This window comes from Pseudoalteromonas sp. 0802 (genome assembly GCF_013350085.1).
GTDB lineage: Bacteria > Pseudomonadota > Gammaproteobacteria > Enterobacterales > Alteromonadaceae > Pseudoalteromonas.
The window spans coordinates 1-53,027 of the sequence record NZ_JABVXE010000020.1; the positions used below are offsets into that span (position 1 = coordinate 1).

The 53,027-nt window shown below is 41.9% G+C and carries 55 protein-coding genes and 1 tRNA gene; 33 read left to right on the forward strand and 23 right to left on the reverse strand.

Going from position 1 to position 53,027, the window contains the following annotated elements; genetic code table 11:
- Nucleotides 1–138 precede the first annotated feature (138 nt).
- Nucleotides 139–1,404: a bifunctional diguanylate cyclase/phosphodiesterase gene (locus HUS61_RS18330; protein ID WP_175083309.1), complete on the forward strand. Its 1,266-nt coding sequence runs from the start codon at nucleotides 139–141 to the stop codon at nucleotides 1,402–1,404.
- A 72-nt stretch (nucleotides 1,405–1,476) separates the two neighbouring features.
- Here HUS61_RS18330 and HUS61_RS18335 read toward each other — a convergent pair whose 3' ends face one another.
- From HUS61_RS18335 to HUS61_RS18345, 3 genes are all read right to left on the reverse strand, one after another.
- Nucleotides 1,477–3,123 carry a diguanylate cyclase gene (locus HUS61_RS18335; protein ID WP_258536041.1) on the reverse strand — a complete coding sequence of 549 codons (1,647 nt, stop codon included), beginning with the start codon at nucleotides 3,121–3,123 and terminating at the stop codon, nucleotides 1,477–1,479.
- Between the two features lie 187 nt (nucleotides 3,124–3,310).
- Nucleotides 3,311–5,524, reverse strand: a complete 2,214-nt coding sequence (katG, locus tag HUS61_RS18340; protein WP_054563389.1) for a catalase/peroxidase HPI — start codon at nucleotides 5,522–5,524, stop codon at nucleotides 3,311–3,313.
- A gap of 188 nt (nucleotides 5,525–5,712) precedes the next feature.
- Nucleotides 5,713–8,475, reverse strand: a complete 2,763-nt coding sequence (locus tag HUS61_RS18345) for a prolyl oligopeptidase family serine peptidase (RefSeq protein ID WP_175083311.1) — start codon at nucleotides 8,473–8,475, stop codon at nucleotides 5,713–5,715.
- Nucleotides 8,476–8,725: 250 nt separating this feature from the next.
- On the opposite strand from HUS61_RS18345, the gene HUS61_RS18350 reads away from it, so the two are divergent.
- Nucleotides 8,726–9,079, forward strand: coding sequence for a four helix bundle protein (locus HUS61_RS18350; protein ID WP_175083312.1), 354 nt, complete (start codon nucleotides 8,726–8,728; stop codon nucleotides 9,077–9,079).
- Nucleotides 9,080–9,213: 134 nt separating this feature from the next.
- Here HUS61_RS18350 and slmA read toward each other — a convergent pair whose 3' ends face one another.
- Together slmA and coaBC are read right to left on the reverse strand one after the other, a co-directional pair.
- Complete coding sequence (gene slmA / locus HUS61_RS18355; protein ID WP_054554189.1) at nucleotides 9,214–9,801, reverse strand: nucleoid occlusion factor SlmA; 588 nt, start codon at nucleotides 9,799–9,801, stop codon at nucleotides 9,214–9,216.
- A gap of 112 nt (nucleotides 9,802–9,913) precedes the next feature.
- Complete coding sequence (coaBC, locus tag HUS61_RS18360; RefSeq protein ID WP_175083313.1) at nucleotides 9,914–11,107, reverse strand: bifunctional phosphopantothenoylcysteine decarboxylase/phosphopantothenate--cysteine ligase CoaBC; 1,194 nt, start codon at nucleotides 11,105–11,107, stop codon at nucleotides 9,914–9,916.
- Between the two features lie 144 nt (nucleotides 11,108–11,251).
- Here coaBC and radC point away from each other — a divergent pair, with 144 nt between their 5' ends.
- The 17 genes from radC (at nucleotide 11,252) to alr (ending at nucleotide 22,977) form a co-directional block, all read left to right on the forward strand.
- The gene (gene radC, locus HUS61_RS18365; protein ID WP_175080365.1) at nucleotides 11,252–11,926 is read left to right on the forward strand and encodes a DNA repair protein RadC; all 675 of its coding nucleotides are present in this window, start codon (nucleotides 11,252–11,254) and stop codon (nucleotides 11,924–11,926) included.
- Nucleotides 11,927–12,199: 273 nt separating this feature from the next.
- On the forward strand, nucleotides 12,200–12,436 hold the full coding sequence (gene rpmB / locus HUS61_RS18370) for a 50S ribosomal protein L28 (RefSeq protein WP_036973115.1): 237 nt from the start codon (nucleotides 12,200–12,202) through the stop codon (nucleotides 12,434–12,436).
- Between the two features lie 11 nt (nucleotides 12,437–12,447).
- Nucleotides 12,448–12,603, forward strand: coding sequence for a 50S ribosomal protein L33 (rpmG, locus tag HUS61_RS18375; protein ID WP_022946036.1), 156 nt, complete (start codon nucleotides 12,448–12,450; stop codon nucleotides 12,601–12,603).
- 228 nt (nucleotides 12,604–12,831) lie between these two features.
- Nucleotides 12,832–13,173 (forward strand): 30S ribosomal protein S6, encoded by a 342-nt coding sequence (gene rpsF, locus HUS61_RS18380; RefSeq protein ID WP_036973113.1) that lies wholly within the window; start codon nucleotides 12,832–12,834, stop codon nucleotides 13,171–13,173.
- A 67-nt stretch (nucleotides 13,174–13,240) separates the two neighbouring features.
- The gene (gene priB / locus HUS61_RS18385; protein WP_036973732.1) at nucleotides 13,241–13,543 is read left to right on the forward strand and encodes a primosomal replication protein N; all 303 of its coding nucleotides are present in this window, start codon (nucleotides 13,241–13,243) and stop codon (nucleotides 13,541–13,543) included.
- A gap of 12 nt (nucleotides 13,544–13,555) precedes the next feature.
- The gene (gene rpsR, locus HUS61_RS18390) at nucleotides 13,556–13,783 is read left to right on the forward strand and encodes a 30S ribosomal protein S18 (RefSeq protein ID WP_002962753.1); all 228 of its coding nucleotides are present in this window, start codon (nucleotides 13,556–13,558) and stop codon (nucleotides 13,781–13,783) included.
- Nucleotides 13,784–13,818: 35 nt separating this feature from the next.
- Entirely contained in the window at nucleotides 13,819–14,271 is a 453-nt protein-coding gene (rplI, locus tag HUS61_RS18395) for a 50S ribosomal protein L9 (RefSeq protein ID WP_054554192.1), read from the forward strand.
- Nucleotides 14,272–14,574: 303 nt separating this feature from the next.
- Nucleotides 14,575–15,006 carry a type IV pilin protein gene (locus tag HUS61_RS18400; RefSeq protein ID WP_306464842.1) on the forward strand — a complete coding sequence of 144 codons (432 nt, stop codon included), beginning with the start codon at nucleotides 14,575–14,577 and terminating at the stop codon, nucleotides 15,004–15,006.
- A gap of 5 nt (nucleotides 15,007–15,011) precedes the next feature.
- The gene (locus HUS61_RS18405; protein ID WP_058583802.1) at nucleotides 15,012–15,464 is read left to right on the forward strand and encodes a GspH/FimT family pseudopilin; all 453 of its coding nucleotides are present in this window, start codon (nucleotides 15,012–15,014) and stop codon (nucleotides 15,462–15,464) included.
- A complete protein-coding gene (locus HUS61_RS18410) occupies nucleotides 15,461–15,862 on the forward strand; it encodes a prepilin-type N-terminal cleavage/methylation domain-containing protein (protein ID WP_054563395.1) in 402 nt (133 codons plus the stop codon). The genes HUS61_RS18405 and HUS61_RS18410 overlap by 4 nt, the downstream gene beginning before the upstream one ends.
- Entirely contained in the window at nucleotides 15,859–16,383 is a 525-nt protein-coding gene (locus HUS61_RS18415; RefSeq protein ID WP_062565963.1) for a prepilin-type N-terminal cleavage/methylation domain-containing protein, read from the forward strand. Before HUS61_RS18410 ends, HUS61_RS18415 begins: the two co-directional genes overlap by 4 nt.
- Nucleotides 16,376–18,124 carry a polymer-forming cytoskeletal protein gene (locus HUS61_RS18420; RefSeq protein WP_282658945.1) on the forward strand — a complete coding sequence of 583 codons (1,749 nt, stop codon included), beginning with the start codon at nucleotides 16,376–16,378 and terminating at the stop codon, nucleotides 18,122–18,124. Before HUS61_RS18415 ends, HUS61_RS18420 begins: the two co-directional genes overlap by 8 nt.
- Before the next feature lie 142 nt (nucleotides 18,125–18,266).
- A complete protein-coding gene (locus tag HUS61_RS18425) occupies nucleotides 18,267–18,818 on the forward strand; it encodes an RNA polymerase sigma factor (RefSeq protein WP_054554197.1) in 552 nt (183 codons plus the stop codon).
- Complete coding sequence (locus tag HUS61_RS18430; RefSeq protein ID WP_175083315.1) at nucleotides 18,805–19,290, forward strand: hypothetical protein; 486 nt, start codon at nucleotides 18,805–18,807, stop codon at nucleotides 19,288–19,290. The genes HUS61_RS18425 and HUS61_RS18430 overlap by 14 nt, the downstream gene beginning before the upstream one ends.
- Before the next feature lie 11 nt (nucleotides 19,291–19,301).
- Nucleotides 19,302–20,243: a DUF4097 family beta strand repeat-containing protein gene (locus tag HUS61_RS18435; protein WP_175083316.1), complete on the forward strand. Its 942-nt coding sequence runs from the start codon at nucleotides 19,302–19,304 to the stop codon at nucleotides 20,241–20,243.
- 275 nt (nucleotides 20,244–20,518) lie between these two features.
- The gene (gene dnaB, locus HUS61_RS18440; protein WP_058583799.1) at nucleotides 20,519–21,898 is read left to right on the forward strand and encodes a replicative DNA helicase; all 1,380 of its coding nucleotides are present in this window, start codon (nucleotides 20,519–20,521) and stop codon (nucleotides 21,896–21,898) included.
- Nucleotides 21,898–22,977 carry an alanine racemase gene (gene alr, locus HUS61_RS18445; RefSeq protein WP_175083317.1) on the forward strand — a complete coding sequence of 360 codons (1,080 nt, stop codon included), beginning with the start codon at nucleotides 21,898–21,900 and terminating at the stop codon, nucleotides 22,975–22,977. The genes dnaB and alr overlap by 1 nt, the downstream gene beginning before the upstream one ends.
- Before the next feature lie 5 nt (nucleotides 22,978–22,982).
- Here the strand turns inward: alr and HUS61_RS18450 are convergent, their stop codons facing one another.
- Complete coding sequence (locus HUS61_RS18450; protein ID WP_054554201.1) at nucleotides 22,983–23,222, reverse strand: DUF2960 domain-containing protein; 240 nt, start codon at nucleotides 23,220–23,222, stop codon at nucleotides 22,983–22,985.
- 115 nt (nucleotides 23,223–23,337) lie between these two features.
- Here HUS61_RS18450 and HUS61_RS18455 point away from each other — a divergent pair, with 115 nt between their 5' ends.
- The 3 genes from HUS61_RS18455 to HUS61_RS18465 are packed head-to-tail and all read left to right on the forward strand — an operon-like array spanning nucleotide 23,338 to nucleotide 25,046.
- Complete coding sequence (locus tag HUS61_RS18455; RefSeq protein ID WP_054563401.1) at nucleotides 23,338–23,595, forward strand: YkoF family thiamine/hydroxymethylpyrimidine-binding protein; 258 nt, start codon at nucleotides 23,338–23,340, stop codon at nucleotides 23,593–23,595.
- A gap of 20 nt (nucleotides 23,596–23,615) precedes the next feature.
- On the forward strand, nucleotides 23,616–24,239 hold the full coding sequence (gene pnuC / locus HUS61_RS18460) for a nicotinamide riboside transporter PnuC (protein ID WP_058583797.1): 624 nt from the start codon (nucleotides 23,616–23,618) through the stop codon (nucleotides 24,237–24,239).
- The gene (locus HUS61_RS18465) at nucleotides 24,240–25,046 is read left to right on the forward strand and encodes a phosphotransferase family protein (RefSeq protein ID WP_175083318.1); all 807 of its coding nucleotides are present in this window, start codon (nucleotides 24,240–24,242) and stop codon (nucleotides 25,044–25,046) included.
- On the opposite strand, the gene HUS61_RS18470 is transcribed toward HUS61_RS18465, so the two are convergent.
- Complete coding sequence (locus HUS61_RS18470) at nucleotides 25,043–25,225, reverse strand: helix-turn-helix domain-containing protein (RefSeq protein ID WP_054563404.1); 183 nt, start codon at nucleotides 25,223–25,225, stop codon at nucleotides 25,043–25,045. The genes HUS61_RS18465 and HUS61_RS18470 overlap by 4 nt on opposite strands.
- 219 nt (nucleotides 25,226–25,444) lie before the next feature.
- On the opposite strand from HUS61_RS18470, the gene HUS61_RS18475 reads away from it, so the two are divergent.
- Nucleotides 25,445–25,519: transfer RNA gene (locus HUS61_RS18475), tRNA-Arg, on the forward strand.
- 140 nt (nucleotides 25,520–25,659) lie between these two features.
- Nucleotides 25,660–26,517, forward strand: a complete 858-nt coding sequence (locus HUS61_RS18480) for a DUF3800 domain-containing protein (protein ID WP_175080410.1) — start codon at nucleotides 25,660–25,662, stop codon at nucleotides 26,515–26,517.
- 160 nt (nucleotides 26,518–26,677) lie between these two features.
- On the opposite strand, the gene zntB is transcribed toward HUS61_RS18480, so the two are convergent.
- On the reverse strand, nucleotides 26,678–27,649 hold the full coding sequence (gene zntB, locus HUS61_RS18485; protein ID WP_175083319.1) for a zinc transporter ZntB: 972 nt from the start codon (nucleotides 27,647–27,649) through the stop codon (nucleotides 26,678–26,680).
- A gap of 148 nt (nucleotides 27,650–27,797) precedes the next feature.
- Here zntB and HUS61_RS18490 point away from each other — a divergent pair, with 148 nt between their 5' ends.
- From HUS61_RS18490 to HUS61_RS18500, 3 genes are read left to right on the forward strand one after another with little or no spacing between them, the layout of a single operon-like run.
- Entirely contained in the window at nucleotides 27,798–28,220 is a 423-nt protein-coding gene (locus HUS61_RS18490; RefSeq protein WP_054554208.1) for an ATP-dependent zinc protease, read from the forward strand.
- Between the two features lie 59 nt (nucleotides 28,221–28,279).
- Nucleotides 28,280–29,185 (forward strand): 30S ribosomal protein S6--L-glutamate ligase, encoded by a 906-nt coding sequence (gene rimK, locus HUS61_RS18495; RefSeq protein WP_054563407.1) that lies wholly within the window; start codon nucleotides 28,280–28,282, stop codon nucleotides 29,183–29,185.
- A gap of 37 nt (nucleotides 29,186–29,222) precedes the next feature.
- Nucleotides 29,223–30,281, forward strand: a complete 1,059-nt coding sequence (locus HUS61_RS18500; protein ID WP_062565957.1) for a succinylglutamate desuccinylase/aspartoacylase family protein — start codon at nucleotides 29,223–29,225, stop codon at nucleotides 30,279–30,281.
- 342 nt (nucleotides 30,282–30,623) lie between these two features.
- Here HUS61_RS18500 and HUS61_RS18505 read toward each other — a convergent pair whose 3' ends face one another.
- From HUS61_RS18505 to recQ, 4 genes are all read right to left on the reverse strand, one after another.
- On the reverse strand, nucleotides 30,624–31,184 hold the full coding sequence (locus tag HUS61_RS18505) for a mechanosensitive ion channel domain-containing protein (RefSeq protein ID WP_095209703.1): 561 nt from the start codon (nucleotides 31,182–31,184) through the stop codon (nucleotides 30,624–30,626).
- 64 nt (nucleotides 31,185–31,248) lie between these two features.
- Nucleotides 31,249–32,964, reverse strand: coding sequence for a BamA/TamA family outer membrane protein (locus HUS61_RS18510; protein WP_175083320.1), 1,716 nt, complete (start codon nucleotides 32,962–32,964; stop codon nucleotides 31,249–31,251).
- 67 nt (nucleotides 32,965–33,031) lie between these two features.
- Nucleotides 33,032–33,328 carry a DUF3630 family protein gene (locus HUS61_RS18515; RefSeq protein WP_062565955.1) on the reverse strand — a complete coding sequence of 99 codons (297 nt, stop codon included), beginning with the start codon at nucleotides 33,326–33,328 and terminating at the stop codon, nucleotides 33,032–33,034.
- Between the two features lie 7 nt (nucleotides 33,329–33,335).
- Complete coding sequence (gene recQ / locus HUS61_RS18520; RefSeq protein WP_175083321.1) at nucleotides 33,336–35,159, reverse strand: DNA helicase RecQ; 1,824 nt, start codon at nucleotides 35,157–35,159, stop codon at nucleotides 33,336–33,338.
- A 225-nt stretch (nucleotides 35,160–35,384) separates the two neighbouring features.
- On the opposite strand from recQ, the gene rarD reads away from it, so the two are divergent.
- Nucleotides 35,385–36,308 carry an EamA family transporter RarD gene (gene rarD / locus HUS61_RS18525; protein WP_175080416.1) on the forward strand — a complete coding sequence of 308 codons (924 nt, stop codon included), beginning with the start codon at nucleotides 35,385–35,387 and terminating at the stop codon, nucleotides 36,306–36,308.
- Nucleotides 36,309–36,310: 2 nt separating this feature from the next.
- Here the strand turns inward: rarD and HUS61_RS18530 are convergent, their stop codons facing one another.
- Nucleotides 36,311–37,546: a diguanylate cyclase gene (locus HUS61_RS18530; RefSeq protein WP_175083322.1), complete on the reverse strand. Its 1,236-nt coding sequence runs from the start codon at nucleotides 37,544–37,546 to the stop codon at nucleotides 36,311–36,313.
- Nucleotides 37,547–37,624: 78 nt separating this feature from the next.
- Complete coding sequence (locus tag HUS61_RS18535) at nucleotides 37,625–37,999, reverse strand: DUF413 domain-containing protein (protein WP_054563414.1); 375 nt, start codon at nucleotides 37,997–37,999, stop codon at nucleotides 37,625–37,627.
- 90 nt (nucleotides 38,000–38,089) lie between these two features.
- On the opposite strand from HUS61_RS18535, the gene HUS61_RS18540 reads away from it, so the two are divergent.
- Both HUS61_RS18540 and HUS61_RS18545 read left to right on the forward strand, forming a co-directional pair.
- The gene (locus HUS61_RS18540; protein ID WP_054554216.1) at nucleotides 38,090–38,944 is read left to right on the forward strand and encodes a LysR family transcriptional regulator; all 855 of its coding nucleotides are present in this window, start codon (nucleotides 38,090–38,092) and stop codon (nucleotides 38,942–38,944) included.
- Nucleotides 38,945–39,140: 196 nt separating this feature from the next.
- Nucleotides 39,141–40,073 carry a porin gene (locus HUS61_RS18545; RefSeq protein ID WP_054563416.1) on the forward strand — a complete coding sequence of 311 codons (933 nt, stop codon included), beginning with the start codon at nucleotides 39,141–39,143 and terminating at the stop codon, nucleotides 40,071–40,073.
- A 102-nt stretch (nucleotides 40,074–40,175) separates the two neighbouring features.
- Here the strand turns inward: HUS61_RS18545 and recG are convergent, their stop codons facing one another.
- From recG to asnC, 3 genes are read right to left on the reverse strand one after another with little or no spacing between them, the layout of a single operon-like run.
- Entirely contained in the window at nucleotides 40,176–42,257 is a 2,082-nt protein-coding gene (gene recG / locus HUS61_RS18550) for an ATP-dependent DNA helicase RecG (RefSeq protein WP_175083323.1), read from the reverse strand.
- Between the two features lie 39 nt (nucleotides 42,258–42,296).
- Complete coding sequence (trmH, locus tag HUS61_RS18555) at nucleotides 42,297–43,013, reverse strand: tRNA (guanosine(18)-2'-O)-methyltransferase TrmH (RefSeq protein WP_175083324.1); 717 nt, start codon at nucleotides 43,011–43,013, stop codon at nucleotides 42,297–42,299.
- A 44-nt stretch (nucleotides 43,014–43,057) separates the two neighbouring features.
- Nucleotides 43,058–43,516, reverse strand: coding sequence for a transcriptional regulator AsnC (asnC, locus tag HUS61_RS18560; RefSeq protein ID WP_054554220.1), 459 nt, complete (start codon nucleotides 43,514–43,516; stop codon nucleotides 43,058–43,060).
- A gap of 197 nt (nucleotides 43,517–43,713) precedes the next feature.
- Here asnC and asnA point away from each other — a divergent pair, with 197 nt between their 5' ends.
- Nucleotides 43,714–44,709, forward strand: a complete 996-nt coding sequence (gene asnA, locus HUS61_RS18565) for an aspartate--ammonia ligase (protein ID WP_175083325.1) — start codon at nucleotides 43,714–43,716, stop codon at nucleotides 44,707–44,709.
- A gap of 44 nt (nucleotides 44,710–44,753) precedes the next feature.
- Here asnA and HUS61_RS18570 read toward each other — a convergent pair whose 3' ends face one another.
- From HUS61_RS18570 to HUS61_RS18595, 6 genes are all read right to left on the reverse strand, one after another.
- Entirely contained in the window at nucleotides 44,754–46,358 is a 1,605-nt protein-coding gene (locus tag HUS61_RS18570; RefSeq protein WP_175083326.1) for a DUF342 domain-containing protein, read from the reverse strand.
- A gap of 153 nt (nucleotides 46,359–46,511) precedes the next feature.
- Nucleotides 46,512–46,904 (reverse strand): RidA family protein, encoded by a 393-nt coding sequence (locus HUS61_RS18575; RefSeq protein ID WP_054554223.1) that lies wholly within the window; start codon nucleotides 46,902–46,904, stop codon nucleotides 46,512–46,514.
- A gap of 11 nt (nucleotides 46,905–46,915) precedes the next feature.
- On the reverse strand, nucleotides 46,916–49,021 hold the full coding sequence (spoT, locus tag HUS61_RS18580) for a bifunctional GTP diphosphokinase/guanosine-3',5'-bis pyrophosphate 3'-pyrophosphohydrolase (RefSeq protein ID WP_175081165.1): 2,106 nt from the start codon (nucleotides 49,019–49,021) through the stop codon (nucleotides 46,916–46,918).
- 130 nt (nucleotides 49,022–49,151) lie between these two features.
- A complete protein-coding gene (rpoZ, locus tag HUS61_RS18585) occupies nucleotides 49,152–49,427 on the reverse strand; it encodes a DNA-directed RNA polymerase subunit omega (protein ID WP_054554225.1) in 276 nt (91 codons plus the stop codon).
- A 102-nt stretch (nucleotides 49,428–49,529) separates the two neighbouring features.
- Nucleotides 49,530–50,150: a guanylate kinase gene (gene gmk / locus HUS61_RS18590; RefSeq protein ID WP_175083327.1), complete on the reverse strand. Its 621-nt coding sequence runs from the start codon at nucleotides 50,148–50,150 to the stop codon at nucleotides 49,530–49,532.
- Between the two features lie 169 nt (nucleotides 50,151–50,319).
- The gene (locus tag HUS61_RS18595) at nucleotides 50,320–51,180 is read right to left on the reverse strand and encodes a YicC/YloC family endoribonuclease (protein WP_175083328.1); all 861 of its coding nucleotides are present in this window, start codon (nucleotides 51,178–51,180) and stop codon (nucleotides 50,320–50,322) included.
- A 181-nt stretch (nucleotides 51,181–51,361) separates the two neighbouring features.
- Here HUS61_RS18595 and rph point away from each other — a divergent pair, with 181 nt between their 5' ends.
- Both rph and pyrE read left to right on the forward strand, forming a co-directional pair.
- Complete coding sequence (rph, locus tag HUS61_RS18600; RefSeq protein ID WP_054554228.1) at nucleotides 51,362–52,075, forward strand: ribonuclease PH; 714 nt, start codon at nucleotides 51,362–51,364, stop codon at nucleotides 52,073–52,075.
- Nucleotides 52,076–52,097: 22 nt separating this feature from the next.
- On the forward strand, nucleotides 52,098–52,742 hold the full coding sequence (gene pyrE / locus HUS61_RS18605; RefSeq protein WP_054554229.1) for an orotate phosphoribosyltransferase: 645 nt from the start codon (nucleotides 52,098–52,100) through the stop codon (nucleotides 52,740–52,742).
- Nucleotides 52,743–53,027 lie beyond the last annotated feature (285 nt).

The window sequence follows — 53,027 nt, forward strand, 5'->3', positions numbered from 1 at the left end:
GATAGCTGATAGCTGATAGCTGATAGCTGATAGCTGATAGCTGATAGCTGATAGCTGATAGCTGATAGCTGATAGCTAATTTATAGTCTATTATTTCATTTTACTGAGTAGTGATAATGTATTGAACTCGAGTTGCCCATGAAACTTAATGACGTACAGATGTTTGTTAATCCGGTTTATCGGCTAATTGAAATTACACCTATTCCTGTCATTCTTTCCTCGCCTAGCGGCAAACTCGAATATGCAAACCCGGCACTAAAACAACTATTAGGTTACGAAGGCGATGAGGTGTACGCCGATGATGTTGTTATAACTCATGCTGATGACAGAGAGTTAAATAAAGCTATTCGTACCAAGCTTAATCAGTTTCCTGAGCAGCCCTTACAAATCGAAAAGCGTTACATGCATAAGTTGGGTCATGCTATTTATTGTCAGCTGAATATTGTTGCCGAGATGGATCATGACGGTAATGTTGTGCGTTATATTTCGCAAATTATTGACTTAACAACAGTCAATAAAGAGGCGGCCGCGGATATTTTGCTGACTCATTTGGTTGATAAATCGAATGATGCCATCTTTGTTGCAAACCCTCAGTTTGGTCAAATCCTTAATTGTAATCAATTTGCTTATAGGTGCTTAGGTTATGAAAAGGAGGAGCTTTTAAAACTAACCATTCCAGACATTAACCCTGACTACGATACCAAGGCTAAATGGCAAGAAAGGGTGGCGCGTATAAAAGCTCAAGAAACCACTATTTTTGAGTCGTGCTTAAAACAAAAAGATGGTCAGGTTTTTCCTACAGAAGTGAGTGTGTGTCATATCGACCATCAAGGGAAAAGCTATCTTCTTGCGATTGTGCGTGACATTTCAGCTCGAAAAAATAAAGAACAGGCTTTGATTGAGCTTGCGAATCTTGACCCGCTTACTCAATTACCGAACCGTCGTTATCTAGAGCAACTATTAAATGATGTATTTAGTGAAAATGGTGATGTGGCTGAGGGAATGGGCTTTATTTATATCGACTTAGATGATTTTAAACAAATCAACGATCAGCATGGTCATGCACTAGGCGATGAAGTTTTGGTATGGGTTGCAAAGCAACTTAAAGCTGCCGTCAGAAGTACCGATTATGTGATAAGAATGGGGGGAGATGAGTTTTTAGTGACTATTTCAGGCGTGACTAATACGACGATTCTGAATCGCTTGGCACATAAAATTGCGGATCAATTTTCAGCCCCTTTTAGTTGCAAAGGTAAGTCAATTGAAGTCACAGCAAGTATCGGTGTGACAGCCCATTTTCTCGGCGATGGTGTGTATGCAGCAAACCAGCTAATTGAAGAAGCAGATGCGGCTATGTACCAAGCTAAAAAGCAACCCGGAACAACCATCATTCATTTCAGCTAATGGTTTTAAAGGCTTAAGTTACTCTGAAACTTGAAACTTGAAACTTGAAACTTGAAACTTGAAACTTTCCCCTCAAGCAGCCACTTCAACACAATTACGGCCGTTACTTTTTGCTTTATACAATGCTTTGTCGGCAATGGTGAGGGTTTCTTTCACAGTTGTTGAAGCATGGCCAACGCTATGTACACCAATACTCACGGTAAATTGCACGGTTTGTACTTCATCAATGGTGATGTAGGTTTCTTGGGCTTTTTGGCGAATTCGCTCGGCAACTTGCTTGGCATCAAGTAGGTTACAATTGAGTAATAACACAAACTCTTCGCCGCCGTAACGGCAGGCTATATCAGCAAGGCCTTGCTCTGAGGTGAGTATGTTGGCAAATGCGACAATGACTTTATCGCCAATATCGTGACCATATGTGTCGTTGATGTTTTTGAAGTGGTCGAGATCAGCAATTAGGAGGTTCAACTCTTGCTGATTACTTGCCATAGCGGCAATGAGTTCTTCACTTTTTCTGTCAAAGTAACGGCGGTTATACAGGCCTGTCATAGGGTCTGTATCGACCAAGCGATTGAGCTCAGTTTGCTGTGCTTTAATTTTTTCGAGGCTCTTAATTCGATAAGAAAGAATAAACGCCATCATTAATGCTTCGAGCAAAATACCTATGCCTACACCGTGGCTATTTATCACGTTTGCGTCGCTGATCCCCTTGTAATAAAGCACCGCCAGCATATTAAAAATAACGAACATAGAGTGGCCGAGCAAAAAGTATTTTGCCAGTGTGTTACCTTTGCGCCACAGAGAAATAGATACTCCAAATGTCACCGTCATCATTAAAGCTGCCAAGCTACTGGCAGGTTTTAATGCCCCCACAATATCGAACAAGCTATAGATAAAGTCAGCAACCAGTAAGAACAAAATAATCGACAGCGCGATATGCTCTTTAGGGTAATGCTTTTTGGTTTCGAAAATGAGCATTACAAAAATTACTAAAAAGCTTGGCATGCTCAGTAAGTTAGAATTGAGCTGTAATAGCTCAGCACTAAAAATACCAAAGAAGTTAGCTGCAACACCATAAGATAGCGCCACCCACACCGTGCCAGAGATAAGATACAGGGCGTAAACAATGTTCTCGATTTTACGGGCCGATAAATACAAGAAGAAGTTATAAATCATCAGCGCTAACATCATCCCGACAAGTAGCGCAATGTAATTACCATTCCCGACAAGAGCCCGCTTTGAATGCTCTTCATCATATATCGTTAGTGCAAACCACTGATGAGAAAAGGTGACGCTTTTTACGTAAATTGTTTTTTGCTGGTTGGGGGCAATATAAAACGAAAACACGGCACTGCCACCAAACATATTGGCTTTAGGGCCTGTTTTATCAAGTTGGATAACCGATTGGTTTATCAGTTGAGCTGATTGTGTTTCGTAAAAGCTGACTTCTTCTAAATGATAGGCATCTGGGTTATGCACAAATAAGCGTAGAGTATCGCTGTAGCTATTTTTTATAACTATTTTTGACCACGTTGTTTTAGCGTTAGTGCCCAAAGTAAGCTCGTTTTGACTGTTGATAAAATTTTGCTGCTGAACTTGTGAAAGAGACATGGCGCCTGTGCTATCAATAAAATAGCTCATAGCAAATTGAGTGAGGTCAACGCTACGTTGATCGATATTAACAATAGGGGAGTTATCTGCACGGCTTTGGCTAGTCATGCTTAGGCATAATGAGTAGATAACAAAAAGCAGTAAAAAACGCGCAATCATCCCTAATGTCTGTGTCCAAATAAATGTAATAGTAAAGTTTTATTTTTAACGTAAACCGCTGCCTTGTCGAGTAAATTATCAACGAAAATAAAAAAAGCCGCTAACTTAGCGGCTTTGTTGGTTGCGAAAATATGGGTTAACGTAGGTCGAAACGATCTAGCGTCATTACTTTAGTCCATGCTGCTACGAAGTCATCAACGAACTTCTGTTTAGCATCGTCAGAGGCATACACTTCAGCAATTGAACGTAGCTCTGAGTTTGAACCGAAGATTAAATCTACTGGTGTTGCTGTCCACTTAAGTTTGCCTGACTTACGGTCACGGCCTTCGTAAACACCTTCCTCAGAAGACTTAGACCACTTCGTTGACATATCTAATAGGTTAACGAAGAAATCGTTGCTTAATGTGCCAGGTTTTTTCGTGAATACACCGTGTTTAGTTTGGTCAGTATTTGCGTTAAGGGCACGCATACCACCCAGTAATGCAGTCATTTCTGGTACTGATAAGCTTAGTAAATCAGCACGTTCAACTAACATTTCAGCCGGTGATTTCCATGCTGAGCTGTAGTAGTTACGGAACGCATCTGCTGTTGGCTCAAGTACTTCGAATGATTCAACGTCAGTCATTTCTAATGACGCGTCCATACGACCTGGCTTGAACGGTACTGCGATAGAGAAACCTGCGTCGCTTGCTGCTTTTTCGATTGCAGCCGCACCACCAAGAACAATCATATCTGCTAGTGAAATTTCTTTACCGCCAGATGCTTTTTTGTTGAACTTAGTTTGGATTTTCTCAAGTTTGCTAAGTACTTTAGCTACTTCTTTCGGGTTGTTTACCGGCCAATCTTTTTGCGGAGCAAAGCGAATACGTGCACCGTTTGCACCACCACGCATATCTGTGTCGCGGTAGCTTGCTGCTGATGCCCAAGCAACACGCACTAGTTCAGATACAGATAAACCTGAATCTAAGATGCTAGCTTTAAGTGACGCGATATCTTTGCTGTCTACTAGTTTGTGGTCAACCGCAGGGATATAGTCTTGCCAAATTAATACTTCTTCTGGCACTAAGTCACCTAGGTAACGAGCACGTGGACCCATATCGCGGTGGTTTAGTTTGAACCATGCTTTAGCAAATGCCAGTTCGAACTCTTTCGGGTCGTTTAAGAAACGCTCTGAAATCTTACGGAACTCAGGATCTGCTTTTAACGCGATATCAGTTGTGAACATGATAGGCGCATGACGCTTACCTTTAATGTGCGCATCTGGCACTAGGTTAGATGCTTGACCATTTTCAGGGATCCACTGAGTCGCACCTGCAGGGCTCTTAGTTTTAACCCACTCAAAGCTGAATAAGTTTTGTAGGTAGTTGATTGACCAACGTGTTGGTGTCACTGTCCATGCACCTTCAAGGCCTGAAGTGATGGTATCTTCTGAGTGACCTTTACCACATTTGTTTTTCCAACCTAAACCTTGCTCTTCGATACCTGCTGCTGCTGGCTCTTTGTCTAAACACGTCGCTTTTTTCGCACCGTGTGCTTTACCAAAGCTGTGACCACCGGCGATTAGCGCAACGATTTCTTCATCGTTCATTGCCATGCGGCCGAATGATAAACGAATGTCTTCTGCTGCTAGAAGTGGATCAGGGTTACCGTGAGGGCCTTCTGGGTTTACATAGATTAAGCCCATCTCAACTGCCGCTAATGGGCCTTTAAGTTTGCCTTTTTTGTCACGACGTTCGTCAGTTAACATTTTGCCTTCAGGGCCCCAGTATACGTAATCTGGTTCCCAATCGTCTTCACGACCACCTGCATAACCGAAGGTTTTGAAGCCCATTGATTCAAGCGCAACGTTGCCTGTTAACGCCATTAAGTCAGCCCAAGAAATGCTGCGACCGTATTTTTGTTTTATAGGCCAAAGTAAACGACGCGCTTTATCAAGGTTCGCGTTATCAGGCCAGCTGTTTAATGGGTCGAAACGTTGTTGACCACCGCCTGCGCCACCACGACCATCAAAAGTACGGTAAGTACCTGATGCGTGCCACGCCATACGGATGAAGAACGGACCATAGTGACCGTAGTCAGCAGGCCACCAATCTTGAGAATCAGTCAATACTTTCTCAATATCAGCTTTCACTGCGTTTAGGTCTAACTTTAAGAATTCTTTTTTGTAATCAAAGTAAGGACCCATAGGATCAGACTCTGCGCCATGGGCACGAAGTTGGCTAAGATCTAATTGCTCTGGCCACCAGAATTGGTTTGATTTGATGTCGTTTGTAGCTTGTACGCCTGTTGCCACCAACAGTGATACCGCAACAGCTACTTTAGACAAAGCTGACGTTGATTTCTTAAACATTGTGTTGTCTCCAGTTAGAAGTTGGGTGAAATATAGAGTTGTTCTGATTAACTTTCCACTTACAAACTGGGGTTTAAATCGATTGATAAAATCGAAAAAATAGATGGTGTGATTGATTTTATAGAACAAAGCCAGCAAAAATGCTGGCTCTGGGGAGGTGTGCAGTAAGCTTAAATTCAGCTTATTGCTTATTCTTCAATAAAGGGTACGCCGTTTTTGATCCACTCAGCGGCTGGTTTGCCTTTTAAGTAGTGATCAAAATATTCCATCATGCGTACTGAGAAATCCACTTGGTTAGGGAATTTCTTCAGGTGATGTGGTTCACCCTCGTATTGTAAGAAGGTGGCATCTTTACCTGCACGACGAAGCGCGAGGTAATATTGAACCCCTTCGTGCCATGGCACAGCGTCATCTTTGTCGCCAAACATAATCAGAATTGGGGTATTTACTTTATCGGCAAAGAATACCGGTGAGTTTTCGATGTATAGCTCTGGCGCTTCGAATAACGTTTTACCAATGCGGCTTTGCCCTGTTTCGTATTGGAACTGACGCGCAAGACCTGATTTTAAGCGAATACCGCTATATGCACTGGTCATGTTAGATACTGGCGCACCCGATACAACAGCCTTAAACATATCTGTTTGCGTGATCATAAAGGCACTTTGGTAGCCTGCCCATGAGTGACCTTGTAAACCAATTTTATCTGGATCAGCAATGCCTAAATCAATCAACTTTTGAGTGGCGTTGATCATCGTTTGAGTTGACGATTTACCTGGGTGACCAATTTCAAAACGGATATCAGGTAAGAAAATCGCATAACCATTTGAGGTAAACATCGGGAAGTTAGGACGATGATTTAATTCCATTTTCGGGAAGTCATACATGCGTTGGCTCATGTAGCGGTAGAAGTACACAACCACCGGAACCTTATCGCCTTTTTTGTAGCCCGCAGGCTTAATTAATACGCCTTGTAAGTCTTCACCATCAAAGCCTTTGTAGCTAATAAGCTCAGGCTTTTGGCCCCATGCAAAGTTGCTAATTTGTGGGTTTAGGTTGGTAACACGTTGTGGCTTTTTAAAGCTAAAGTCAGTTTGGTAGTAATCAGGGAATTGCTGATATGTTTGCGCAGTAAATAGGTATTTGTCGGCATTTTTCGCCTTTTTAACTACATCATAGCGCTTTTTACCTGAAAGTACTTTGCTTACTTTATTGCTTGCTAAGTCAAGTTTGGCAATTTCAGTTTGCTTATCTTGCAGGTTCTTTGCACTTAGCAATAATGTTTCGTCTTTAGCAAAGCCCACTTGGTCTTTATCAAGTTTAATAACACGATATTGGGTATTGGTTTCTTTACCTTGAGTTAAACGGGTTGCTTTTTGTGTTGCGACATCAAAAGCCCAAATATCAAATTTGCTGTAAACCAGTACTTGGCTGCTGTCGTTTAACCAGCCTGCAAAACCATAACCCGGTTGAGGCGAAGGGTAGTCATGTTTATCATCAGCAAAAATAGCGTTAATTGCTTTAGATAAGGTTGAAACCTTGTTGTTACCTAAATCTTTAAGCTGCACTTGGCTGTCTTGGAAAAATGCCGCAAATTGACCATTAGGCGCAAGGCTTGGTCTAAACGGATAGTCGCTGACAATAGCGGTTTGTTTACCGGTTTTAACATCAACGCTGAAGTAATCTGCGTAAAAACCGCCATACATAACACGTTCTAGGTAAGGTCGGTCTGAATAGCCTAATAGCGCTTCGCGATGAGTATTTAGCGAAACCTCAGGCATGTTCGGCGTGCTTAACTGCAAAACGTGTTGACCATTTACATGATATACCGCTTGGTAATGACGAAGCTTATTCGCTTTGTTCCATTGCTGCTCTTCGCGTGGCTTAATTTCAGCGTCTTTATTGTGCCAAACGTTGAGGCCCTTTTGGTCGCGAATGGTATCGAAATCATATAAAGAGGCTTCATCTTTGTATTCTTTTAGGGCAACTTTTGCAGCGAGTTTAGGGTGATTTTCAAAGTATAAACGAGCACCATCTTCAGACCATTTTAGCGATGCTGTTTTGCCAATAGTCCAGCTGCTATCTGCAGAGTGAATGGTTGAAAGTGCCCCATTTTGTAAAAGCTGTAAGCTGTGGTCACGGCGGCGTGTATCATCATTCACGTAATTACCAATTAACAGCGCTGCGGTATTGCTGTTTGGCTGCCAAGCTATTTTGTTTGCCACAACGCCCGGCTCATCAATCAGTACACTCGTTGCAAAGTCATTATTAAGATCAACTAATACAACTTGGTTGTCGGCACCATTACTGTAGCTTTGGCTTGCTAATAACTGCTCACCGGTGCTGCTAATCGCATAGCTGAATACATTGTTTAGGGTGTGAGTGGTTTTGTCTTGAAGGTTAACAAGCACTAAATCAAAGCTTTTATCTTTTTTGTCTGGTTTGATTTCGCTGCTGTTTTCGTCTTTTTCTTCGCTGTCTTTTTTATCTGCTTTTTCTGCTTTCTTATCGAGTCTGTAAGCAAGCCATACACCATCATCCGATAACGCATAGTCTTTTACATCGTTAAAGGTTTGTTGCTCACCATTTTTAGTATTCACTAAAACAAGGTTGTTTTTTAGCTGGTCTTTTTTCTTGGTGGTTTCTTTTTCAAGTAGGGTTGGTACCTGAGTAAAAGCCACCCAGTTTGCTGCTTTATTAATAGTTGGGCGAGTACCGCGCTCAACGCTAGTTAGCAGGGTGTTGTTGTTTAATGTATAAACCTGACCTTGTGCATTACCGCGATACGGGTCGGCACTAAAGCTAAGAATTTGGCCATCTTCAGAAAGTTGGGTGCCTTTTGCGTATTTAAAATCAAACACGTCTTTAAATTGCAGAGCTTCTTTCGCACCAACCTGTGCACTACCAAGGCTTGTCACCAAGGCTAAGCTCAAAAGTGATAATTGCGCTTTCATTCATCTTTCTCGTTGTTTTTAAATTGATGCACCCAGTGTAGCGTTTTTAATAAACAATTCGAGTAGATACGATAAGTGGCGTGTTTGGGGAGGTGGAAGGGGAAAGTTGCTAGGGGAAAGTTGCTAGGGGAAAGTTGCAAGGGGAAAGGGGAAAGGGGAAAGGGGAAAGGGGAAAGTTTCGAGAGGGAAATTGGAATATGGGAGTTGCTAGGCTATAAGTAGAGATATGTTTTAAATAAGGATATTTAAAATGAAATTTGAAAACCTAGATGTTTGGAAGCGCTCTGCTACGTTAGCAATTGCAATTTTTCAACACTTTAAATCGAGTCGTGAGTATTGCTTGAAAGACCAAATTAAGCGCTCTAGCTTGTCTATTTCATCGAATATAGCAGAAGGCTATGAGCGGATGTCTTCAAAAGATTGTGTGCGTTTTCTTTACTATGCAAAAGGAAGTTGTGGTGAGCTAAGATCACAGCTCTATATATCGCTTCAGGTCGGTGAAGTTAGCACAGAGCTGGCAAATAAATGGATAATGGAAACGCAAGAATTATCAATGATGTTAGCGGGCTTAATCAGAGCAATTAATAATGCGAATCAAAGGTAGTAGTTAGAAAAGGGAAAGTTAGAAAGCAGCTTGCTAACTTTACTCTTTCCTCTAGAAGCTTGCTAACTGTTTGGAATTCAATCTGATAGCTGACGGCTGAAGGCTGACAGCTCAAACTTTCCCCTAGCAACTCACTACAACCAAATCTTCTGTAGTTCTGGCCATTGTTTTTCAAATTGAGCACTTGGTTTTGCTTTAAAGTCGCTGCGCACGAATTGGTTCATCTTACCTTCTACATAGGCGAGTAAGAAGTTGGCTAGGGTGCTTTCGTCTGACTGGAATGCTTTGCCTTCGCGCAGTTTGCGTTCGCGTAGCACTTGCTTGAACTGAGTTTCTAGCTTTTCAAATAAGCCTTGTACACGCTCACGTAAACGCTCTTGCTCACCTTGTAAGGCATCACCGGTCAAAATGCGGGTAATGCCCGGGTTTTTCTCGGCGAAGGCTAACAATAACAGCAAAATATTGTATACACGTGTTTGGCTTTCTTTCTCATTTTCTAAAATGAGGTTAATGCGTGATAACAGGGTATCTTCAATAAACTCGATTAGGCCCTCAAACATCCGTGCTTTACTCGGAAAATGACGATATAACGCAGCTTCAGACACACCTACCTCAGCCGCGAGTTTTGCGGTTGTGATACGTTGACCTGGGCTGGTTTCTAACATTTGTGCGAGTGCTTGCAGAATCTGCTCTTTGCGATTACTTCTTTTTGTCGCAGGCATGACCATTCCTTTCTTATAATTTATTACTTGCGCTGTTGGGAGTCAGACAAGCCATTTTTTGTGCAAATGAGTGGCTTATGTTAATGTTTTATTCAGTTTCTTTCCAGCATTTTTACAAACGCTTGGCAAGCTCAGTCATCACGCTCATGGCTAAATCTTTTTTACTTCCCATTGCTAAATCTAGCTGCTCATTGTGCCAGAAGAGTGTTAAAGCATTATGATCAGAATTAAAGCCAAGGCCTTCTTTTGATACGTCATTTGCGCAGATCATATCGAGGTTTTTATTCTTTAATTTACCTTGTGCATAGCTTGCAACATCTTGAGTTTCTGCCGCAAAGCCAACGGTATAAGGGCGGTTTTCGCTAAGCGCAGCGACGTTAGCGATAACATCTGGGTTTTTAACTAAGGTAAGGGTCAGTTCATCACCTTGCTTTTTCATCTTTTGCTCATGAATTGCAGCTGCACGGTAATCAGCCACTGCTGCACAGCCGATAAAAGCATCCGATTGCGCGGCAAGCTTCATTGAGGCGGTAAGTAATTGCTCAGCACTTTCTATATTAGTAAGCAGGGCATTAGCAGGTGCTTTAATTGTTACGGGGCCTGAAATCAGATTTACCTTTGCACCTAGCGCAAGTGCAGCTTCTGCAAGGGCATAACCCATTTTGCCTGAGCTGTGATTAGAGATATAACGAACAGGGTCGAGGGCTTCTCGGGTTGGTCCTGCTGTAATCGTGACGGTTTTGCCTGCAAGTAATGGCTCTACTTCAGGTTGTGTACAAAGTGCGACTAACTCATGAGGCTCTAACATGCGTCCTGCGCCAACATCACCACAGGCTTGCTCGCCTTTACCTGGGCCCCAAATAGCCACGCCGCGCTCACTTAGTGTGGCAATATTTGCTTGTGTAGCAGGGTGGGCATACATTTGTTGGTTCATTGCAGGCGCAACCGCTACTTTTGCAGGGGTAGCCAGTAGTAGGGTTGTTAGTAAGTCATCTGCAATACCCATGGCCATTTTCGCTAAAATATTGCTGGTTGCAGGGGCGACTAAAATAAGGTCTGCCCATTTGGCAAATTCGATATGACCCATTGCGGCTTCTGCTGCGGGGTCGAGTAATGAATCAGAAACAATCTCACCGCTTACCGCTTGCATAGTTAAAGGAGTAATAAAGTGTTTTGCTGAGTCGGTCATGACGACTTTTACTTCACAGCCTTGATCTTTTAAACGGCGAACAAGTTCTGCACATTTATAGGCTGCAATACCACCACTCATACCTAGCAGGATTTTTTTATTTACTGATTTTGTCATTACGTGAAATTTAACCTTTGTCGATATGGGCTAACGATAGCAAATCTTTACCGATAGCATGAAGTTTTCTTTTATACAGACAGGAAAAAATTGGATTTTATAGTACAGTTTAATAAGTGGAATAGTTGTTTTAAGGATGAAGCAATGCCATTAACCGATTTACCTTTATCAGCAAGGCCGCGGGAGAAGTTACTTGCCCAAGGAGCCAAAGCACTCTCAGATGCAGAGTTATTAGCAATATTCTTACGTACCGGTGTGCCGGGTATGAATGCCATTGAGCTGGCGGAGCACCTGCTCGATATAAACAGCACTTTGCACGACTTATTTAATGCATCTGAACAAGAGTTCTGTGCCCAAAAGGGTTTAGGAGCCGCTAAGTATGTGCAGCTTCAAGCGGTACTTGAGCTAAGCCGGCGCTATATGCTTGAGCAATGTAAGCGCGAGGCACTATTTACTTCGCCGCAAGCCGTGTATGACTATTTAACTATTCAGCTGCGAGGCTTACAGCAAGAAGTATTTATGGTGCTGTACTTAGATAGTCAAAACCAGCTAATTAAAGACGAAGTACTTTTTTACGGCACTATTAATGCCGCTTCTGTGTACCCACGCGAAGTTGTTAAAGCTGCGCTGCGTAATAATGCGGCGGCACTAATACTTGCTCATAACCACCCAAGCGGGGTTGCTGAACCTAGTCAGGCCGATAAATTAATCACTACAAAATTACAGCAAGCCTTAGCCTTAATTGACATAAATGTGCTGGATCACATCATAGTGGGTGGTGAAAATTGTGTTTCGTTTGCTGAAAGAGGGCTTATATAGAGCCAACTGTATTAGAGAGTGTGTTAAAAATGAGCAGTTTAGGGCGATTTTAGAAATTAGTTTAATTTAAATGCAGTTTTTACTTTCCCTAAGGGCATTCGATCTTTATAATTAGCCGCTATCAAATTTACACATGAGCTGATTGGATAAGATCTGTTACTTGATCTTTGCCTGTATAAGCTGTATAAAGAGCGCCCTTCGATTTATCCCGGGGCACAAATACTGGCCTAAGGGAAAATTAAGCTCGAGCGAAGTTATTGGAGATATATAGACATGTCTAAAGTATGTCAAGTTACAGGTAAGCGTCCAGCGGTTGGTAACCACCGTTCACACGCGAGAAACGCGACTAAACGTCGTTTCCTACCTAACCTACAAACTCACCGTTTTTGGGTTGAAAGTGAAAAACGTTTTGTAACACTACGCACTACTACTAAAGGTATGCGTATTATCGATAAAAAAGGCATCGACGCGGTTCTTACAGAAATCCGTGCTCGTGGCGAAAAAGTTTAAGGAACTGAATCATGCGCGATAAGATCCGTTTAGTTTCAACTGCTGGTACTGGTTTTTTCTACACTACCGACAAGAACAAGCGTAACATGCCTGAAAAAATGGAAATCAAAAAATACGATCCTAAAGCTCGTAAACACGTGATTTTCAAAGAAGCTAAAATCAAGTAATTTTAGTTTTCAGAATCTCAAAAACCCAGCCTCGGCTGGGTTTTTTGTTTTTAGCGTTTAGAAAATTTTAATAGAGCACAATAATCTAGCTTGGCTTGCTGTTTTATCTTGCTTAATTATCAATCTAAGCGTAAAATGCGCGCTCATTTCGGCTTATTAAATTTAATTCCTTGCCTTAAACCGACTGGCCGAAACGGTAGAAGGCTCTATTAACCGTAAGGAATATCCATGCGTCATTACGAAATCGTATTCATGGTTCACCCTGATCAGAGTGAGCAAGTACCTGGTATGATCGAACGTTATACTGGTTCTATCACTGAAGCTGGTGGTACTATCCACCGTCTTGAAGACTGGGGCCGTCGTCAATTGGCTTACCCAATCGACAAGCTTCACAAAGCTCATTATGTTCTTATGAACGTTGAAGCACCTACTGAAGTAATCAGCGAGCTAGAAACTACTTTCCGCTACAACGATGCAGTGCTTCGTAACTTAGTTATGCGTACTAAAGACGCTGTAACTGAAGCATCTCCTCTTGCGAAAGAAGAGAAGAAAGAAGCACCAGCTGCTTAATCGTTTTGAGTTCAAGCATGGCGCTTGCAGTTGAGACAAAAAGATGAGCCAACCGCTTAATCCTTATATGAATCAGCTGACACTATCTGGGGTTGTTTGTAAAACACCTAAATATAGTCAAAGCCCTGCTGGTATACCGCATTGTATTTTTGTTCTTGAACATAAATCGATGCAAGTTGAAGCAGACCTTAACCGTAATAGTTATGTCAGGCTTCAAGTTGTTGCCAGCGGCACGCCAATGCAACAACAAACTCAACAATTGCACGTTGGGCAACAAGTGCAAGTGACGGGGTTTTTAAACCGTCACGAAGGCCGAAACGGCTTAAGCCAATTGGTCTTGCATGCTCAACATATAGAAAGAATTTTTTGAGGAATTTTACTCATGGCACGTTATTTCAGACGTCGTAAGTTCTGCCGCTTCAAAGCGGAAGGCGTACAACAAATCGATTATAAAGATCTAGCTACTCTTAGAAACTATGTTACAGAAAGTGGCAAAATCGTACCTAGCCGTATCACAGGTACTAGCGCTAAATATCAGCGTCAGCTAGCAACTGCTATCAAGCGTGCTCGCTACTTAGCCCTTCTTCCATACACTGACTTACATAAGTAAGCAGCGGATTAACAGTTTTTAAAAGGTGTAGAGACATGCAAGTTATTCTACTAGACAAGATCGCAAACCTAGGTGGCCTAGGTGACCAGGTTGTAGTTAAATCTGGCTTCGCACGTAACTTCCTTTTCCCACAAGGTAAGGCAGTTCCTGCAACTAAAGCTAACATCGAAACTTTCGAAGCACGTCGTGCTGATTTAGAAGCTAAGATCGCTGAAGATCTAGCTGCTGCTCAAGCTCGCGCTGACAAGTTAGAAGCATTAGCTGAAGTTACACTAGTTTCTAAAGCTGGTGACGAAGGCAAGTTATTCGGTTCTATCGGTACTCGCGACATCGCTGAAGCTATTTCAGCTGTTGGCGTTGAAGTTGCTAAATCAGAAGTTCGTTTACCTCTAGGTACTATCCGTGAGACTGGCGAATTTGACGTAGCAATCGCAGTACACTCAGACGTATCGGCTACTATCAAAGTAATCGTTATCGCTGAAGCTTAATAGCAATATTAAGTAAAAAAAGCCGCACTTAGGTGCGGCTTTTTTGTGCCTGAAATTTATGAATTGTAGCATTTTGTACCGCTATTGCTTCCTCGGTTACCATCTAATAGTATTAGTTTCTATATTTTAAACAGACAAATACCAATCCTATAATCTTACCTATTTTACAAACATGCGTTCTTTTTTCTTAATTTTCTTATTCTTATTAGTATAATCGAATGAGTAAAAGTAAATTGGTTAAAATTGACACTGACAACGCTGTCATTTATATTGTGCTGGTTAAAAAGTATTAAGGGGTTGAGGTTGAAAAGTGCATTAGTACCACATGGAATGGGTAAACAAACAGGATTTACATTAGTAGAAATTCTTATCGTGATCGCTATTTTAGGGATTCTGTATAGCGTAGCACTGCCTGCTTACACTGAGCACATGCAACGTAGTCGCCGTGCTGATATTCAACAAGAGTTACTGCAATACAGCGCCAGTCTCGAACGTATTTATTCACGAAATGGCGGGTACCCTAACGCATTCGTAACCCAAAATACTGATTATTACACCTTTACCTACACAGCAACAGATAAAGTATCAGGTGCTGTAAGCGACTTTAAAAATCGTGGCTACAGTTTAAAAGCCGCTCCTAAATCGGGTTCGGCGCAAGCAAGTGATCGCTGTGGTGACTTAACCGTTAAACATGATGGTAGTTATAGCGCTTCATTTAGTGATTGCTGGGAGTAACACAATTGCGTCGAATTGCAGGGTTTACCTTAATTGAGTTAATGGTTGTGCTGAGTGTTATTGGCATTATGGCAGCCCTTGCTTTTCCGTCTTTTAGCCAACAAATTTTGCAAGATCGCGTGGTAACTACTGCAAATCAATTAAATAGTGCTTATAAATTTGCACGCAGTGAAGCGGTCAAACGCGACAAACCTATTAACCTAGTTGTCAGTAATAATAGCTGGCAAGTGACCCTCAACGAGGGCGGGGTAGACACGGTTTTAAAAGAATTTTCGGTCACAAAAAGCGGTGTTACCGTCAATTTAGTCGCATTGGCTATTAGTGCCAGTGGCGAAGTTGATAAACAAGCTGAAATTTTAGTAAAAGATGAGCACACAAATACCACAGATTACGTGATGTGTGTGCTTAAAAGTGGCCAAAACTGGTTAGTAGAAAATTCACAGCGAGGATGTGCATGAATAAGCAGGCAGGCTTTTCATTATTAGAAGTGATGATTTCAGTGGTGATCGCTGGCATCGCATTATTAGGCTTGGCGGCAGCGCAGCTAAAGTCGCTACAATATGCAACCAATAGCTTTAATTACACCGTGTCACTTATTCAAGGGCAAAACACCATAGAGCGTTTGTGGCCGCGTATTTGTGAAATTCAAAAAACCAATACCGCACTTTTTCAAGACGCGACATTTAGAGCTTCGCTCGCGCCACAAGTGAGTGATTATCAACTGACGATCCCAGCTACTTACAGTGATGATATGCAAGTTAATGTGGCTTGGGTCGATAAGCGCATGACAGACAATGCAGAAAATCAAATTAGTCTAAATGCCAGTTTCCCTGACTTAACGGCGGTATGCTCATGAATAAACACGTTCAGGGTTTTACCTTAGTTGAACTGATGGTGGCATTGGCAGCAGGCGCTTTTTTATTAGCTGGAGTGAGCTTGTCTTACTCGGCGATAAAAAGCACGATTGAAGTAAGTAAAGAGCTTGAAAACGCTCAAGAAGTGATTCGCTATACCAGTAAAGTATTCAACCGCAGCATAAAGCAAACACAACTAACACCCACCATCAGTGCAGATAAAAGCACGATTACTATTACTCAGCCAAGTGGTGTCATTGCTTGTGATGGCTCTGCGACAACTGCGCAGGTGGTTGAAGTATATAGCTTAAATGGTAGTAACTTAATGTGTTCACTCGATGGTGCTGCCTCAGAGCGATTACTGACAGGTATCGAAGCTTTGTCATTTGATATCGCCGGTGAGCTTGTTACCGTTACTGTAAAGCCAAATGATTTACCTGCTCAATTTGGCAATGGCATTAATATTGATATTGCCTTAACCAATGCAATATTAGTCAAAGCATACGGAGCTGGCAGTGTATAACAAGCAAAATGGTTTCACCCTAATTACAGTGTTGATCTTAACCAGTATGGCCAGCATCGTGGTGCTTAGTTCGCTGCGTGAAAACATTGTTCAAGAGCGCTTAAGTGGTAACTTTCAAAAGAAATTAAACAGTCGCTTATTGGCAGAAAAAGGTGTGTTTGAACAAGCTAAGTTATTGCAACAAACCTTGAATGACGAAGGTGTATTAGCGGTTGAAGATTTGATCAGTAAAACCAGTAATGCATCGGGCTCAGGTGTTATTGCTGATGATGCCATTTTTAATGCCAGTTTAAGTAAAAATGCTGCTGGTGAGCTTGAAATTGCAAGCTTAGGGCAACGATTTGATGGTGATGCACAAAGTAACTTAGTCGCCCGTTTTGCTGTACAAGGCGCGAAAGGCAGCTCGATTTTCACTAATGCGATGGTGGGCTGTAAAGGGGTTAATCTGTCGGGGAGTGGCAGTATCGATAGCTACGATTCTAGCAAAGGCACGTACGAAGAAACTAAGTCTAATGATGGTGATGTTTCAACGATTGCTGGCGACTCAGACGTGGTGCTATCGGGCCATTCACCGATAAAAGGCGATGTAAAAGCAACCGGGGTTATCTACTTAAATGGTTCATCACCAATTATTGGTAATATCCATTCAAATACCGGCGTTTATATCTCTCCTGGCAGTGGGTTACGTGTTGACGGTAATGTCTATACCCGAGGTTATTATACCCACCGTGGTGGGACTGTTTCGGGCGTTGTGCGAGCCAATGGTGATGCGAAAATGCAGTGGTCAACATTCATTACGAATAGCCAAAGCGAAGCGCTGGATATAATGTATGGTGGCTCTGGTGATTTTAAAGATACCTACAATAATCAACAAGATGGTGTGCACTACAGTGATAGTAAGTTTAATGTAAACCCGAATGTTGAACCGATTACCGTTGCTGACCCAACAGCCCCCGATTATGACCCAACAAATCCAGACACCAGCTGCGACCCGTTAATTTTGCCAGAGAAAATGACAGACATCACAGACCAAGTGAGCAGTTATAGTTCTGTTTCGATTGGTCCTACGCAACAATTTAAACTTAATACTGAAAAGGGCTTTTTTAGTAGCGGTGGTAGCCAAGTTATTTTGCCGAGCCTTGCCGATATTTTCTTGTTTAACTCTAAAGCGCAAAACCAAGCCAATGGCAGTAACAGCAAAGAGTATATTTTTGCACTTGATAGACTCAAGATGACCAGTGACGGCAAAATGGAAGTTTCTGGTGGTGATGTTATTTTACTGATTGATGGCGACTTTTCGATGGAAGGGGATACCAGCCTAACAATTAAAAAAGACAGTAGCTTAACAGTGTTATTAACCGGGAAAGTAAATATTGGTGCAGGCGCAAAAGTCATTACTGAGCAAGAAGGATTAACCACCAGTGGTCATCCGTCGTTATCATTCTACTCATCATTTAATGGTGTGAATGGGGTGCAGTTTAGTGGTGCTGCGAATTTATATGCAGCTATTTATGCCCCTTTGACAACGGTGAAGCTATCGGGCAGTGGTGAGCTGTTTGGTAGTGTGCGTGGCTCAACAATTACCGCAACAGGGGGCAGTGGTGCTCACTATGATGCGGGTTTATTACAAGTACAAAATGGCGGCACGCCTGCTTCTTCGGCACGCATCGTATTTTTAGGTTGGAGCTACAAAACCGCAGAAATAACTGAAGAAGAAAGCGAAGCATCCCCTGCAGAATAACGCTAATCCCCAAATAAAATTGTGTAAGCTCAATTATTTGTAGCTTACACAAAAAAAATTAATTTCATTTAAACCTTTTGAATCCCTCCTTACGTCTAATACACTAAATTCACAACAATAATCATAAAGGACAACATCCAGGATGTTGATAGATGCAGAACAAGCGTTCGCCCAGCAAAGTGAGCATGCCTTGATAGAGCGCGTAAAAAGCGGTGATCAAGCAGCCTATGCAACACTTTATGAGTTGCATGTGAAGCGGGTTTATAGCCTTTGTTTAAGATTGCTTGCAGACAAAGAGCACGCGGAAGATGCAACACAAGAAGTGTTTGTACAGTTGTGGCACAAAATCGCGAACTTTGATGGACGCTCACAATTTTCGACTTGGTTACACAGTGTTACAAGCAATATTGCGATTAGCTACATTCGCAAACATAAAAGCTGGTTTCAAAAAGTAGTGAGTTTTGAACAAAGCGGTATGGATGAGCAAAGCGCAGCAGATTGCGATGGTTTTAACGGCCTCGATAAATTAGTACTGAGACTACCTGAGCGAGCACGTATGGTGTTTGTACTCCATGCAATTGAAGGTTATCGCCATGAAGAGATAGCAAGCATGCTTGATATGGCAGTCGGTTCAAGTAAATCGCAATTTCACCGTGCAAGGCAGTTATTAAAAGAGTGGTATGAAAATGAGTAAGCCAGAATTTGAACAATTTTTAAATGACTCGCTTAACCATAAGCAAGATATTAGCCCAGACAAAGATCTCTGGCCCGGTGTTGAGCGAGCAATTGCAACAGGGCAACCAGAGCAAACTGATAAGCCAAACCATGGCTGGAATAAACTCGCTGCAGTTGCCGCTTGTTGTATAGCCGCACTATTGACCGTACAGCTTTTTGTTGGCCAAGGTGAGCCAAATAGCATGATGGCAATGAGCGATTATTTTACCAAGCAAAAGCAAGGTTTGTTGGTGCAGTATCAAAATCAACCAGCATTAACCGATAACTGGCAGCAACAATTAAAAGAGTTAGAAGAAGCCGAAAGTGCCATTAAGCAAGCACTTGAGAATGAACCTGAAAACCCAGCTTTATTACAAATGCTGTCGCAGGTTTATCAGCAACAACTGGACTTAATTAACAAGGTGCATGCACCGAAGTGGCAAACGATTTAGGAGTGACAATTATGAAATTACTAGCTTTAACTTTAGGATTATTGCCACTGATGGCAATGGCAGGACAAACCATTAATGAGCAAATTGATGTACCTGCCAATAAACGCATTTTTATTGAAAACCAACGTGGTGATGTACGCATTGAAGGGTGGGATAAACCACAACTTAAAATCGAAGGTGAGCTTGACGATAAGGCACAAGGCTATCGTTTAGAGGTTGAAGGCAGCCGTGTTGAATTTATCGTAAAAATGCCGCGTAATTTAGGTGGCTGGAATAGCGGTGACGGTTCTCGTTTAACCATTTACATGCCAAAAAGTAGTGAGCTTGAATTTGCCGGAGTGAATGTCACAGTTAGTGCTAAAGAGCTTGAAGCAGGCGCAGAGATTGATACCGTCAATGGTGATATCACAGTGCAAGATATTCGCGGCAACATGAGCTTTGAAACGGTTAATGGTGATGTGAATGCTCATGATTTAAACGGTGATATTCGCTTTGAAACAGTCAATGGTGAAATTAACGATAAAAATTCGCAAGGTGCTTTACGCTTTACCGCGGTGAATGGCGACATTAAGTCAAAAACCAAAGCACAAGATGTTCGCCTTGAAAATGTAAACGGTGATATCGACTTTGCTTTTGATGCAATTAAAAAGCTGCGCATCAATACCGTAAATGGTGAAGCTGAAGTTCACATCAATAAGCTGCTTGAAGATGCTAATATTCGTTTTGAATCAGTCAGTGGTGACGCCGAGTTTTACTTCCCAGCTGATGTATCGGCAAAGTTTGAAATTGAAGCTCATGCTAACGGTAAGATCGTTAATGAGCTCAGCGATGACAAAGCAACGAAGGCGAAATACGGCCCATCTAGCGACTTAGAATTTAGTATTAACGGTGGGGATGCTGATATCGAGATGGATACGATTAGCGGACGCATTGAACTTCGTAAACAGAAATAACGATTATAGGTATCCCCAATTACAATAAAGCGGGAGGACTTCCCGCTTATACCAATCGTGTTAAGTTGTTGGTCTTAAATAGCGACAGATAAATGAAGTGATAACAAGGCAGAAATTTTGACATGTAGTTACTCTACTTTAGACATTTCTAACGCAGTTAGCGCTTTATTTAGCACGCTAGAATGACCAAATATTTAAGTCGATTGGTATTAACTATTTGCACAGCCTTAGCAAGTAGATAGAATAGAGCCATTCAATTTTAGTTTTGTGATGTTATGGCCAAACCAGATAAGCAAGTCGATACGTTAAAAGTCCCTCCTCATTCAATAGAAGCTGAGCAATCTGTTTTAGGTGGTTTAATGCTTGATAATCAAGCGTTTGACCGTGTTGCTGAGTTAGTGGTTGCGCAGGATTTTTATACCCGAACCCATAAGCTGATTTTTGAGGCTATGGTGAATCTTGCTGAAGGTGGTGATCCAATCGATTTGATCACTATTTCTGAGAGCTTAGAGAAAAATAATCAGTTAAGTAGTGTTGGTGGCTTTGCTTACCTTGCTGAAATTGCCAAGAACACGCCAAGTGCGGCGAACATTGATGCTTACGCGAATATCGTGCGAGAGCGCGCTGTTATTCGTGAAATGATTGGTGTTGCGAACGAAATTGCAGAAGCTGGTTTTAGCCCAGAAGGGCGTACTAGTCATGACTTGCTTGATTTTGCTGAAAGTAAAGTATTCAAAATTGCTGAGCAGCGTAGTAAAAGCACCGAAGGCCCACAAAACTTACACAGTATCTTAGAAAAAACCGTTGATAAGATTGAAGAGCTTTATCAGTCGCCACAAGATGGTGTGACGGGTGTAAGTACCGGCTATGCTGACCTAGATAAAATGACGGCGGGTATGCAGCCTTCTGACCTTATCATTGTGGCGGCTCGTCCATCGATGGGTAAAACAACCTTTGCGATGAACTTAGCCGAGCACGCAGCCATGACGCAAGATAAGCCTGTACTTATTTACTCACTAGAGATGCCTTCAGAGCAAATCATGATGAGGATGCTGGCATCACTAGGTCGTATTAACCAAACTAAAGTTCGTACCGGTCAGCTAGATGATGACGATTGGGCGCGTCTGTCGTCAACCATGGGCTTGTTGATGGAAAAAGGTAAGATGTATGTTGATGATGCATCAGGCCTAACACCAACAGATGTGCGTTCGCGTGCACGCCGTATTGCCCGCGACCATGGCGGTATTAGTATGATCATGGTCGACTACTTGCAGTTAATGCGTGTGCCAAGCTTGTCGGATAACCGTACCTTAGAGATCGCTGAAATCTCTCGTTCATTAAAAGCACTGGCAAAAGAACTACAGTGTCCGGTTATTGCACTATCGCAGCTTAACCGTACCCTAGAGCAACGTGCCGATAAACGCCCAATCAACTCCGACTTACGTGAATCAGGCTCAATCGAGCAAGATGCCGACTTAATCATGTTTATTTACCGTGATGAAGTGTATAACGAAGACAGTACAGAAAAAGGCGTGGCCGAAATCATCATAGGTAAGCAACGTAACGGTCCAATCGGTAAAGTACGTTTAACCTTCCAAGGTCAATTCTCGCGTTTTGATAACTACGCGGGTCCAGCTATGGACGACGAATACTAATGCGCTTAGCCATTGCCGAAATCAACCTAAAAGCACTTGCTCATAATTTAGCACAAGTGAAGCGCTTTGCGCCTGGTTGCAAAGTAATGGCAGTGCTTAAAGCCAATGCCTATGGCCATGGCTTAGTTAAAATTGCTCAATATCTAAATGATGCCGATGCATTTGCGGTTGCTCGAATAGACGAAGCGTTAGCGCTACGTGCAGGTGGGCTGACAAAACCGATTGTATTGCTTGAAGGTTTTTTTCATAAAGATGATTTACCTATCTTGCTGGCCAATAACTTTCAAACCATTATTCACGATGAAAATCAGCTTGCAACGCTTGAAAATACAAGCCTTGATGCACCAATTGCGTGTTGGTTAAAGGTGAATACGGGTATGCATCGATTGGGTATTGCGCCATCGCAATTTGAGTCTTTCTACAGTCGCTTAAAAGCAAGCCCGAATGCCCGCGATGACATTAAGTTAATGACGCATTTCTCGTGTGCCGATGACATCAATGATGAAAAAACCGCTCAGCAAATTGCCTTATTTGATTCTTTGGCAGATGGCAAAAGTGAGCAGCATTGCCTTGCAAACTCTGCTGGCATTATTGCTTGGCCAAAAGGCCATGGTGAGTGGGTGCGCCCTGGCTTGATGCTTTATGGCGTATCGCCAATGCTTAATGGTGTAGGGCAGCAGCACGGACTAGAGCCTGTTATGCGTTTAACAACACGAGTTATCGCGATACGCGATGTCGATGCCAATCAATGTGTAGGTTATGGCGGGCGTTGGCACAGCGATAAACCGACTAAGCTTGCAGTGGTTGCGATGGGCTATGGGGATGGTTATCCACGCCATGCCGAGCAGGGCACACCTGTGGTTATCAAATCACAACGCTATGGTATTGTTGGCAGTGTAGCGATGGATATGATCACGGTGGATATTGGTGATAACCGCGACAACATCAAAGTGGGTGATGAGGTGATTATGTGGGGGCCAGAGCTTCCCGTTGAAGAGATTGCCCAGTGCGCAACAACCATACCTTACGAGTTACTGTGTAATATCACCCCACGTGTGAGCTACGAGTATCAAGAGTAACTTTGTTACTCTTTAATAAAATACACGTCACTGAAACCCATTCGTGCGAATTCTTGGTCACGAAAGTTACGTACTGCTGCAGAGCCTTTTGAAGTCATTTCGACTTGCTGTTCCATCTTTAAATAATTGGTTAAATCAATGCCTTCAGCCGCAGCAATGGCATGGTACATATCGCGGTATTTATCTTTTGCAAAATTGATTTCGCGAGGCTGGTTTTTAAATTTGTAAGTGATGCGGCGTGCCATAATGAATCCTCAATGTTTATCGGGGCTGATTTTACACTAAAAAATAACCATAGCCATGACTTGTTAGTATAAGCGGGTTACAATGCAATACTTTTCAAAGACTCGGTAAATCATAATGAAACTTTCAGTAGAGATCAGTAAGTACCCACTACATCAAGACTACATTCCGTTTATCAAAGGTTTTATTGACCGCGTAAACAGTTACGAAGGTCTTAAAGTGATCACCAACACCTTATCTACTCAGATTTTCGGTGACTATGATTTAGTGATGTCTGTACTTAATACTGAAATCAAACGTTCTTATGAAGAGTTTGGTAAAGCTATTTTTGTCTGTAAATTCTTACATGGTGACTTGTCGCCTAGCGAAGACTAAAACCTAAAGTAGCGCGAGTTATGGAATTTTTAAGCGAAACCTTCTCTGGCTTTACTGCCATGTCGCATTGGGAATATATTGCCGTTGCCCTATCGATGGCGTATTTACTGTTAGCGATTAAAGAAAGCTTATGGTGTTGGCCTGCCGCGTTTGTGAGCACCTTTATTTATACCGTAATGTACTGGAATGGCGCACTGTTGATGGAGTCGCTACTTAATTTTTACTATATGTATATGGCGGTATATGGTTGGGTGGTTTGGCGCAGGGGCATGAATAATAAAGATCATCTGCCCATTATTTCATGGTCGTTAAAGCGTCATGCGGTGATTTTGCTTGCCACCTCACTGGCTTCAGTTGCCATTGGTTTTGTGATGACCAATTACACTCACGCTGATTTTGCTTATTTAGACAGCTTTACCACCTGTTTTGCGGTGGTGACAACCTACCTTGTTGCCAAGAAGGTACTGGAAAACTGGTTGTACTGGATTGTGATTGATGCAGCATCTATGTACCTATACTTTGAAAAAGGGTATTACCCAACCTTAGTACTTTTCGTGTTTTACACCATTATGGCCGCGTGGGGCTTTAAAACCTGGTATGAAGAATACGAGCAGCATCAGGCTAAGCCGCTTGCACAGCTATAGATGAAAACTGAGCAACAAATTCACGCGCTTTTTACGCGCTTCAACTCACGTTTAGTTATCACTTCAATCAGCCCGCTGGTTGAGGGGTTAAGCAATGATAACTACCTGGTTAAAACAGCAAGCCAAGATTTCTTGGTTAAGCACTATCGCGACCACTGGCCGGCGATTGGCCTTGCAGCGCAAGCGCACTTTGCAAAGAAAAGCTGTTGCCCAGCCCCACTTTGGTTAGAGCAAGCAACCGATACGGCTATTTTTGAATATGTGGCAGGCAGCATTGCCAGCGGTGAGTTTTGTAGTAGCTTATTGCCCGACTTAGTTAATTTACATCGTTACCCTGTGCTTACTGAACCGATGGATATTGCCTACGAAATTAACTACTACCAACAAACAGCGCGGTACCAGCAACATGCAGAGCTAATTAAACAGTCACTGGCTTATATTGCTTCAGCGCCTAAAGACATGGGTTTTTGTCATAATGATTTAGTGAAAGAAAATATCATTGTGAATGAGACGGGGATGTTTTTAATCGACTTTGAGTATGCCAAAAGCAACGATGTTTATTTTGACTTAGCTGCGCTGGTGGTGAGCTTTGCGTTAAATGATGAGCAGCAACTGGCGTTGCTTAAACGTTACCAAGCGTTAGTGTGCGAACATCATGAGTTTTACTTATCAATTGAAAAGCTCGAGGCATTTCATGCGCTGTTTTTGCTTTTGTGTATTTGTTGGTACGAACAACGTGGTGCGATGGATAAAGTGGCGCCCCTGCTAATACAGCTTAACCACTTCATAGAAAAAGCTAAAAATTAAAGACCGCCAATTCGCTCGGCAAGTTCTTTATATTTTTTTACGTCTTCTGGATCAAACAAAGGTTCACCTTTGTCATCTTGTGATTTCGAGATCAGTAAATGCTCGCGAGCAAGACGTTTTACGCGTTCGACTTTTACACCTAAAAACTCCGCGACTTGCTCTGTAGACATTAAACTCATGATCAAATTCCCCTTACATGGCAATACTGCCACCTTGTTATTAATTTTATTAAGTATACGTTAATACCTTGGTTCTGCACGAAAGTGAAGTGTTTTAATGCAAATTGCTGAATTTATGTGCATATAAAGGCCTCGATGCTAGCATTTAGCACAAGATGCCATTATCATTGCCGGGTTGTCATGCTGATATCGCGAGTCAGTATTGACGACGACAAATGTGCTCTCGTGGTGAAATGGATATCACGTGGCCCTCCGGAGGCTAAGTTGCAGGTTCGATCCCTGCCGAGAGCGCCATTTGCTCTTCAATTCAATGTTTAATTCCCCAATAATATCAGCCTTTCGTTTTTTAAAATTTTCTTTTAATCTTTAGAAAAGTCGATAAAAAGTAATTTAATCGTTTTTTCTATCTTTATAAGTCTATTGTCAGGGAATGAATGAGTAAAAATATTAATCACCACCAGCTACCTTTATTTGAGTTTGATGGATCAAATTCTAAGAAGCTGGATAGCAAAGATGATTCTGAATTTTCTAAATATATTGTTTATGTAGATGAGAGCGGGGATCACAGCTTACAAAGCGTTGATGATAATTATCCTATTTTTGTATTGGCATTTTGTGTATTTCATAAACGTCATTACAGCGAATCTATAGTTCCAGCTTTAGAAAAATTTAAGTTTAACTTTTTTGGTCATGATCAGCTCGTATTACATGAGAATGAAATTAGGCGTCGTAAGAATACCTTTAAGATACTTAATAATCGTTCACTACAAACAAGGTTTTTAGATGATTTAACTGAAATAATTGAATTTAGTAACTTTATTTTAATTAGTACGACTATAGATAAGCGTGAAATAAAGCGTTTAAACCCTGAAGAAAATGCTTATCATATTGCTCTAGGTATGTGTATGGAATCGTTATATGAATTGCTCTTCGAAAAACAGCAGCATGAAAAGAAAACACATATTGTAGTAGAGTGCCGCGGAAACAAAGAAGATAAAGAGTTAGAACTTGAGTTTCGGCGAGTTTGTGATGGGAATAATAAATTTAAAAGAAAACTACCTTTCGAAATCATTTTTTCAGATAAAAAAGTGATGTCATCAGGTTTGCAACTTGCAGATTTGGTTGCGCGTCCTATTGGCCTAAATCTACTAAAACCTGAACAACCTAATAGAGCTTTTAATATTTTAAAGAAAAAATTTTTCTGTAGCGGTGGCAGAAACTGTTTAGGGGAAGGTTATGAAGATTTTGGAATGAAGATTTATCCCTACCCAAAAAGCGAAAAACCCCGATGATTCCACCGAGGTTAAAACGCCGACCGAGATAGCTCAATCCATTTAATAATGATTATGGTAAAATAATGCAACATCGTCAAGAGTTATAAATATTCCTAAAGTATTTTTGAAATATTTATATTAACTCAAATTATTTACCTTATTTGCAGTTTATAGGGCTTTATAGCCATTTCTTATTTTTAAAGTAAATGCCAATCCCAACGGTTAGCACCACCAAGAAAATAATAAATAAGCTAAATGCGTAAGGGCTTTCAGTGCCCGGAATACCGCCTACGTTTACACCTAGTAAGCCAGTTAAAAAGCCAAGTGGTAAAAACAGTGCAGCAACTACCGACATCACATACATGCGTTGGTTTAGTTGCTCAGATACTTGGCTTGTTATTGCTTGTTGAATAATTTGCGCGCGTTCAATTGAGCTATCTAGCTCTTCTAAATAACGGATCAACATATTGGTTGTTTCGTTTAAGCGTGCTTTATCGTCTTCATCTAACCACTTATATTTGTTGTTTAACAAAGTAATAAGTGCTTCTTTTTGTGGCCTTAAATAACGTTTTAACGCGATTGTTTGGCGGCGTATTTGTGCTAATGATTGATGATCAAAGCCTTTATTTGGTTCATCAATTTCATCTTCAAAGCCATCGAGTGTGTCATCTAAACTGTCGATAACAGCTTGCATACGCGATGTTAAGTTTTGCGCCAATTGGCAAACTAACTCAGAGATTGAGCAAGGACCATTACTGCCATCGAACGATTCAACAACATCCTGCACCGATAATAAACGGCGCTTACGGGTTGTGATCACAATGTTTTCGTTAATAAATAAGCGTAACGAGACCATGTCTTCTGGGCTTTGCGCAGGGTTTAAGTTAACCCCACGTAAAAACAGCATATTACCATTAGTGACTTTACTTAAACGCGGACGTGTTTCATCGGCAATCAGGGACTCAAGCTCGAAACCAGTTAACAAATTACTTTGCTCAAGCCAGTCAACGGCTTCAGCTTGGCTGTAGTCCATGTGCACCCAAAGTTTTCCGTGTTCGGGTTGCCAATTTTGCAGCTCAGTACTATTTTCAATAGCACGTGCACCGCCTTGTTCGTCTAAAATTAAGACATGAAGTAACCCATTGATCATATTGAACTCTCGTTTTACAAATAGTGGGGTATAGTTGATTATAGTTTAGGCTACGTCAATTAAATCGACTTATCGAGTGGATAAATATATTTCGTTGGTGTTTCTAGCTCTGTAGCGTATAAGACACTTTTTTATAGAGGGCACATTAATGAGCGCAAAAATTATTGTTGGCTGGCGAGAATGGCTTGGCCTGCCTGAACTGGGAATAGAAAAAATCAAAGCAAAAGTTGATACCGGAGCGAGAACTTCATGTATTCATGCTTTTGACATTGAGGAATTTTCAGAAAATGGCGAAGCATGGGTGAAATTTACTACCCATCCTCTACAAGACGATGTAGAAACAACGGTAGAGTGTCGCGCCAAAGTAGTTGAGCGTAAGTATGTGACCAGTTCAAGCGGTCAGCGTGAGCTACGCTACTTTATTGAAACAAAATTAGTCGCAGGAACCCAAAGCTGGCCTGTAAGGGTGACTTTAAGTAACCGTTCAACAATGAAGTTTAGAATGTTGTTAGGGCGTACAGCAATGGAAAATCGCATAGTCGTTGATCCGGCTTTATCTCATTTATTATAGGAAAAGGACTTATCACACGTTGCTACGTGTATGAGTTTATCAGTTAAGGTTTTTAACTTATGAAACTTGGTATTTTATCTCGCAACCAAAATTTGTATTCAACACGTCGCTTAATTGAAGCCGCAGAGCAGCGTGGCCACGAAGTGAAAGTAATTGATGCACTTCGTTGTTATATGAACATCAATTCAGAGCAGCCAGAAATCCATTACCGTGGTGAAAATTTAAAAGATTTTGATGCTATCGTGCCGCGTATTGGTTCGTCAGTAACTTTCTATGGCTGTGCGGTATTACGTCAGTTTGAAATGATGGGTGTATACCCTGTCAATGAATCTGTGGCGATCACTCGCTCGCGCGATAAGTTACGTTCACTACAGCTACTTTCGCGTAAAGGTGTAGGTATGCCAGTGACAGGCTTTGCAAGTAAACCAGATGATGTAAAAGACTTATTAAGCATGGTGGGTGGCACGCCAGTCGTTATTAAGCTACTTGAAGGTACGCAAGGTATTGGTGTGGTATTAGCTGAAACACGTAAAGCTGCAGAAAGTGTAATTGAAGCGTTTATGGGCTTAAAAGCCAACATCATGGTGCAAGAGTACATTAAAGAAGCGGGCGGTGCTGATATTCGCTGCTTTGTATTAGGCGATAAAGTAATTGCCGCGATGAAGCGTCAAGCGCAAGAAGGTGAATTCCGTTCTAACTTACACCGTGGTGGTAGTGCGACTTTGGTTCGTATTACTCCAGAAGAAAGAAAAACAGCTGTTGCTGCAGCTAAAGCGATGGGCTTAAACGTTGCGGGTGTTGATTTACTTCGCTCTGCACGTGGTCCATTGGTGATGGAGGTTAACTCATCACCTGGTCTTGAAGGTATTGAAGTTGCAACCGGTAAAGACATTGCAGGCATGATTGTCGAGTTTATTGAAAAAACAGCAGCATCAAAGAAAACTGCAACTCGTGGTAAAGGCTAGGCCTTTAGTATTAGCGCTCTATTAAAAGGAAAAGTGCGTGGCTAAGGTTAAGAAAAATACACCGTTTTCAATTTTAGGTGATACGGTGGGTGTTGGCGAACGTAAAACATTTGCGATTGAAGCTGCCAAGCTTTACACCCACTCGCCGTTAAATATTCCAATTGAAGTCGTCAATGGTGTGCAGCAAGGGCCTGTATTAATGGTGTGTGCTGCAATTCACGGTGATGAGCTCAATGGTGTTGAGGTTGTTAGGCAGTTGCTTGCTAAAATCGATCCTGAGCAATTGCGCGGTACTATTATTGCGGTACCGATTGTGAATGTGTTTGGTTTTATTCATAAGTCACGCTACTTACCAGACCGTCGTGACATGAACCGCAGTTTTCCGGGCTCAACGCGTGGCTCGTTAGCTGGGCGAATGGCGAATGCGTTTTTTACTCAAGTGGCAATGCATTGTACGCATATTATTGATTTACACACAGGGGCAATTCACCGAACTAACTTGCCGCAAATTCGCGCTAACTTAAGTGATCCTGCAACAGCAGCCATGGCAAAAGCGTTTGGCACTCCTGCTGTGATTGATGCGTCACTTCGCAATGGTTCATTACGCAGTGAAGCGGCCAATTTAGGCATACCCGTTATTACCTACGAAGCCGGCGAAGCGCTGCGCTTTGACCCAATTGCCATTGCAGCAGGTGTGCAAGGTGTTGACTATGTGATGCGCCATTTAAAAATGGTGCGCGGCAAACGTGCTAAAAAGTTACCAGAGCCGGTTATTGCAAGCTCGACGAGTTGGATACGTGCCGAAGTTGACGGTATTGTTCGTGCACAGGTATCACTGGGTGAGCGAGTAATGAAAGGGCAGGTTCTAGCTTATATAAGTAGCCCCCTTGGTGATGCTGAGCTTGAATTACTGGCGCCTCGCAGTGGTATTGTCATTGGTCAGCAAACTATGCCGCTGGTAAACGAAGGGGATGCTGTATTCCATCTTGCTTATTTCGCTCACGCAAACAGCCTAGTTGAACAACAGCTCGAGAATTTTATTGATGAAATAAGTGATATTGAAGACGAGTTAAAAACCGCAGATTTAAATAACTAATACCCTATTCTGTAATTCAAAAAGCCAAACTATCTGTTTGGCTTTTTTGTACCCACCAATCCTGACCTATTACTTGACCTTAGAGCAAGTACTAGGTTTATAGTTTTTTTACTTACTTAATTTTCGTAAGAATGACTAAAGGATCAAAGATGAAAATATTGCTATTTTATACAGGCTTATTCACGCTTGCTATTTCACTTACGCACGGCTTTTTTACTGAGCAAAGTGTTGTTCACATTGTGTTATTTCACCCTTTAGTCATTCTTTTTAGTTTTATATTAATCGCCTATGGAAGCAGAAAAAGAAAACCTTTTTAGCAAGTATCTCGTTAACTTTAAGCCGTTACTTTTTTGGGCCTAAAATACGTTTTATGGTTGGCGCTTTAGTCGCTGTTGGTGGGTTCTTTAATACCATCACAGGGCGGGTAACAAATATGTTGTTTGGGTAAATCACTTTGTGACCATCAACATGCTCAAGTACAACATTCATTAAGCCCATTTCGATAATGCGGCCTTCTAAGAAGTTTGCGCCGTCAATCACTCTCACCCAAAAGCCAACGCGGCAATCGTTTTGAATAAACATCAACAAGAAGGCTGTTAGGTTGCTTAGTAACGACCAGGCGGCAAAAAGCGCGACACCTAACATGGCAAAAATTGATGAGCCAAGTACTAATAAGCCCCGTAGCTCTATACCCCAAAAAACTAACACTAAGCACAGCATAACAATGGCAAGAATGATATTGAGCAACAGCTCTGCACGGTATTCGCGATGCGGATCAGCCTTGCCTTTAATTGCTTTTAACAGCAGCTTTTTGGTGGTTTTACGCAGTAGCGGATAGAGCAAAACCGCGATAACAGTCACGATTAAATGATATTGCTCGTTAAAGAATTCGACGAAGTCCAAAAGGGTTCCTAAGTTAATATTTTACGTTTTGATTTTAGCTTTTTAGCTTAACAATAACACCACTTTAAAAGGTATTTTTAACCGTTACTAGCCATTGTACTGAGTCTATGTCGTCATCTTGTTTGTTAATAGGTGCGGCAATATCTAGGTGAATAACCGTACCGGCATTGGCACGGCTTGGCGCTAAGCGCAGACCCACCCCCACATTTTGTAGCACGTTACCATTGGCACCATTATCTTTGTCGTTATACCAGGCTCTACCAATATCATAAAACGCGGCACCACCCACTTTAAACAATTGCAGTAAGTCATATTCCCAGTAGTAGCGTTTTTCTAGAGTCACTAAAAAGCTGCGGTCGCCTACTTGATAGTCAAGCGGGTAACCACGTAGGCCATTTTCACCACCAATAGTCAGTTGTTTATCAGCAGTGAGGTTTTCAGCATATTGTAAGCGTACTTTGGCATACCAGCTTTGCCTTAGTGTGGTATTGAGATAATACTGTAGCTGCGTGCTAGCGAATAGGTTTTCGACGTCATCGGTTTCTTCATTCCAGTAGCCATCAAGGTCTGCTTTAAAGCGCCATAACTGGTTGTCTCCAGAGTAATGCGCTTTTGATAAAGATAACGAATAAATAGTACGGCTGGCATCGTCGCTAAAATCATCACTCGAATAACCGAGCAAGGCATGGATATTCCAACCAAGGTTTAAATCTTCAGTACGATAGATACTATCGAAGTTTCTAACCTTAACGTAGTGATCTTCAAACCATTGGCCACTAACGTAAGGGTAACTCAGCGTTCTATCCTCAGCGATAGGAAAGCGCGTAAATGGCGTTTCTCTAAAGGTTTCTTCGCGGTTTTCGATGCCAAGCTTAATACGTTGAGTCCAACTGTTACCAAGTTGTGATGAATGACCAAAGTAAGCACGGTTTAATAAGGTTTTTTGTTCAAACTCACTAACTACATCACCGCGATAGTAAAGAGACTCTCGGCGTTGATCAGAGTAACTTGTAACACCGTAGCTGTAGGGCGTATCAATCGAGAAAAACGGGTAGCTTACATCGAGATAATGACGTTTACCGTCATCGTTATCTGAATATTCTAAGCGGCCTTGATAGCGGCTAGAGAATATATGCGGATCATCATACACAAACAGGTAACCAGTACGGTCAGCATCACGGGTACGACTAAACGACACTCGTTTACCCCAGCCTAAAAAGTTAGATTCGCGAAAGCCAATGCTCGACTCATTCTTACCACCACTGCGGCTAAAGCTTATTTCGGGCAGTAGGGTCCACAGATCGCGCGTAATTACTTTTACATGTACGTTGCCATCACAATCGAGCTTTGCGTTGATACGCGCATCATATAAGTAGCCTTGTTTACGCAGTAATCGCTCTGACTCAAGCAGTTTTCGTGGATTGTAAACATCACCTTCTTGAAACAATAAAACGCTGTGTATTACCTCTGGCTCTGTAGTCATGTGAGCGCGATTGGCAAAGCGAAATAAAAAGTTATTTTCTTCTTCAAGCTCAGTGTTAAAGACGTTTAGCTGTTCAAGTTCAATAGAGACTATTTTACGGTTATTAGCGGCATCGGGTAGGGGGTTATCGGCATCGAGCTGGCGGCGTAAGTTATTATCTTGTGATTTAAGCGTACGTTGGTTTTGACAATAATTACTATCGTCAGTAAATAATTGCTCTGCATGAACATTGGCTGCTATGCAGACTGGTAATAGTGTTATTAACCTAGCAACAAAGTACGACTGCTTAAATCCCATTTACACCCTTAGTTGAGTATCTCCTGTGCAACTACTACATACTAAGCGTGGGAAAATGTCTAGCTTATTATTGTAATTGCGCGACTAAATACTGGTGAAGTTGTGGCAATGCAGCACTGGCTTCTATGCCCTCAGCATTGATCCAAATACTTTCACTGTAATGTTCAAAGTTTAGATTAAAACTATGATCTGTAAAGTGAAAGCGTAATTGATGACGATCAGCACCGGCATCAAAGTCGGCAGTTGTTATGGCTGGCGCGTGCAAGAAAAGGGTTGCCCAAAGTTCAAAGTCTTCGTCGTGTGGAAGCTCACTCGACGTTATGAGAATAATCTCATGCTCGGCATCATAGGTTAGTTCAGTCATAGCAGTCCTAATTGGTGGCAAGATAGTCGCGTATGGTATTTAAAAACGGTGCGCCGTACTTATTGAGTTTAGTGAAACCAACACCTGACACCTTCAAAAACTCACTGTCGTTGGTTGGCATTAACTGCGCCATTTCAGCGAGGGTTTTATCATTGAATACCACATAAGGTGGAACATCATCGGCATCTGCCAACTCTTTACGTAAAGCGCGTAATTTCGCAAATAGCTTTTTATCGTAATTAAACTGAGCGAGTTTATCTTGGTAAACGTGCTTAGCTTGTAAGCGAGGTTCAGCAAGTTGCAGTGCATATTCACTTTTAAGAACTGCACGGGCGGCTTCGGTTAAGCGTAATGACGAACCTTGGGTAATATCTTGGCTTAATAACCCTTGATGGATAAGCTGCCTTAAAATACTTAGCCAAAACTCTACACTGTGCTCTTTACCTATGCCATAGGTGCTTAGCTGGTGGTGATTGTTATCTCGAATGCGGCTAGTGTTTGCACCGCGAAGTAACTCAACGATATAGCCAATACCAAAACGTTGCTCAGCACGGTACACACACGACAAGGCTTGTTGCGCTACAAGTGTGCCATCAAAGCTAGTAGGTGGGTTTAAGCAAATATCACAGTTACCACAGGTTTCGCGTTTATATTCACTAAAATAATTGAGCAAGATTTGTCTGCGGCATGTTTGTGCTTCGGCGAAGCTTGCCATGGCATTGAAGCGCTGTTCTTCAACACGACGACGTTGCTCGTCTTCAATATCTTCAAAAAAGCGGCGTACGCGGCCTATATCAGCCGGATCAAAATACATAATCGCTTCTGCAGCCAGGCCATCTCGACCTGCACGACCGGTTTCTTGATAGTAAGCCTCGATGCTTTTTGGAATATCGTAATGCACCACAAAACGTACGTTTGGTTTATTAATCCCCATGCCAAAGGCGACAGTCGCAACCACAATTTGAATATCGTCACGGGCAAATCCCGATTGCACAAATTGGCGTTGCTCGTTACTCATTCCTGCATGGTAGGCGGCGGCATTGAACCCGGCGTCTGCAAGTTTTTCGGCTACATCATCAACCCGTTTTCGGCTGGTGCAGTAAATAATGCCACTTTGATTTTGCTGCTCTTTTAAATATCGAAGCAGTTGCACCATAGGTTTGAATTTTTCTTCTATGGTGTAACGAATGTTCGGTCTATCGAAGCTACCAGTGTGCACGTAAGGGTGGTTAAGCTGAAGCTGTTCAATAATATCGTAACGAGTTGCTTTATCTGCCGTAGCTGTAAGGGCCATCATGGGCACATGCATAAAGCGTTGCTTTAACTCGTTGAGCCGACAGTAATGCGGCCTAAAGTCATGACCCCAATGCGACACACAGTGAGCTTCATCAATTGCAAAAAGTGCGAGTTTTAGATGACTCAAACGCTCTAAAAATTCGTGTTGCAGTACTTTTTCTGGTGCAACATATAACAGCTTAATTTGCCCATAGTGCAATTGCTGATAAACAGCTTGCTGCTCTTCAAAAGGCAGGCTGTTATTGATGTATGCCGCTTGCACGCCGAGTGCTCTTAGTTGAGTAACTTGGTCTTGCATCAAGGAAATAAGCGGTGAGATAACCACAGTCACACCATCAAGGATCAATGCTGGTACTTGATAGCATAAAGATTTGCCTCCACCTGTTGGTAGGAGTACAAGCGAGTCTTGTCCGTCTAGCGCTGCGGCTATAATCGCTTCTTGGCCATCACGAAAGTCCTTGTAACCAAACACTTGTTTGAGTACGGCTTGTGGTGATCGAACGGGTGTGTTGGACATTGCGGTATTGGTATTCATCGCCGTGCATTTTAGTGGTTTTTTATGGCGATGTCTGTAGAAATATACCCAAACGACCTCAAGATGCAGAATTCAGCGTTTCACAGATGCTTAATATCAAGGCGTTACTTTGCAACAATGGCAGTCCCTTTTAAGAAGTAAATACATGGGTTTATTTAGCGTGTTTTGGTTGCGTCACTGCTAAGGGGGCGTAAAATAGCGTTTTTAAACTATAAAGCCTAACTTATGCCTACCAACATTGAGCAGCGAAAAGGTGTTATTTTCGCTTGTTTAGCCTTTTTTATGTGGGGTCTTGCGCCCATTTACTTTAAGTTTCTACAGCAGATTTCTGCGTTTGAAATCTTAATGCACCGTGTTATTTGGTCGGTGTTATTTTTACTTCTTATTATTGCTGCTCGTCATCAATGGCAGCGTATTCGTGTGGTGCTCGGACAACCTAAATTACTTTTGATGTTGGTAATAACAGCAAGTTTACTTGGCTTTAACTGGGGGTTATTTATTTGGGCTGTGAACAATAATCATATGCTCGATGCCAGTTTAGGTTATTACATCAACCCACTACTAAACGTGTTATTGGGTATGTTGTTTTTAGGTGAGCGACTACGTAAATGGCAAGGCGTTGCGGTAGGTCTAGCGCTTTGTGGTGTGTTGCTACAGCTTGTGAGTTTTGGTTCATTCCCTGTGGTTGCTTTCTCATTAGCAGGATCGTTTGCTATTTATGGTCTACTACGTAAAAAGTTACCAATCGAATCATTGCCAGGGTTATTGCTCGAAGCACTTATTTTATTACCGGTTGCGCTAATTTACTGGTGGTTGATGACGCCATCAGCCAGCTCTGATTTAACTGCAAACGATTGGCACATTAACGTGTTACTCATTAGTGCTGGTGTGGTGACAACCTTACCGTTGTTATGTTTTACCGGTGCAGCAAAGCGCCTGCAATACAGTACGCTTGGCTTTTTTCAATACATTGGCCCAAGCTTAATGTTTATGCTTGCGGTGGCTTTTTATGGTGAGGTATTTGATGCTGAGCGTGTGGTGACGTTTGCGTGTATTTGGAGCGCTTTGGCATTATTCAGTTGGGATTCGTACCGCCAAAGTCGTAAGCAACGTAAGGCGCAATTAGAGGCGGTAACTAAGCCTGTGTAGGCTTAGCTTACTAGCTTGTTGCGGCCAGTGTCTTTAGCTTGATAAAGCTTTAAATCGGCCTGTTTTATTAGTTCATCCAAACTATAAACAGGCCCATTATGAAAACCAATCGACAGTGTAAACTTGATATGGTCTTTACTGAACTCAGGACTGTGTTTTTCGACAAATAAGCGGAATTTTTCTAAACGTTGCAGAGATTCTTGCGGGTCTTGATCTGCAAAATAGACTGCAAACTCTTCACCACCAAAGCGGCCTACTAAGTTATCTTCAAAATACTTTGCCATACATTGCGATAGGCCCTTTAATACGTCATCGCCGGCATCATGACCGTAGTTATCGTTAATTGACTTAAAGTGGTCAACATCAATCATGGCTAAAGAGACTGAGGTATCTGACACTTTTGCAGCTTTTAGATGGCTGTTTGCTTCACCAAAGAAATAGCGGCGATTAGGGAGTTTTGTGAGGTAATCAGTGTTTGCTTGTAAACGAATCGTTTTAATGTTTTCAAGCATGTCGACGTTCTGGCTGAGCCGACAATAAAACTCTTCATTGTTGAATGGCTTACGAAGGTAATCGTCTGCGCCAGATTTCAAAAAGCGCGTTGATAAATGCAGAGTATCGAGTGCAGAAATGCCGATTATGGCCTTTTCATCGTTGGAGTATAAACGGCGAATTTCAACACAGAGTTCATCCCCATTCATATTCGGCATTTCATTATCGGTAATGATCACCGATATTTTTGGGTTTTCAGCCAGTACTTTTAAAGCGTCGACACCATCAACTGCTTCGAGTGTTTGGTATTTATGACGGGTTAATAAGTTGCAAATATGGTGGCGCGTTGCCGCTGAATCATCGACTACTAATACTAATATTTGCTCATTACGAGGCAAGCGAGCCAGTTGTTTTTCTAGGTATTGATAGGCTTGTTTATTTTCTTTGGTGATGTAATCAATGATGGGGTGTTTTTCAACGATATTACGTGTTGTTTCGTCAAGGTTGCCAGTCATTACAATGGTCGGGATATCTGCTTCGATGGTGCAAGGAACTGCTTCACCGTTTGGCGCATCAGGCAGAATAAAATCTACTACGGCACAAAAGAAACTGTGCTTGCTAATAAGCTCTTTTGCCTCAGCTAAGCTACCGGCTATGTCGGCTTCATAGCCAACTTTTTGCGCGATGTGCTTTTGCACCCGCGCAATGGTTGGCGTATCTTCAATTATTAATATTCTTCGAGTCACAGCTTGCCTTGTAATAACTTATTGGCGAAACAAAAGTTATTTCAAGTTTTAACCCTAAAAGGGTAAAAAAGCAAATTGTTATAGGCTGTCTGACTCAGAATAATATTCAACACTTTGTGGTGTTGAGGTCGCAATGCGAGAGCGCCCAAATAATGTGTGAAACTTGGTTTTACAGGTTGTTTGCTTAAGGTATTTTATCCAAGCGCGCTCAATCGGATTGGTCGCTTCAAGATTACCGGTAACAACTTGCACAAATTGAGTTTGAAATTCATTTTGTGGTTCTAGGGTTTTGTTGTATAAACCCTTTAGAACAACACCATGCTGCTCGAGAATGTCGGCTTCTAGCAAAGTGAAGTGACCACTACGACCAAAACCGCGTGGGAAATTTTGATCATCATAGAATTGACGTTGGCTTGCAAATGCCTGACGAAGTGATGAAATGTCATTGCTCATGGCTTTATCCTCATGCCCTAATTTCTTGCTGGAGTATGGATCAAGTTGTCGATTTTATTAAACAAATTATTTTTATCGTAAGGGTAAAAAATGGATATCGATTTATTGAAGACTTTTGTTGAAGTGGTTCGTACACGCCATTTCGGTAAAGCAGCTGAAAATTTATATATTACACAGTCTGCGGTGAGTTTTCGGATCCGACAATTAGAGCAAGGTTTAGGCGTTAACTTATTTATTCGTCAACGAAACAACATACAGTTAACGGCGCCGGGTGAGCGACTACTGCCACACGCACAAATGATCATTACGGGTATGCAGCGCGCAAAAGTTGATGTGGCACTTGCAGATAATATGCATAAGCAAATTAGCTTAGCGGGAACACCTAATATATGGGATGCATTTTTACAGTTTGGTATTACTAATATTGTTTCTGCTATGCCGGGTGTGTCGTTAGTTGCCGAAGTCAAAGCACAGCAAGAGAGTACTCGCTTATTATTGGAACGTACATTAGATTTGGCGGTGTTGTTCGATCCTCCTAAAGTAGATGAACTGGTTGTACAGCGAATTTGTGAGCTACCTATTATTCCTGTGAGCGCCTTTGAAACTGCAAATAGTGAAAACTTTTTCGATAACCAATATGTTTATGTCGACTGGGGGACCACCTTTTCTTTATGGCATGCTCGTGAGTTTAACGGCCACGCTCCTCCTTATTTTAGAACCAGTACAGGTCGTATTGCGCTTGATTTAATTTTGAAATGCGGCGGTAGCGCGTTTATTCCTCAGTTATTAGTTGAAGAGCAGCTTAAATCTGGTGAGCTTTATCATGTTGAAGATGTTGCGCATACCTCGCGCGATGTGTTTGTTGCTTACCACAGAGATAACGAACAAACTCCTTTATTAGAGAAGTTAGTGACTTTATTAACTGAACTACAAATAAAAGCTTAAAATTAATTTAATTTAGCTTTCATAAAAATTTAATGCTGCAACAGCAGGTTACGTTTTTATTTCAAAAATAATTACATTTTATGAAGCTAAATTGACGCTTTTATTTCAATTGTCATCTTTCTGTCATTTTTCGCTGTCACACTGCGCGCATTGAAACACAACATGTGTTTTTTGTTGCGATTATTGAGGAAACGACATGAAATTTGCAAAGTCTAGCTTATTCCTAGCTTTATTTGGTGGTTTATCTTTTTCTGCATTAGCTGATGTAGATGTATATGGTAAAGCAAACGTGACTGTTCAATCATCAGATGATGGCGAAGGGTCTTTCACTGAAATTAAAAGCAATAACTCACGTTTTGGCTTAAAAGGTTCAGAAAAAATTTCTGAAGGCTTAGAAGCTGTTTATAAATTTGAGTTTGGTGTAGACGTATCTGACGCTGATTCAAAAGGCGACAATGACGATAACATCACTGCACGTAACCAATACGTGGGTGTTAAAGGTAGCTTTGGTCAAGTTGTTATCGGTCGTAACGATACAGCAATGAAGCAGTCTCAAGGTAAAGTTGATTTATTCAATGACCTTGAAGGTGATATCAAGAACGCATTTAAAGGTGAAAACCGTTTAGGCGACACAATTTCTTATGCTTCTAAAGACTTCAGTGGCTTCAAAGTATTAGCAACTTATGTGGCTGAAGATGATGTAGATGCTGATAACGGTTACTCAGTAGCGTTAACTTACGGCGATGCAAAACTTAAAGAAAGCAAACTTTATGCATCAGTTGCAGCTGACAGCGAAGTAAAAGGTTACGACATTGTTCGTGCAACAGTACAAGGTAAACTAGGTGACTTCAAACTAGGTGCTATGTACCAGACACAAGAAAAAGTGGATGGTAGTGCAGAAGCTGATGGTTACTTAGTAAATGCTGCTTACCAAATGAATAGCAACACTTTCAAAGTACAGTACCAAGTAATTGACTTTGATGAAGGCGATAAGAAAACAGCTATCTCTGCAGGTGTTGATCACAAGCTTAGCAAAAACACCAAAGTATTTGGTTTCTACTCAACGTTTGATACAGACAATCAAGTTGACCAAGACTACCTAGGTGTTGGTATTGAATACAAGTTCTAATCCAACCTTTGGATAACTCCCTAACTTGTCAGTCCAGCTAATTAGCTGGGCTTTTTTGTTCTAGTAGAAAATTTATAAATCAGATAGCGCTTTGATTTGCGATCAAGCCTGTGCGTAGTTTGATTTGCCAGCAAGCCAACGTTGAATCAATTTATCGGTAAGCGCTGGATAGTCGTTCAAAATTTTGAAGGCAATGGGTCTTACATGGTCGAGTGTTTGTTTATCGCGGTTTAAGTCGGCGATTTTAAATTCGGCTAGGCCTGTTTGTTTGGTACCAAGTACTTCACCAGGGCCACGGATTTCGAGATCTCGCTCAGCGATAACAAAGCCATCATTACTTTCACGCAGCACACCTAAGCGCTTTTGAGCCGTCGCTGATAATGGCGCATGATAAAGTAAAACACAGTGTGATGCCGTTGCCCCACGACCAACACGGCCGCGCAGCTGGTGGAGTTGTGCAAGGCCTAACCGTTCAGGGTTTTCAATAATGATAAGGCTAGCATTAGGCACATCAACACCTACTTCAATCACCGTTGTGGCAACGAGTACATGAATATTACCTGCTTTAAACTCACTCATAATAGCCTGTTTTTCGGCGGCTTTCATCCGGCCATGCACTAAGCCAACGTTTAGCTCTGGCAATGCCGCTTTTAATTGCTCTGCGCTATCTTCCGCGGCTTGGCATTGCAGTACTTCAGATTCATCAATCAAGGTGCAAACCCAATACACTTGACGACCTTGCTCTGTACACGCTGTTCTCACACGTTGAATGATTTCGTCTCGACGTGCATCAGGAATAGCCACCGTTGTAATAGGTGTTCTACCGGGTGGTAACTCATCAATCACTGAGGTTTCTAAGTCAGCGTAGGCTGTCATTGCTAGCGTTCGCGGGATAGGTGTTGCTGTCATCACTAATTGATGCGGGTAACAATCACCAAAGCGGCCTTTTTCGCGCAGTGATAAGCGCTGATGAACACCAAAGCGGTGTTGCTCATCAATAATAATTAAAACGAGATTGTTAAACTCAACCTGCTCTTGGAATAATGCGTGGGTGCCAACAATCATTTGTGCTTCCCCAGAGGCGATTTTTTCCAAAGTCGCTGTGCGCTCTTTACCTTTACTTTTGCCACCTAACCAAGCGACTTCAACACCGAGTTGATTAAACCATTGGCTAAAGTTGATACCATGTTGCTCTGATAAAATCTCTGTTGGTGCCATTAAAGCGACTTGGTAGCCTTCGCTGATAGCTGTGAGCGCACTGAGTGCTGCAACTAAGGTTTTACCGGAGCCTACATCGCCTTGCACTAGACGCATCATCGGAAACGGGTGTTGTAAGTCACCTTTGATTTCTGCCACTACACGACTTTGCGCGTTGGTTGGGCTAAAGGCTAAATTAGCTAAAAACTGCTGCTCAAGTTGATTATGAGGTTTTAAAGCAACCGCTTTTACCGTTTGCCCTTTTTGGCGCAGCTTTAAAAGGCTTAAGTTTTGCGCAAGCAGCTCTTCAAACACTAGCCGTTGCTGGGCAGGGTGCATACCTTGTTCAAGGGCAGTTAAATCAACATCGTTTTGTGGACGATGTAAGGTCATGAGTGCATCGGCTAAACGCATTCCGGTTGGCTGAAACTGTTCTGGCAGTAACTCTTCGACAGGGTATTTAGTTAATAGTGCAAGTGCTTGATCGCTTAGTGCACGAATAGATAACTGTTTTAGCCCTTCGGTAACAGGATAAACTGGCGTAAGTGTGGTATTAGTTGGTTGCTCAGAAGGGGTATCCGATAAGCTGTATTCCGGATGTGTCATTTCAAAGCCAACACGACCACGGCGGATCTCACCAAAGCAGCGAATGATTTTACCTGTACTTAAGGCATTTTTTTGAGCTGCGCTAAAGTTAAAAAACCTCAGCGTTAAACGGCCCGTGCCATCATTTACTTGGCAAACCAGCATGCGCCTTTTTCCAAAAGTAATTTGGCTGGTTTCAATGGTGGCTTCAACACTAACATGGCTGTGCGGTTGGAGTTCGCAGATTGGGTGAATGCGGGTGCGGTCTTCATAGCGGTGAGGCAAATGAAAAAGCATGTCCTGCACCGTATGAATATTTAGCTTAGCAAGGCGCTCGGCCATTTTCGGGCCGACGCCTTTTAATTCTGTAATTGGGTATAACGCTAAGCTTGGATGACTCAAAGGTGACTCAAATTATTAATTAGTAGACTGTTTTTCAGTTTACTTGCACTCGCTAGTGGCTTCAAGCGGTTGCGTGTGTTTTAAAATGTTCCAGAACGTTTCATCAGCAACAATTTCACCACTTTCATCAAGCTCAGGGTACGGTAGCTCTTTTTCACGGCATTGTTCCGCAATGATAGGGTGGCAGCCTTCAAACAAGATACGGTGCTTAATTTTCGCATCAAGCATATCGCGGTTATAAAGTCCGACTTCTTCACGTTGGCGCTGTGCTTCAAATAGAATAAGTGCCGCAGCAACAGATACATTAAGAGATTGCACCATTCCTTGCATTGGGATGATGATGTTTTTATCAGCATGAGCGAGGGCGCGTGGTGAAATACCATCACGTTCTTGGCCAACAATAACAGCCGTCGGTTTGGTGTAATCAATTTCACGAAAGTCGACTGCGTCGTCGCTGAGATGAGTTGCTAAAATTTGTACTTCAGGATTTTGCGCACGCATCATGGCAACAGCTTCATCGATATTGCGATGCAAGTGAGTTTCTAGCCAGTTTTTACTACCACCTGAGGTATTGTTAGTTAACCATTTTTGATTCTCTGGCCATACAGCATGTACGTGATGGCAGCCAGTCGCGTCAGCTGTGCGGGCAATAGCTGATAAATTATGATGCTTATGTACTTCTTCTAAACAAACCGTTAGGTCCGTTTGGCGGCGGTCTAACACGCGCTTAACACGCTCAAAGCGAGTTGTATCCATAGTTGTGTGCTCGTTGACGGATTCTAATTGGCGCTGATTATACCCTAGGGAACAACAGCACGGCTAATAGGGTTTTGTAATGAGATCAGCGTTTCTGTTGACTGAATAGCTTCGATGGCTTGTATTTTGTTAATTAACACATCTTGTAGATGATCAATTGAGCGCGCCATCACTTTGATAAATATACTGTAATTACCTGTGGTGTAATAGGCTTCGACAACTTCTTCTAGTTCTTTTAAATGCAGTAAAGTTTGTGGGTAATCACGTGCATTGTTAAGGTTAATACCAATAAAACAGCAAACATCGTAACCAAGCTGTTTGGCATCAATACTGACTTGGGTGCCTGTAATAATTCCCGCTTGTTTCATCTTTTCGACCCGTACATGAATAGTCCCGGCACTGACTGCAAAGCGTTTAGCGAGTTCTGCATACGCTGTTCGCGCATTTTCCATTAAAGCATTAAGGATGTTTTTATCGAGATTATCGATTTGATAATTTTCCATGGTATTTATTAGTGTTAATTAGTGAATCAATAAATTTTATAGCATTATTTTTATGAAAATTTCAATGTTAAGTTCTTTTTATTGCGGGTTATTGAAAATTATCTTTGTTTAGTTGAGGATTGTTTTAACAGGAGGGGCCAAGCAGCGGGTTTCTCTAATTAAGCAAGTAACAATAACTGGGAATGAGGCCAATTATTATGAGTTCACACTACCTGCAGCAACAGCAGCAAATTAGTAAAGTAAAACAGTTTTTTTCAAGCCAATTAGAACAACAATTAGGGTTAGCTGAAGTACAAGCACCAATCTTGGCAAAAGTAGGCGATGGTATTCAAGATAACTTAAGCGGTACTGAAAATGCTGTATCGGTAGCAGTGAAAACAATTCCGGGTAGCCAATTTGAAGTAGTCCACTCATTAGCTAAGTGGAAACGCAAAACCTTGGCTGATTACGATTTTTCGGTAGGTGAGGGGCTCTATACGCACATGAAGGCGCTTCGTCCTGATGAAGAATCTTTAAGCCCAATTCACTCGGTGTATGTTGATCAATGGGATTGGGAAAAAGTGATTTGCGAGAGTACTGAACGTACTTTAGACAAGCTTAAAGAAACCGTAACATCACTTTATCAGGCGATTAAAGCAACCGAAAGCTTTGTCGCAAGCGAGTTTGATTTAACGCCGTTTTTGCCAGAGCAAATCACCTTTGTACACAGTGAACAGCTACGTCAGATGTATCCAGACTTTACTGCGAAACAACGTGAAAAAGCGGTAGCACAAGAGTACGGTGCGGTATTTTTAATTGGTATAGGCGGCACACTTGCAGATGGCAAAATTCATGACGTACGAGCACCGGATTATGACGATTGGTCAACACAAACCTGTAGTAAATTTGCAGGCTTAAACGGTGATATTTTAGTTTGGAACCCTGTGCTTGAAGATGCATTTGAAATCTCTTCAATGGGCATTCGTGTAAGCCCTGATGCATTAGCTACTCAATTAGCGATTACAGGCGACCAAGCTCGCCTAGAGTTTGATTGGCATAAACAACTACTGGCGAAGAAGTTTCCGCAAACAATTGGTGGTGGTATTGGTCAATCACGACTCGCTATGTTGCTGTTACAAAAACAGCATATCGGGCAAGTACAAGTTGGTGTTTGGCCTGAACAGCTAAAACAGCAAGTGGAAGGAATTCTTTAAAGAGTAATGACCCTAGTAAAAAGAGGCTTTAAGCCTCTTTTTTATTAACTAGTTTTAAACTCTACCTCAACCTTGTTTTCTTCAAGTTTTACCTTACATGGCGGGTATTGGCGGTTAGTGAGTAGAACTTTTTCGAAAATATGAATTTCGACCCCTGAATGCAGTTTTTTATTAACGACTAATTGCGCATCTTCCAGTAAATCATGCAGATGATGCTCCAAGCTTGATAGCTTTTTCTCAAGCATTTCAGCTTGCTCGCAATAGTGTATTTGTGTGGCACCAATTTTTGCGAGTAACTGTTTTTTCTTTTCTGCGTCTTTTACTTGATCTGCTTTTTCGATAGCCGCTTGCAAAGTATCTAGTTGTGAATCTGTTTGTGCTAAATCTTTTAAACACTGATCAGTTTGCGCGGTGACATCAGCACCCGAGGCTGCTAAGTGAATAACCATTTTAGCACCCGATTCATTACCTATTTCGCCAGCAATTAACATTTGTGCGTCTAGGATCTCTCCGCCGAATAGCTTGCCTTGCGGATTATCTTCTTGGCCTATTTGTAATAGCTTAGTAGCTTTCATCGTACAATGGCTGGCTTGGCGTTCAATGAGGATATTATTGGCTTCAAGGTAGCAGTATTGACCATGTGATAAGTGAATGTCACCTTGGCTGATAATATTACATGACAGCTTTTTATCTTCGAGCTGGTGACCAATTACACCTTGTTTTATGGTGATATCGCCAGCTGCTGATAAATGACCAGATTCCACAGTACCCATCACTGTGATATCGCCTTTGGCATTAATGCGCATGCCTGGTTCAACGTTATGAGTCACAATAACGCTACCTTCAAAATCTACGTGGCCACTTTTTACGTTTACATCGGCAATAGTAAAAATATCATCGACACGCATACCGTTGGCAATATCAACGGGTACACCAGCAATCACTGAAATCAGCTCAAGCGGGTTGTTTTTTGATATTTCGGTGCCTTCACCTGCGACTAGTTTGCTGTTTTCTCCCGGTTTTGCAGGAAGTACATCACCAGTAACAGTAAATCCTTCTTTGCCAGGAGTAGCAGGAATTTGTTTTATAAGTAATACACCGGGTTCGACACTGGCGAGCTTGCCAAAGTCACGCATGTCGGCTGTGCCGTCTTCACGTAGTTTAGGTTTTTTTAAGCGGTCTTTTAAGGTCTCAACCTGTGGTACGAACTTAGATGGTTGGCCATCAATCGGTAAGCGACCTTTTGCGAGCATACCTTTAGCAACTTCACCTGCAGGTAACTCAAACTGTTGTTGTAATAACTTTTCTAAGAAAGCTTGCTTATAACCGCGGGCAACGCCTGCTTTGATAAGCTCTTTTTTAGCATCGTCAAGCGTCATGACTTTGCCACCTTCAGCTAAAGTTAGCTCGCCAGTAGCCAGCATTTTATCATCACTCAGGGTGACAACTAGGCTCGCATCATGTTTAGAGGCAACAACAAGCATGCGCTCATTTGAGTCGCTTTTAAAGAAGTTATTGATAGCTTCATGATCCACTCTGCATTCGCAAAATGGTGACTTTTCTAATGCTTCGATAATAAACGCAGCACTAGGAGGCGAGTTTTCATGAACATCTAATAAAACGTTGCCGTTGTGAGCGAGCTTAAACACCTGGAGATCCTTTTTTACTACATTAGCTAAAGGTTTTACTTGTTATAACAACAGAGTGCTAGAGATTTGCTGATGAGTCAAGAATTTCGGATGAGGGAAGTAATAACTTTTTCTAAAAAAGAGCCAGCAACTTTGCGTTGCTGGCAGGGCTGATTAGTTTGTTGAAGGTAGCTCCATGATACCGTCAATTTCAACTTGCACGCCTTTTGGTAGCGCACGTACGCCAATTGCGGCACGAGCAGGGTATGGTTGCTTAAAGTACTGGCTCATCACTTCGTTAACAATCGCAAAGTTAGATAGGTCAGTTAAAAAGATATTCACTTTTACCATGTCTTGAATTTGACCACCCGCAGCTTGGCAAACAGCTGTTAGGTTTTTGAATACTTGGTGAGTTTGCTCAGTAAAGTCTTCAGAGATCACTTCCATCGTCTCTGGTACAAGTGGGATTTGACCTGATAAATAAACAGCCGTACCTACTTTAACTGCTTGGCTGTAAGTACCGATTGCTGCAGGCGCATTATCAGTAGAAATAAAAGATTTGTTCATGATTATCCTTGTTACTTTTTACGATAGACTCTTTGCACATCAGGCATAACGCGAATGCGGCGCATAATGTTAGCAACATGAACGCGGTTTTTAACCGTGATGCCTAAATCTATCATGTATAAATTACTTTCTTTTTCGTCAGTCGCTATTTCAACAATGTTGGCTTGGGTTGAGGCAACAACATTGGTTAATTTAGCCAGTGCACCTTGGTGATTGATAATCTCAATACGCAGGGCTGCAATATATTCTTTCTCTGGGTTATCGTCCCATTTTACAACTAAGTATTTTGAGCGCTCTTTTTCCCAACCACGAATGTTTTTACATTCTTGGCGGTGAACAGTAAGGCCTTTACCTTGGCTAATATAAGCAGTAATAGCATCACCTGGGACTGGTCGGCAGCATTTAGAGTAATTAACTAACATGCCTTCAGTACCGATGATGGTTGCTTTTGCTTTTTGTGCAAGGTCGTCTAGGTCGTCTGCATCAACTTGCATTAAGCGTTTTGCAATAAGCACACTCATAAGATTACCTGAGCCTATTTCGACTAATAGCTCAAGTACGGTATTTAGTTCATGCTCTTGAAGTACACGGCGAATGTTTTCATCTGGAATATCATCGAGTTTGGTTTCACCAAGTGCTGAGTCTAGTAAACGTCGACCGAGCAGCATGGCTTCTTCATGCTGTTGGCTCTTCAGGTAATTGCGAATACCTAAACGTGCTTTACCTGTTACAACAAAATTTAGCCAAGTTGCATTAGGGTGCGCCCCTGAGCTGGTGATGACTTCGACCGTTTGCCCTGTATCAAGCGCTTTACTCAGCGGGTGAGGTTTACGGTTAACGCGTGCACCTACACAGGTATTACCTACATCAGTGTGAACTGCATAAGCAAAGTCGACTGCTGTCGCACCCATAGGTAGTTCAACGATGCGACCATCTGGCGTGAAAACATAGATCTCTTCAGGGAATAGCTCTGTTTTAACGTTTTCAACAAACTCAAAAGACGAACCTGCACTTTGCTGAAGCTCCAGTAAGCTTTGCATCCATTGGCGAGCACGTTGTTGTGCTGTGTGGCCTGCGCTATCACCGGCTTTTTTATACATCCAGTGAGCAGCCACCCCTTTATCTGCCATATGATCCATGTCGTGGGTACGAATTTGAATCTCAACAGGAATACCATGAGGGCCAACTAATGAGGTATGAAGCGACTGATAACCATTGGTTTTTGGTACAGCAATATAATCTTTAAAACGGGTTTCGATTGGTTTGTAAAGGTTATGCGCAACACCTAATACGCGGTAACAGGTATCCATATTATCAACATTGATACGGAACGCGTAGATGTCCATCACTTCGTTAAACGACAGCTCTTTATTAAGCATTTTTTTGTAAATGCTATAAAGGTGTTTTTCGCGGCCAGATATAGTTGCTTCGATGCCAGACTCTTCCAAACGTGCTTCAATTTCAGTCTTAATATTGCTGATAACTTCTTTACGGTTACCACGTGCTTTGACCACTTCTGATCTTAATGCGCGATGACGCATCGGGTATAACGCTTGAAAGCCTAAATCTTCTAATTCATTTTTAATATCATGAATACCAAGGCGGTTCGCAATTGGCGCATAAATCTCTAGGGTTTCACGGGCAATACGACGGCGTTTGTCAGGGCGCAGTGCGCCCAAAGTACGCATGTTGTGAGTACGGTCAGCCAGTTTAATTAAGATCACACGAATATCTTGCGTCATCGCCATGATCATTTTGCGGTAGTTTTCGGCTTGGAATTCTTTTTTATCTTTAAAGCTGAGTTTATCTAGTTTACTCACCCCTTCAACAAGCTCGGCAACTGTGTCGCCAAAAATTTCAGCTAAGTCTTGTTGGCTAAAGTCAGTGTCTTCAATCACGTCATGCATCAGGGCAGCCATCAGCGTTTCGTGGTCTAAGTGCATGCCGGCAAGTATTTGTGTCACTTCGACAGGGTGGGTGATATAAGGCTCGCCACTTGAGCGTGTTTGGCCTTCGTGGGCTTCGCGAGCGACCACGTATGCTTTTTGTACCAGCTCAATCTCAGCGGGTGGTAAGTATTCGGATATTTTCTTTTTGAGGCCTTCGAATAGATACAAAGTCACACTCCAATGCGCAAATGAAGTAAATCGGTAACGGTATGAATAGAATATACGATGAAAAGAAGGGCTTGCCAACGGCTAGTGTAGAAATACTAGCCGTATAGCTAAATCAAAGCGGGGAGCTTGATTATTGGTTGCCACCTACGATAGCAGCCACAGCAGCCATTTCTGCTGCTTCTTGATGTTGTTGTTCTTCACGATCAATTAAGTCCATAGAAGAGCTATCTACTAACCCTTTCTCAATTTCACGTAAAGCAATAACCGTTGGTTTGTCATTTTCAGCATCAACGAGTGGATCTTTACCACCAACCGCGATTTGGCGGGCACGACGAGCCGCAACTAAAATTAAGTCAAAACGATTACCAATTGCATCTACTGCATCTTCAACAGTTACGCGAGCCATCTTAGCACTCCAAATAAATTCTTAAGCAAAGGCGTAGTTTACTGTACCAAGTTAAATTCGCCAATAGCTTGTGGTTAATTTTTATCTTATTCTTAAAAAGTATTACTTAAGTAAGTTCTCTAATAACGCCTGATGGCGCACAGTTTGGCTTTTTAACGATAAACGTTTAGCCATAACGATAGTTTCGATTTCTGTAAGTGCAGTATCAAAGTCATCGTTAACAACAACATAATCATACTCATTATAGTGTGATGTTTCTGATTGTGCTTTTGCCATTCTTCCTGCGATTACCTCAGCAGAGTCTTGACCACGGTTATTTAAGCGTGATTCAAGTTCTTCTTTTGATGGCGGAAGAATAAAGATAGTCTCAACATCATCAACTAATTTGCGAATTTGCTGAGCACCTTGCCAATCGATATCTAAAAATACATCATTGCCTGCTGCAAGTTGGCTTTCGATTGCTTGCTTAGACGTACCATAGTAGTTATCAAACACTTGCGCCCATTCAAAAAAGTCATTTTTCTCAATTAGCGCTTTGAACTCATCCACAGAGACAAAGTGATAGTGCACACCGTTTTCTTCGCCCGGACGAGGTGAGCGAGTGGTATGCGAAACCGATACCTTCATATCGCTGTGTTTCTTTAGTAAAGCACCAATTAAGCTTGATTTACCAGCCCCTGATGGAGCTGACAAGATAAATAAATTTCCGCGAGTTTGCGCCATGATCTGTCTCTAATAAAAAATAAACAGGCTCGGACTATCGCTAATCCAAGCTTTTAATTGAACTATTGTACTTTATTTCGCTAAAAGTGCTCAAGTTTGCCTGCTTTTAGACTTTTTAAAACAAAAGACCCAGCAGGTGCTGGGTCTTATAAAAATCTGTAAAGCGTGCTTATTCTATATTTTGGATCTGTTCACGCATTTGCTCGATTAACACTTTTAGCTCTACCGCAGCGTTTGTGATATCACTGTTGATAGACTTTGATGCTAACGTGTTTGCTTCACGGTTAAACTCTTGCATCATAAAGTCGAGGCGTCGGCCACATGCGCCGCCTTTAGTTAAGATTTTTTTGGTTTCTTTAACATGCGACTTTAAGCGGTCAAGTTCTTCAGCGACATCTTGTTTTTGTGCAAGGTAAATAAGTTCTTGCTCAAGGCGAGACTCATCGATATCTGTTTTTAGTTCTTCTAGCTTTTGGTTTAGTTTTTCGCGCTGCCATTTAGCAATTTCTGGTAAGTGGCCTTCAACAATAGTTACTTGGTCTAAAATAGCATCAAGGCGAGTTGCTATCATTTCTTGTAAGTTTGCGCCTTCATCGCCGCGAGCTTGTTTAAAATCTTCAATTACTTGGTCAAACCCTGCAATTAGCGCAGTGTTTACACTATCCATATCGAGCTCTTCGGCTTCCATAACGCCAGGCCAACGTAAAATATCAACAGGGTTGATGTCACCATTGCTTTGGTTTTGCACCCATTGTGCGCTTTTAATTAATTGCTCAGCGAGTGATTCATTAATCGTTAACTCACCAACATGCGCTGGATTTGCAGCAAACTTTAAGAAAACTTCAACCTTACCGCGTTGTAAATGTTTACGTAAACGCTCACGAATAACTGGTTCCATGCCACGAAATTGCTCAGGTGCGCGGATAAAAGTTTCAAGGTAACGTTGGTTTACTGAACGAATTTCCCAAGTGCCAGTGCCCCATTCGCCTTTAATTTCGCGGCGCGCATAAGCTGTCATGCTGTGGATCATGGATGATTTCCTAGTGTTATTAAATTTACAAAGTTGACTGATTATACCGAATCAGCTTTTAACCTCTAGCGTAAATTTTCTGAAATGTGCTTTTCTGATGCAGTTAATTATGTAAATGAACATGGCATCTGGCACCACATCGACTTATAATGTGGCAAATTCAGAATTAAGGGGATCGTTAATGCGTCCAAGCGAAAGAACACCTAACCAAATTAGACCGGTTACATTCACACGTAATTACACTATGCATGCTGAAGGTTCAGTATTAGTAGAGTTTGGAAATACTAAAGTTTTGTGTACAGCAACTGTTGAAGCTGGTGTACCACGCTTTATGAAAGGCCAAGGTAAAGGTTGGGTTACGGCTGAATACGGTATGTTACCTCGTTCAACACATACTCGTAATGGCCGTGAAGCATCGCGCGGTAAGCAGGGCGGTCGTACTATGGAAATTCAACGCTTAATCGCACGTGCGCTTCGTGCCGCGGTTGATTTAAAGGCGTTAGGTGAAAATACCATTACTATCGATTGTGATGTTATTCAAGCTGATGGCGGTACACGTACAGCATCAATCAGTGGTGCATGTGTTGCATTAGTTGATGCGCTTACTTACATGCGTAGTAAAGGTATGATTAATTCAAACCCACTTAAGCATATGATTGCGGCAATTTCAGTTGGTGTATATAAAGGTCAACCAATTAGTGACCTTGAGTACCTAGAAGATTCTGAAGCCGAAACAGATATGAATGTGATCTTGACCGAAACTGGCAAAATCATCGAAATTCAAGGTACAGCTGAAGGCGAACCTTTCTCATTCGACGAACTTGATGAGCTACTTACATTAGCTAAGCACTCAATTCGTGAAATTATCGACGTTCAAAAGCAAGCATTAGCTTAATAAAGAAGTAGGTTTATTAGTTATGAAAGATTATCAAAAAGAGTTTATTGAATTCGCACTTGAAAAGCAGGTGCTTAAATTTGGTGAGTTTACTTTAAAGTCTGGCCGCACTAGCCCTTATTTCTTCAATGCTGGTTTATTCAATACCGGTCGTGACCTTGCACGCTTGGGTCGCTTTTACGCTGCAGCACTTGAAGATGCGGGCATTGATTACGATGTATTATTTGGCCCTGCTTATAAAGGTATTCCAATCGCAACGACTACAGCGGTTGCTTTAGCTGATCATCACGACAAAGATGTACCTTACTGTTTTAACCGTAAAGAGAAAAAAGCACACGGTGAAGGTGGTACATTAGTAGGTTCTGAACTTAAAGGTAAGATCATGTTAGTTGATGACGTGATCACGGCAGGTACAGCTATTCGTGAATCTATGGAAATCATTGCAGATAATGGTGCAGACTTAAGTGGTGTTTTAATTGCACTTGACCGCCAAGAGAAAGGCAAAGCTGAGTTATCTGCTATTCAAGAAGTTGAGCGTGACTTTGGCACTAAAGTTATCTCTATTGTAAAACTAGCTGACTTAATTAGTTACCTAGAAGCCAAAGGCACAATGGATGAGCATTTAGCCGCAGTAAAAGCATATCGTGATCAATACGGCATTGCTTAACACCTAAAAACGCGAACTATTTAAAGGCCCAGCTATATTACTGGGCTTTTTTGTTTTTAGAGTATTGTACTTTTATGGCCTTAAATACGGTCAAAAAGTTACTGAAGCGTTAATAAAGTTTCTCTTTTGTGGTGTTTAGACTAAAAAGGATACAAAAGGCAGTTTTTTTAAAGTTTTCTCAAAAAAGTGCTTGCGTTAATTCGCTGCATCCCTATAATGCGCATCCACCGACACGGCGGACTGCTTACAAAAAAGCAAAACGACGAGTTGGTTGAGTCAAGTAAG

Coding starts and splice junctions, on each gene's coding strand:
- HUS61_RS18535 (WP_054563414.1), bottom strand. CDS start 37,999: ATGAGCAATGACATTTCATCACTTCGTCAGGCATTTGCAAGCCAACGT.
- priB (WP_036973732.1), top strand. CDS start 13,241: ATGAATCAGCTGACACTATCTGGGGTTGTTTGTAAAACACCTAAATAT.
- HUS61_RS18490 (WP_054554208.1), top strand. CDS start 27,798: ATGAGCGCAAAAATTATTGTTGGCTGGCGAGAATGGCTTGGCCTGCCT.
- HUS61_RS18330 (WP_175083309.1), top strand. CDS start 139: ATGAAACTTAATGACGTACAGATGTTTGTTAATCCGGTTTATCGGCTA.
- katG (WP_054563389.1), bottom strand. CDS start 5,524: ATGTTTAAGAAATCAACGTCAGCTTTGTCTAAAGTAGCTGTTGCGGTA.
- HUS61_RS18345 (WP_175083311.1), bottom strand. CDS start 8,475: ATGAAAGCGCAATTATCACTTTTGAGCTTAGCCTTGGTGACAAGCCTT.
- HUS61_RS18425 (WP_054554197.1), top strand. CDS start 18,267: ATGTTGATAGATGCAGAACAAGCGTTCGCCCAGCAAAGTGAGCATGCC.
- pnuC (WP_058583797.1), top strand. CDS start 23,616: ATGGAATTTTTAAGCGAAACCTTCTCTGGCTTTACTGCCATGTCGCAT.
- HUS61_RS18595 (WP_175083328.1), bottom strand. CDS start 51,180: ATGATCCACAGCATGACAGCTTATGCGCGCCGCGAAATTAAAGGCGAA.
- rplI (WP_054554192.1), top strand. CDS start 13,819: ATGCAAGTTATTCTACTAGACAAGATCGCAAACCTAGGTGGCCTAGGT.
- rph (WP_054554228.1), top strand. CDS start 51,362: ATGCGTCCAAGCGAAAGAACACCTAACCAAATTAGACCGGTTACATTC.
- coaBC (WP_175083313.1), bottom strand. CDS start 11,107: ATGACAAAATCAGTAAATAAAAAAATCCTGCTAGGTATGAGTGGTGGT.
- radC (WP_175080365.1), top strand. CDS start 11,252: ATGCCATTAACCGATTTACCTTTATCAGCAAGGCCGCGGGAGAAGTTA.
- HUS61_RS18335 (WP_258536041.1), bottom strand. CDS start 3,123: ATGACTAGCCAAAGCCGTGCAGATAACTCCCCTATTGTTAATATCGAT.
- rpsR (WP_002962753.1), top strand. CDS start 13,556: ATGGCACGTTATTTCAGACGTCGTAAGTTCTGCCGCTTCAAAGCGGAA.
- HUS61_RS18470 (WP_054563404.1), bottom strand. CDS start 25,225: ATGAGTTTAATGTCTACAGAGCAAGTCGCGGAGTTTTTAGGTGTAAAA.
- HUS61_RS18515 (WP_062565955.1), bottom strand. CDS start 33,328: ATGACTGAACTAACCTATGATGCCGAGCATGAGATTATTCTCATAACG.
- zntB (WP_175083319.1), bottom strand. CDS start 27,649: ATGATCAATGGGTTACTTCATGTCTTAATTTTAGACGAACAAGGCGGT.
- HUS61_RS18350 (WP_175083312.1), top strand. CDS start 8,726: ATGAAATTTGAAAACCTAGATGTTTGGAAGCGCTCTGCTACGTTAGCA.
- recQ (WP_175083321.1), bottom strand. CDS start 35,159: ATGAATACCAATACCGCAATGTCCAACACACCCGTTCGATCACCACAA.
- pyrE (WP_054554229.1), top strand. CDS start 52,098: ATGAAAGATTATCAAAAAGAGTTTATTGAATTCGCACTTGAAAAGCAG.
- rpoZ (WP_054554225.1), bottom strand. CDS start 49,427: ATGGCTCGCGTAACTGTTGAAGATGCAGTAGATGCAATTGGTAATCGT.
- rpmG (WP_022946036.1), top strand. CDS start 12,448: ATGCGCGATAAGATCCGTTTAGTTTCAACTGCTGGTACTGGTTTTTTC.
- HUS61_RS18410 (WP_054563395.1), top strand. CDS start 15,461: ATGAATAAGCAGGCAGGCTTTTCATTATTAGAAGTGATGATTTCAGTG.
- rarD (WP_175080416.1), top strand. CDS start 35,385: ATGCCTACCAACATTGAGCAGCGAAAAGGTGTTATTTTCGCTTGTTTA.
- HUS61_RS18545 (WP_054563416.1), top strand. CDS start 39,141: ATGAAATTTGCAAAGTCTAGCTTATTCCTAGCTTTATTTGGTGGTTTA.
- HUS61_RS18465 (WP_175083318.1), top strand. CDS start 24,240: ATGAAAACTGAGCAACAAATTCACGCGCTTTTTACGCGCTTCAACTCA.
- rimK (WP_054563407.1), top strand. CDS start 28,280: ATGAAACTTGGTATTTTATCTCGCAACCAAAATTTGTATTCAACACGT.
- HUS61_RS18430 (WP_175083315.1), top strand. CDS start 18,805: ATGAAAATGAGTAAGCCAGAATTTGAACAATTTTTAAATGACTCGCTT.
- rpsF (WP_036973113.1), top strand. CDS start 12,832: ATGCGTCATTACGAAATCGTATTCATGGTTCACCCTGATCAGAGTGAG.
- trmH (WP_175083324.1), bottom strand. CDS start 43,013: ATGGATACAACTCGCTTTGAGCGTGTTAAGCGCGTGTTAGACCGCCGC.
- asnC (WP_054554220.1), bottom strand. CDS start 43,516: ATGGAAAATTATCAAATCGATAATCTCGATAAAAACATCCTTAATGCT.
- HUS61_RS18450 (WP_054554201.1), bottom strand. CDS start 23,222: ATGGCACGCCGCATCACTTACAAATTTAAAAACCAGCCTCGCGAAATC.
- HUS61_RS18480 (WP_175080410.1), top strand. CDS start 25,660: ATGAGTAAAAATATTAATCACCACCAGCTACCTTTATTTGAGTTTGAT.
- rpmB (WP_036973115.1), top strand. CDS start 12,200: ATGTCTAAAGTATGTCAAGTTACAGGTAAGCGTCCAGCGGTTGGTAAC.
- HUS61_RS18540 (WP_054554216.1), top strand. CDS start 38,090: ATGGATATCGATTTATTGAAGACTTTTGTTGAAGTGGTTCGTACACGC.
- slmA (WP_054554189.1), bottom strand. CDS start 9,801: ATGCCTGCGACAAAAAGAAGTAATCGCAAAGAGCAGATTCTGCAAGCA.
- HUS61_RS18415 (WP_062565963.1), top strand. CDS start 15,859: ATGAATAAACACGTTCAGGGTTTTACCTTAGTTGAACTGATGGTGGCA.
- gmk (WP_175083327.1), bottom strand. CDS start 50,150: ATGGCGCAAACTCGCGGAAATTTATTTATCTTGTCAGCTCCATCAGGG.
- HUS61_RS18575 (WP_054554223.1), bottom strand. CDS start 46,904: ATGAACAAATCTTTTATTTCTACTGATAATGCGCCTGCAGCAATCGGT.
- HUS61_RS18510 (WP_175083320.1), bottom strand. CDS start 32,964: ATGGGATTTAAGCAGTCGTACTTTGTTGCTAGGTTAATAACACTATTA.
- dnaB (WP_058583799.1), top strand. CDS start 20,519: ATGGCCAAACCAGATAAGCAAGTCGATACGTTAAAAGTCCCTCCTCAT.
- asnA (WP_175083325.1), top strand. CDS start 43,714: ATGAGTTCACACTACCTGCAGCAACAGCAGCAAATTAGTAAAGTAAAA.
- HUS61_RS18455 (WP_054563401.1), top strand. CDS start 23,338: ATGAAACTTTCAGTAGAGATCAGTAAGTACCCACTACATCAAGACTAC.
- alr (WP_175083317.1), top strand. CDS start 21,898: ATGCGCTTAGCCATTGCCGAAATCAACCTAAAAGCACTTGCTCATAAT.
- HUS61_RS18435 (WP_175083316.1), top strand. CDS start 19,302: ATGAAATTACTAGCTTTAACTTTAGGATTATTGCCACTGATGGCAATG.